The organism is Noviherbaspirillum pedocola, from assembly GCF_016632335.1.
Taxonomy (GTDB): Bacteria; Pseudomonadota; Gammaproteobacteria; order Burkholderiales; family Burkholderiaceae_D; genus Noviherbaspirillum_A; species Noviherbaspirillum_A pedocola.
Map to the genome: position 1 here is coordinate 400,309 of NZ_JAEPBG010000002.1, position 57,671 is coordinate 457,979.

47 protein-coding genes (1 of these 47 running past the window's edge) are annotated in these 57,671 nt (G+C 63.5%); 22 read left to right on the forward strand and 25 right to left on the reverse strand.

The features are described from left to right. On the reverse strand, positions 1-1,000 hold the 5' end (the start) of the coding sequence (locus JJB74_RS07005) for an ankyrin repeat domain-containing protein (protein ID WP_200591098.1). The gene continues 1,565 nt to the left of window position 1, outside the view; the window shows 1,000 of its 2,565 coding nt (coding positions 1-1,000); its start codon is at positions 998-1,000; its stop codon lies off the left edge, out of view. Positions 1,001-1,462: 462 nt separating this feature from the next. On the opposite strand from JJB74_RS07005, the gene JJB74_RS07010 reads away from it, so the two are divergent. From JJB74_RS07010 to JJB74_RS07025, 4 genes are all read left to right on the forward strand, one after another. Continuing rightward, positions 1,463-2,659 (forward strand): acyl-CoA dehydrogenase family protein, encoded by a 1,197-nt coding sequence (locus tag JJB74_RS07010; protein WP_200591099.1) that lies wholly within the window; start codon positions 1,463-1,465, stop codon positions 2,657-2,659. A gap of 10 nt (positions 2,660-2,669) precedes the next feature. After that, on the forward strand, positions 2,670-3,797 hold the full coding sequence (locus JJB74_RS07015; RefSeq protein WP_200591100.1) for an acyl-CoA dehydrogenase family protein: 1,128 nt from the start codon (positions 2,670-2,672) through the stop codon (positions 3,795-3,797). A 22-nt stretch (positions 3,798-3,819) separates the two neighbouring features. Beyond that, positions 3,820-4,281 (forward strand): MaoC family dehydratase, encoded by a 462-nt coding sequence (locus tag JJB74_RS07020; protein ID WP_200591101.1) that lies wholly within the window; start codon positions 3,820-3,822, stop codon positions 4,279-4,281. 84 nt (positions 4,282-4,365) lie between these two features. After that, the gene (locus JJB74_RS07025; RefSeq protein WP_200591102.1) at positions 4,366-4,821 is read left to right on the forward strand and encodes a MaoC family dehydratase; all 456 of its coding nucleotides are present in this window, start codon (positions 4,366-4,368) and stop codon (positions 4,819-4,821) included. A gap of 100 nt (positions 4,822-4,921) precedes the next feature. Here JJB74_RS07025 and JJB74_RS07030 read toward each other — a convergent pair whose 3' ends face one another. Together JJB74_RS07030 and JJB74_RS07035 are read right to left on the reverse strand one after the other, a co-directional pair. After that, positions 4,922-5,614, reverse strand: a complete 693-nt coding sequence (locus tag JJB74_RS07030; RefSeq protein WP_200591103.1) for a glutathione binding-like protein — start codon at positions 5,612-5,614, stop codon at positions 4,922-4,924. A gap of 112 nt (positions 5,615-5,726) precedes the next feature. Further along, positions 5,727-9,047 (reverse strand): carboxyl transferase domain-containing protein, encoded by a 3,321-nt coding sequence (locus JJB74_RS07035; RefSeq protein ID WP_200591384.1) that lies wholly within the window; start codon positions 9,045-9,047, stop codon positions 5,727-5,729. Between the two features lie 561 nt (positions 9,048-9,608). Here JJB74_RS07035 and JJB74_RS07040 point away from each other — a divergent pair. Together JJB74_RS07040 and JJB74_RS07045 are read left to right on the forward strand one after the other, a co-directional pair. Beyond that, on the forward strand, positions 9,609-11,279 hold the full coding sequence (locus JJB74_RS07040; RefSeq protein ID WP_200591104.1) for a thiamine pyrophosphate-binding protein: 1,671 nt from the start codon (positions 9,609-9,611) through the stop codon (positions 11,277-11,279). A gap of 244 nt (positions 11,280-11,523) precedes the next feature. Then, positions 11,524-11,742 (forward strand): hypothetical protein, encoded by a 219-nt coding sequence (locus JJB74_RS07045; RefSeq protein ID WP_200591105.1) that lies wholly within the window; start codon positions 11,524-11,526, stop codon positions 11,740-11,742. 29 nt (positions 11,743-11,771) lie between these two features. Here JJB74_RS07045 and JJB74_RS07050 read toward each other — a convergent pair whose 3' ends face one another. The 8 genes from JJB74_RS07050 to JJB74_RS07085 form a co-directional block, all read right to left on the reverse strand. Further along, the gene (locus tag JJB74_RS07050) at positions 11,772-13,598 is read right to left on the reverse strand and encodes a hypothetical protein (RefSeq protein WP_200591106.1); all 1,827 of its coding nucleotides are present in this window, start codon (positions 13,596-13,598) and stop codon (positions 11,772-11,774) included. 317 nt (positions 13,599-13,915) lie between these two features. Then, positions 13,916-14,632 (reverse strand): uroporphyrinogen-III C-methyltransferase, encoded by a 717-nt coding sequence (cobA, locus tag JJB74_RS07055; protein WP_200591107.1) that lies wholly within the window; start codon positions 14,630-14,632, stop codon positions 13,916-13,918. A gap of 7 nt (positions 14,633-14,639) precedes the next feature. Continuing rightward, positions 14,640-15,965 (reverse strand): sulfate adenylyltransferase subunit 1, encoded by a 1,326-nt coding sequence (locus JJB74_RS07060; RefSeq protein ID WP_200591108.1) that lies wholly within the window; start codon positions 15,963-15,965, stop codon positions 14,640-14,642. After that, on the reverse strand, positions 15,965-16,900 hold the full coding sequence (gene cysD, locus JJB74_RS07065; RefSeq protein WP_200591109.1) for a sulfate adenylyltransferase subunit CysD: 936 nt from the start codon (positions 16,898-16,900) through the stop codon (positions 15,965-15,967). Before cysD ends, JJB74_RS07060 begins: the two co-directional genes overlap by 1 nt. Before the next feature lie 46 nt (positions 16,901-16,946). Beyond that, positions 16,947-17,660: a phosphoadenylyl-sulfate reductase gene (locus JJB74_RS07070; protein ID WP_200591110.1), complete on the reverse strand. Its 714-nt coding sequence runs from the start codon at positions 17,658-17,660 to the stop codon at positions 16,947-16,949. Continuing rightward, positions 17,657-18,184 (reverse strand): DUF934 domain-containing protein, encoded by a 528-nt coding sequence (locus JJB74_RS07075; protein ID WP_200591111.1) that lies wholly within the window; start codon positions 18,182-18,184, stop codon positions 17,657-17,659. Before JJB74_RS07075 ends, JJB74_RS07070 begins: the two co-directional genes overlap by 4 nt. Next, on the reverse strand, positions 18,177-19,871 hold the full coding sequence (locus tag JJB74_RS07080; RefSeq protein ID WP_200591112.1) for a nitrite/sulfite reductase: 1,695 nt from the start codon (positions 19,869-19,871) through the stop codon (positions 18,177-18,179). The genes JJB74_RS07075 and JJB74_RS07080 overlap by 8 nt, the downstream gene beginning before the upstream one ends. 57 nt (positions 19,872-19,928) lie before the next feature. After that, entirely contained in the window at positions 19,929-20,702 is a 774-nt protein-coding gene (locus JJB74_RS07085; protein ID WP_200591113.1) for a sulfite exporter TauE/SafE family protein, read from the reverse strand. Positions 20,703-20,824: 122 nt separating this feature from the next. On the opposite strand from JJB74_RS07085, the gene JJB74_RS07090 reads away from it, so the two are divergent. Together JJB74_RS07090 and JJB74_RS07095 are read left to right on the forward strand one after the other, a co-directional pair. Next, entirely contained in the window at positions 20,825-21,766 is a 942-nt protein-coding gene (locus JJB74_RS07090) for a CysB family HTH-type transcriptional regulator (RefSeq protein WP_200591114.1), read from the forward strand. A gap of 40 nt (positions 21,767-21,806) precedes the next feature. Further along, the gene (locus tag JJB74_RS07095; protein ID WP_200591115.1) at positions 21,807-22,976 is read left to right on the forward strand and encodes an ABC transporter substrate-binding protein; all 1,170 of its coding nucleotides are present in this window, start codon (positions 21,807-21,809) and stop codon (positions 22,974-22,976) included. A 958-nt stretch (positions 22,977-23,934) separates the two neighbouring features. Here JJB74_RS07095 and JJB74_RS07100 read toward each other — a convergent pair. Then, the gene (locus JJB74_RS07100) at positions 23,935-24,783 is read right to left on the reverse strand and encodes an alpha/beta hydrolase (RefSeq protein WP_200591116.1); all 849 of its coding nucleotides are present in this window, start codon (positions 24,781-24,783) and stop codon (positions 23,935-23,937) included. 165 nt (positions 24,784-24,948) lie between these two features. On the opposite strand from JJB74_RS07100, the gene JJB74_RS07105 reads away from it, so the two are divergent. From JJB74_RS07105 to JJB74_RS33645, 5 genes are all read left to right on the forward strand, one after another. Further along, positions 24,949-25,188: a hypothetical protein gene (locus tag JJB74_RS07105; protein WP_200591117.1), complete on the forward strand. Its 240-nt coding sequence runs from the start codon at positions 24,949-24,951 to the stop codon at positions 25,186-25,188. Between the two features lie 114 nt (positions 25,189-25,302). Then, entirely contained in the window at positions 25,303-25,563 is a 261-nt protein-coding gene (locus JJB74_RS07110) for a hypothetical protein (RefSeq protein ID WP_200591118.1), read from the forward strand. Positions 25,564-25,569: 6 nt separating this feature from the next. Continuing rightward, on the forward strand, positions 25,570-26,352 hold the full coding sequence (surE, locus tag JJB74_RS07115) for a 5'/3'-nucleotidase SurE (protein WP_200591119.1): 783 nt from the start codon (positions 25,570-25,572) through the stop codon (positions 26,350-26,352). A gap of 80 nt (positions 26,353-26,432) precedes the next feature. Further along, a complete protein-coding gene (locus tag JJB74_RS07120) occupies positions 26,433-27,158 on the forward strand; it encodes a TVP38/TMEM64 family protein (protein WP_234484018.1) in 726 nt (241 codons plus the stop codon). Between the two features lie 236 nt (positions 27,159-27,394). Then, positions 27,395-31,285 carry a cadherin domain-containing protein gene (locus JJB74_RS33645; protein WP_200591121.1) on the forward strand — a complete coding sequence of 1,297 codons (3,891 nt, stop codon included), beginning with the start codon at positions 27,395-27,397 and terminating at the stop codon, positions 31,283-31,285. 52 nt (positions 31,286-31,337) lie between these two features. Here JJB74_RS33645 and JJB74_RS07130 read toward each other — a convergent pair whose 3' ends face one another. The 3 genes from JJB74_RS07130 to JJB74_RS07140 form a co-directional block, all read right to left on the reverse strand. Continuing rightward, entirely contained in the window at positions 31,338-32,813 is a 1,476-nt protein-coding gene (locus tag JJB74_RS07130) for a tyrosinase family protein (RefSeq protein ID WP_200591122.1), read from the reverse strand. Between the two features lie 120 nt (positions 32,814-32,933). Further along, positions 32,934-34,154, reverse strand: coding sequence for a polyhydroxyalkanoate depolymerase (gene phaZ / locus JJB74_RS07135; RefSeq protein ID WP_200591123.1), 1,221 nt, complete (start codon positions 34,152-34,154; stop codon positions 32,934-32,936). A 265-nt stretch (positions 34,155-34,419) separates the two neighbouring features. Beyond that, positions 34,420-35,067 carry a HugZ family pyridoxamine 5'-phosphate oxidase gene (locus tag JJB74_RS07140; protein WP_200591124.1) on the reverse strand — a complete coding sequence of 216 codons (648 nt, stop codon included), beginning with the start codon at positions 35,065-35,067 and terminating at the stop codon, positions 34,420-34,422. A gap of 150 nt (positions 35,068-35,217) precedes the next feature. On the opposite strand from JJB74_RS07140, the gene JJB74_RS07145 reads away from it, so the two are divergent. The 3 genes from JJB74_RS07145 (at position 35,218) to JJB74_RS34150 (ending at position 38,510) form a co-directional block, all read left to right on the forward strand. Continuing rightward, positions 35,218-36,726: a hypothetical protein gene (locus JJB74_RS07145; protein WP_200591125.1), complete on the forward strand. Its 1,509-nt coding sequence runs from the start codon at positions 35,218-35,220 to the stop codon at positions 36,724-36,726. Between the two features lie 99 nt (positions 36,727-36,825). Beyond that, positions 36,826-38,118 carry a hypothetical protein gene (locus JJB74_RS07150; protein WP_200591126.1) on the forward strand — a complete coding sequence of 431 codons (1,293 nt, stop codon included), beginning with the start codon at positions 36,826-36,828 and terminating at the stop codon, positions 38,116-38,118. A gap of 68 nt (positions 38,119-38,186) precedes the next feature. After that, positions 38,187-38,510 (forward strand): ankyrin repeat domain-containing protein, encoded by a 324-nt coding sequence (locus JJB74_RS34150; RefSeq protein ID WP_407672294.1) that lies wholly within the window; start codon positions 38,187-38,189, stop codon positions 38,508-38,510. 92 nt (positions 38,511-38,602) lie between these two features. Here JJB74_RS34150 and JJB74_RS07160 read toward each other — a convergent pair whose 3' ends face one another. From JJB74_RS07160 to JJB74_RS07180, 5 genes are all read right to left on the reverse strand, one after another. Next, complete coding sequence (locus JJB74_RS07160; protein WP_200591128.1) at positions 38,603-39,037, reverse strand: CBS domain-containing protein; 435 nt, start codon at positions 39,035-39,037, stop codon at positions 38,603-38,605. A gap of 35 nt (positions 39,038-39,072) precedes the next feature. Beyond that, complete coding sequence (locus JJB74_RS07165; protein WP_200591129.1) at positions 39,073-39,669, reverse strand: class I SAM-dependent methyltransferase; 597 nt, start codon at positions 39,667-39,669, stop codon at positions 39,073-39,075. 136 nt (positions 39,670-39,805) lie between these two features. Further along, the gene (locus JJB74_RS07170; RefSeq protein WP_200591130.1) at positions 39,806-40,675 is read right to left on the reverse strand and encodes a glycosyltransferase family 2 protein; all 870 of its coding nucleotides are present in this window, start codon (positions 40,673-40,675) and stop codon (positions 39,806-39,808) included. Next, on the reverse strand, positions 40,672-41,376 hold the full coding sequence (locus JJB74_RS07175; protein ID WP_200591131.1) for a PIG-L deacetylase family protein: 705 nt from the start codon (positions 41,374-41,376) through the stop codon (positions 40,672-40,674). Before JJB74_RS07175 ends, JJB74_RS07170 begins: the two co-directional genes overlap by 4 nt. Before the next feature lie 126 nt (positions 41,377-41,502). After that, entirely contained in the window at positions 41,503-43,125 is a 1,623-nt protein-coding gene (locus JJB74_RS07180; protein WP_200591132.1) for a catalase, read from the reverse strand. A gap of 193 nt (positions 43,126-43,318) precedes the next feature. Between JJB74_RS07180 and JJB74_RS07185 the strand changes: the two genes are divergently transcribed. Then, positions 43,319-43,513: a hypothetical protein gene (locus JJB74_RS07185; RefSeq protein WP_200591133.1), complete on the forward strand. Its 195-nt coding sequence runs from the start codon at positions 43,319-43,321 to the stop codon at positions 43,511-43,513. Between the two features lie 131 nt (positions 43,514-43,644). On the opposite strand, the gene JJB74_RS07190 is transcribed toward JJB74_RS07185, so the two are convergent. From JJB74_RS07190 to JJB74_RS07210, 5 genes are all read right to left on the reverse strand, one after another. Next, a complete protein-coding gene (locus JJB74_RS07190; RefSeq protein ID WP_200591134.1) occupies positions 43,645-45,894 on the reverse strand; it encodes an AAA family ATPase in 2,250 nt (749 codons plus the stop codon). Between the two features lie 173 nt (positions 45,895-46,067). Beyond that, the gene (gene ssb, locus JJB74_RS07195) at positions 46,068-46,526 is read right to left on the reverse strand and encodes a single-stranded DNA-binding protein (protein ID WP_200591135.1); all 459 of its coding nucleotides are present in this window, start codon (positions 46,524-46,526) and stop codon (positions 46,068-46,070) included. 77 nt (positions 46,527-46,603) lie between these two features. Next, positions 46,604-47,110, reverse strand: coding sequence for a siphovirus Gp157 family protein (locus JJB74_RS07200; protein ID WP_200591136.1), 507 nt, complete (start codon positions 47,108-47,110; stop codon positions 46,604-46,606). After that, on the reverse strand, positions 47,107-48,129 hold the full coding sequence (locus JJB74_RS07205) for an ATP-binding protein (RefSeq protein ID WP_234484020.1): 1,023 nt from the start codon (positions 48,127-48,129) through the stop codon (positions 47,107-47,109). Before JJB74_RS07205 ends, JJB74_RS07200 begins: the two co-directional genes overlap by 4 nt. A gap of 32 nt (positions 48,130-48,161) precedes the next feature. After that, complete coding sequence (locus JJB74_RS07210) at positions 48,162-48,806, reverse strand: hypothetical protein (protein WP_200591137.1); 645 nt, start codon at positions 48,804-48,806, stop codon at positions 48,162-48,164. Positions 48,807-49,690: 884 nt separating this feature from the next. On the opposite strand from JJB74_RS07210, the gene JJB74_RS07215 reads away from it, so the two are divergent. The 5 genes from JJB74_RS07215 (at position 49,691) to JJB74_RS07235 (ending at position 57,487) form a co-directional block, all read left to right on the forward strand. After that, positions 49,691-51,415: a carboxylesterase/lipase family protein gene (locus tag JJB74_RS07215; protein ID WP_200591138.1), complete on the forward strand. Its 1,725-nt coding sequence runs from the start codon at positions 49,691-49,693 to the stop codon at positions 51,413-51,415. Between the two features lie 184 nt (positions 51,416-51,599). After that, complete coding sequence (ybaL, locus tag JJB74_RS07220) at positions 51,600-53,291, forward strand: YbaL family putative K(+) efflux transporter (protein ID WP_200591139.1); 1,692 nt, start codon at positions 51,600-51,602, stop codon at positions 53,289-53,291. A 306-nt stretch (positions 53,292-53,597) separates the two neighbouring features. Next, complete coding sequence (locus JJB74_RS07225) at positions 53,598-54,068, forward strand: hypothetical protein (protein ID WP_200591140.1); 471 nt, start codon at positions 53,598-53,600, stop codon at positions 54,066-54,068. After that, complete coding sequence (locus tag JJB74_RS07230; RefSeq protein ID WP_200591141.1) at positions 53,978-55,981, forward strand: SEL1-like repeat protein; 2,004 nt, start codon at positions 53,978-53,980, stop codon at positions 55,979-55,981. Before JJB74_RS07225 ends, JJB74_RS07230 begins: the two co-directional genes overlap by 91 nt. 258 nt (positions 55,982-56,239) lie before the next feature. Beyond that, positions 56,240-57,487: a hypothetical protein gene (locus tag JJB74_RS07235; RefSeq protein WP_234484021.1), complete on the forward strand. Its 1,248-nt coding sequence runs from the start codon at positions 56,240-56,242 to the stop codon at positions 57,485-57,487. Positions 57,488-57,671: the final 184 nt, after the last annotated feature.

The following is a 57,671-nucleotide window of genomic DNA, read 5'->3' on the forward strand; positions in this document are numbered from 1 at the left end:
GCGGCGTCCACCCACCCTTCATGAAGGCATTCACGCTTGCATTCTGTTTGATCAGCTGTTCCACCATGAGTTGACCTCCCTCGTATGCAAACCACATCAGCACGGTGCAGCCGTTGGCTGCCGGAGTGTTGATGTCGACGTTAGACGGCCTCTGGGATGCGTCACCGCTGCTATCGTTGTCTGCGAATATGGCCTTCATCAGCGATGAAACTTCCTCCGGATCCGGCATCGAAGGAAGGACGGATCCAGACATTGAGGCAGCCATCGTTGCGCCTTCCGCAGCGATGGGCGTGGCAGGAGAGGCAATCGTCGGCGCAGGAGGGGACGCTTTCAGCGTGTTGGCTGCCGTCGTCAGTGACTTGTTGAAACCGGAGGAGGTGCTGCTCGGCGGGGTTGAAGCGCTGCTGCTGGCAGCGGCGTCAGCCGAGGGGTCCTCTTTTGTGGACAGAGTCTTTTCCAGCTCGAGGTGGCGATGGAGGCTGGCAAGGTCAGCCGCTGTCCTGCCCCGCGCATCGCGTAGAGCGCGGTCTGCGCCGGCGGTGAGCAGTGCCTGAACCGCTTCGGAATGATTGGTGATGGCAGCCATCATCAATGGCGTTAAGCCGCTGTCGCTTTGCGCATTTACCCCGGCGCCGTGCGCCAGCAGCAATTTTATCGATCCGAGCTGGCCGGCAAGGGCGGCTGCCCGCAGAGCCATATCCTTGTTTTGCTGCGAGACCTGTTTTGTGATGAGCAACGCAAGCACCCTCTCATGACCCTGTTCGGCTGCGATACCCAGCGCCGTTTTGCCGTAAGCGGGGTCTACCGCATTGGGGTCCGCCTGACCGTCTTCCAGCAGCTCCATTACCGCGGTGATGTTGCCGGCTTCCGCCGCCAGGCACAGTTGCGAGCGTGGCGATGCCAGGGATGGCCCGGAAGACAGCGTTTGCCCGGTGTTGGCGCTGGCGGAGTGATTGGAAGGGTAGGTCGTGCTGACCGATGAGCTCGCGCTGCTATGCACCTTTGGGGTAGCGGCTTGATTCTGGCCGATAGGCGCTGACACTGAAGGAGGTGTTGAAGAAGACGCGGACTGCGATGAAGCGGAAGGCGATTTGTTGGCGCTTGTAGCCATTGGCTGTGCTCCACGAGGTTGGGAATGCGATGGATGAGGGTAAGCATCCTGCTCGGCATGCTTCGAGACGCAGGGGCGGCTTGGTAACGGCATGGAAGAAGCCGCTCAAGGCTCCGACCAGAAGTTCGGATGGCGGCAAGCGGCATTACGGATGCAATGCGACATGACTGCGCAGCGCCGAAGGCTCTGCGCCGGCAGACGCCGCGCCCGTTTGGCAGCCCTTGCCGCCGGTGGAAATCGCGAATGAATTCGATCAGCGATCCACGAAAACAATGTGATGCGCACCATGCAAACCTCTGTATAATTTTGAACGGTCGTGCTTTTTAGACGCATAACATCAAAGGAGGCAGCATGGATTTGAACTACAGCGCGGAGGACACCGCCTTCCGCGACGAGGTCAGGGCCTTTCTCGAGGCGAATCTTCCGAAGGATCTGCAGCACAAGGTGCTCAATCACAAGCGTCTTTCCAAGGACGACTACGTGCGCTGGCATAAGATCGTCGCCAAGCAGGGCTGGGTCGGCACCGGCTGGCCGGTCGAATACGGCGGCACCGGCTGGAATGCGGCGCAGCGCCACATCTGGGAAGAGGAATGCGCGCGTGCCGGCACACCGCCTATCCTGCCTTTCGGCGTCAACATGGTGGCGCCGGTGATCATGGCGTTCGGCAATGAAGCGCAGAAGCGCCATTACCTGCCGCGTATCCTGAATTGCGACGACTGGTGGTGCCAGGGCTATTCCGAGCCGGGCTCGGGTTCGGACCTGGCGTCGCTGAAGACCCGCGCCGAGCGCCAGGGCGACCACTACGTCGTCAACGGCCAGAAAACCTGGACCACGCTCGGCCAGCATGCCGACATGATCTTCTGCCTGGTGCGCACCGATCCGGGCGCGCGCAAGCAGGAAGGCATCTCTTTCCTGCTGATCGACATGAAGACGCCCGGCATCACGGTGCGACCGATCATCATGCTCGATGAAGAACATGAAGTGAACGAGGTGTTCTTCGATAACGTGAAGGTCCCGGTCGAGAATCTGATCGGCGAAGAGAACAAGGGCTGGACTTACGCCAAATACCTGCTCGGCCACGAGCGCACCAACATCGCCGCGGTCGGCCGCGCCAAGCGCGAGCTGCAGTTCCTGAAGCGCATCGCGGGCGAGCACATGAAGAACGGCAAGCCCATCATCGAGGACCCGGTGTTCGCCTCCAAGGTGGCTGCGCTGGAAATCGACATCATGGCGCTGGAAGTGACCGTGCTGAAGGTGATCTCTGAAGACAGCAAGCGCCGCGGCCCGGGCCCGGAAGCCTCGATGCTGAAGGTCAAGGGCACCGAGATCCAGCAGATGCTGACCGAGCTGATGGTGGAAGCCGTCGGCCCCTACAGCCTGCCTTTCGACAAGAACTACCTCGAAGGTCATGCCGAGCACAGCATCGCCGGCGACGACGATGCGGCGCCGCTTGCGCCTTACTACTTCAACTTCCGCAAGACCTCGATCTACGGCGGTTCGAACGAAATCCAGAAAAACATCATTTCCCAGATGATCCTGGGGCTGTGAGGAGACGCGCATGGACTTTGAATTCACCCAGGAACAGCAGCAGTTCGCCGACGCGCTGCGGCGCTGGATCGACAAGGATTATTCCTTCGAGACGCGCAAGAAGATCATGCATTCCGAGACCGGCGTTTCCGCCGAAGCCTGGAACACGCTGGTCGAGCTCGGCATGACAGCGTTGCCGGTGCCGGAAGAGCAGGGCGGCTTCAACGGCAGCGCGGTGGACATGCTGCTGGTGATGAAGGAACTGGGCCGCGGCCTCCTGATCGAGCCGTATCTGGCTACCGTCACCGGTGCGCATTTCCTGAAGCTTGCCGGCGGCCAGGAAAGCCTGCTCGAACAAGTCGCTGGCGGCGAATTGAAGCTGGCCTGCGCGCTCGGTGAAAAGCAGTCGCGCTACGACCTGTTCGACATCGCCACCCGCGCATCCAGGGACGGCAGCGGCTATTCGCTCAGCGGCGCCAAGTGCGTGGTGATCCACGGCGGCCAGGCTGACAGGCTGATCGTCTCGGCCCGCACCGGCGGCGGCCAGCGCGATACCGACGGCATCTCGCTGTTCGTCGTCGATGCGAATGCTGGAGGCGTAGAGCGCCGGGATTACCGCACCATCGACGGTCAGCGCGCGGCGGACATCGTCTTCTCGAATGCGCCGGCGCAATTGCTCGGCACGGAAGGCCAGGGCTGGGATGTGCTGGACGCCGGCGCCGACTATGCCGCTACGCTCTTGTGCGCCGAAGCGGTCGGCATCATGGAAGCGCTGAACGCGGCCACGCTGGAATACCTGAAGACGCGCCAGCAGTTCGGCGTGCCGATCGGCAAATTTCAGGCGCTGCAGCACCGGATGGCGGAAATGTTCATGCAGTACCAGCAGGCCAGTTCGCTGGCGACGCTGGCTGCGGTGAAGGTTTCGTCGGATGACGTCATCGAGCGCCGGCGCACGGTGTCGGCAGCCAAGGCGCGCGTTGGCCAGTCCGGCCGCTACGTCGGCCAGCAGGCGGTGCAGCTCCACGGCGGAATGGGCGTGACCGACGAACTCGCGGCGGCGCACCTGTTCAAGCGCCTGGCCATGATCGAGCAGACGCTGGGCGATGTGGACTATCACCTTGCGCGCTTCGCGTCCCAGCCGGGCTTCGCGACTTCCTGAAACCCGACAAGACGGAGACACGATGGCGCAGATCGAATGGTATTTCGAGGACTTCGAACCGGGACGAACCATTGAAGTCGGTTCGCGCACCCTGAACGAGGAAGAGATCCTGGCCTTCGCCAGCCAGTTCGACCCGCAGCCCTTCCACGTGGACAAGGATGCGGCGGCGGGGTCGATCTACGGCGGCATCATCGCCAGCGGCTGGCATACCTGCGCGCTGATGATGCGCATGATGGTGGACGGCTTTCTTTCCACCGCTGCCAGCCTGGGCTCGCCGGGTGTGGATGAGATCCGCTGGATGCGGCCGGTGCGTCCGGGCGACACCTTGAGCGTCAGCTCCACGGTGCTCGATGCCAGGGAATCCAGCAGCAAGCCGGATCGCGGCGTGGTGCACACCATGTGGCAAGCGAAGAACCAGCACGGCGAAACCGTGGCCACCGTCAAGGGCATGGGCATGTTCCTGAAGCGGCCGGTCGAGGCCTGAGTCCGAACTTAAAGCAGACCCGGCGCGCGTCGCAGTGGCAATGTCGCTGCGACGCGCGCATACACATCAATGAACGGAGACAGCATGCGTGAAATCGCGAACCTCGCCGAGCTGAAGGCGCTGGTGGGGCAGGAAGTGGCGGTATCGGACTGGACCACGATCACCCAGGAGCAGGTCAACCAGTTCGCCGAAGCGACCGGCGACCATCAATGGATCCACGTCGATCCCGAGCGCAGCCGGCGCGAGTCGCCCTTCGGCGCTCCGGTCGCGCATGGCTTCCTGACGCTGTCGCTGCTGCCGATGATGATGGCCAGCGCGATCCGCATGAGCGACGTGAAGATGGGCGTGAACTACGGTTTGAACAAAGTGCGCTTTCCGGCGCCGGTGCCGGTAGGCAGCCGCGTGCGCGCGCGCTGCAAGCTGCTGACGGTAGAAGATATCGAAGGCGGCGCGCAGCTGACCTGGCAGGTGACGATGGAGCGCGAGGGCAGCGACAAGCCGGTGTGCGTGGCGGAGTCGATTGCGCGTCGGTACACCTGAGTCTTTGCGAACGTCGCAATTGACGTAGGGCCTGCTCCGCCCACGCCGTCTCCGGTTCATCAATGAGACGCGTGGGTGGAGCAGGCCCTACCCATTTCCTTTACCGCTTCGCGTACTGCGTCGCGCCGAACAGCATCTCGCGCGACTTGTCATCAGTGATGGGCTTGCGTCTATCCGCCAGCACCTGCACACCGCGCTGCACTGCCGGCCGCGCTTCGATCGCCTCGAACCAGCGCTTCAGTTCCGGGAATTCATTGATGTCCACGCCCTGGTTCTGCCAGCTGCGCAGCCACGGCCAGGTCGCGATGTCGGCAATGGTGTATTCGCTGCCGGCCAGATAGCCTTCCTTCGCCACCTGCCGATCGATCACGCCATACAAACGCTTCGCTTCATTCGTATAACGATCGATGCCGTACTGGACCTTCTCCGGCGCATACATGCGGAAGTGATGCGCCTGGCCCAGCATCGGGCCGACGCCGCCCATCTGGAACATCAGCCATTGCAGCGTATTGAAGCGCTCGCGGTCGGTATTACCGAGGAACTGACCAGTCTTGCCGGCCAGGTAGACAAGGATCGCGCCGGACTCGAACATCGAGATCGGCTTGCCGTCGGGACCGTCGGCGTCAACGATGGCGGGCATCTTGTTGTTCGGAGAAATGGCCAGGAACTCGGGCTTGAACTGGTCGCCGGCGCCGATGTCGATGGCATGCACCTGATAGGGCAGGCCGGTTTCCTCCAGCATGATGTGAACCTTGTGGCCGTTGGGCGTGGGCCAGGAATAGACGTCGATCATGTTTCCTCTTGTTGGGTATCTGCTTGTATTGTCGGGGTGAAGGCTTGCAAAAGCGCTGCAGATTATGCAGCGCTTCGCGAAGCTTTGCAGCGAGCAGCTTGGGCAGGCATGCTCACCAGGTATCAATGAAACCGCGCTTCTTGCCTTCGCGCGGTGCCGGCTTGGGCACTGACTTCAGCCCGCGCAGTATCCAGCCGCGGGTCTCGGCAGGATCGATCACATCGTCGATCTCGAGATACGAGGCCATGTTGATCGCCTTGCCGGTCTCGTAAGCCTTGTCCACCATGATGCGGAATTGCCGTTCACGTTCATCCGGATCAGCGATGGCCTCGAGCTCCTTGCGATAGCCAAGCCGGATCGAGCCTTCGATGCCCATTGCGCCGAACTCCGCGCTGGGCCAGGCGATGGTAAAGAAGGGCGCGCCAAAGCTGCCGGCGGCCATCGATTGCGCGCCCAGGCCATAGCCCTTGCGCAGCACGACGGTGTAGAAGGGTACGGTCACGCTTGCGGCAGTGACGAACATGCGCGACACATGCCGCACCATGCCCGTGGCTTCGGCCTGTGGCCCGACCATGAAGCCGGGCGTGTCGCATAGCGAGACGATCGGCAGATCGAAGGCGTCGCACAACTGCATGAAGCGGGCCGCCTTGTCGGCCGCATCGGCATCGATGGCGCCGCCGAGATGCGCCGGATTATTGGCAATCAGCCCGAGCGGCCGGCCTTCGATGCGCACCAGCGCGGTGAGGATGCCCACGCCGAATTCACGGCGCAATTCCAGCACCGATCCGGCATCGGCAAGCAGTTCCATCACACGGCGCATGTCATAGACGCGCGAGCGGTTTTCCGGCACCGCATGGCGCAGCAGGCGCTGGTCGGCGCACTGCCAATCCGCGATCGGGCCCTGGAAATAGGACAGGTATTGCTTCGCCACCCGCACCGCTTCGGCTTCATCGGCGACGACGATATCGATGACGCCGTTCGGGCTCTGCATGGCCACCGGCCCGACTTCCTCGGGCGCATACACGCCCAGGCCACCGCCTTCAATCATCGCCGGGCCGCCCATGCCGATGGTGGCGTTATTCGTGGCGATGATCACGTCGCTGCAGCCGAGGAAGGCGGCATTGCCAGCGAAGCAGCGGCCAGAGACGATGCCGATACGCGGCACAAGGCCGGACAGCCGCGCATAGGCGGCAAACGAGGTGCAGTCCAGCCCGGCGACCAGCAAGGCATCGGTGTCGCCCGGCCGGCCGCCGCCGCCTTCGGTGAAGAAGATCACCGGCAGCCGCCATTGTTCGGCCAGGCGCAGCATGCGGTCGGTCTTCTTGTGGTTCATCATGCCCTGCGTGCCGGCCATCACCGTGTAGTCGTAGGCCAGCACCATGCAGCGCGCGCGCTCCTCATCGAACAGGTCGCCATTGACGCTGGCGATACCGGAGACGAGGCCGTCGGCCGGGCTGATGCGGAGCAGCTCATCCATCGGTCGCCGCCGGCGCTGCGCCGCAAGCGCCAGCGCGCCGTATTCGTGCAATGAGTCGGCGTCGCACAGGTCAGCGAGGTTCTCCCGTGCGGTGCGCTGGCCGGTCTTGCGGCGTCTTGCGACCGCATCCGGCCGCGCCGCATCCAGGCCGATGGCATGACGTTCGAGTGCTTCGCGCAGGTCGGTGCGGATCGCATCGGGATCGGCTTCCTCTTCCACCAGCGCGTCCACGCTGTCCTGCTGCGCCGGTTCGACATGGCACAGCGCATCGCCAGCGCTCAGCATGTCGCCGATGCCGGCAGCGAGCAGACGCACGATGCCGCCAAATGCCGCGTGCACCAGGTGCTCCATTTTCATCGCTTCCAGCACGGCGACTTGCTGGCCGGGACGCATCACATCGCCTACGTTGACATCGATGCTGACGACACGCCCCGGCATGGTCGCAACGACCGGCGTCGTATGCGGCGGTACATGTTGAGCGCCATGCGTTTGCGCTGCGCCATGCTGCTGTGCGGCTTGCGCCGCCGCGTATGGCAGGGCTGTTTGCGGAAGCGACCTACGCGCTTCAGCCATGGCAGCCACGAGCTCCCTGCCATGACGCTCGATGAAGCGCGTATCGATGCGACCCGCTGCGGCTTCCGGATGGCGTAGCAGCGCGCGCAGAAAATCGAGGTTGCTGTCCACGCCATCGAGCCGGAATTCATCCAGCGCGGCTACGGCGCGTGCCCAGGCATCGTCAAGGCGCGGGCCGCTGGCGACGACCTTGGCCAGCAGCGAGTCGAATCCCGGGTGGATGGTATAGCCGGTGTAGCCATAGCCATCGACGCGTACTCCAGGCCCACCCGGCACTTCATAGGTCGCGATCGTGCCTGCGGCCGGCATGGCTTGGCCATCCGGCGTCATCGATTCGACGTTGACGCGGCATTGGATGGCATAAGCTTTCGGCGTGGCAATCGCTTCCTGCGTCAGACCGAGCTCGTCCAGCGTGGCGCCGCCGGCGATAGCCAGTTGCGCGCGCACCAGGTCGATGCCTGTAACTTCTTCGGTCACCGTATGTTCGACCTGCAGCCGCGGATTGGCTTCAATGAACGCATAGGCGCCGCGCTCGCCGCCGTGGAGATCGACCAGGAATTCAAGGGTGGCAAGGCTGGCGTAGCGCGTGGCGCAGGCCATTGCGATGGCGTCGGCGATGATGCGGTCGCGAAGCGCGGGTGCGAGCCAGGGACTGGGCGCAATCTCCACCAGCTTCTGATTGCGCCGCTGCAGCGTGCATTCCCGCTCCCACAGATGCGATACGCCGCCCTGGCCATCGGCGATGATCTGCACTTCGATATGGCGTGCCATGGACATCAGGCGCTCCACATACAGCGCGCCATTGCCGAAGGCAGCCAGCGCTTCCGACTCGCAGCGGCGCCAGGCCTCGTCAAGATCGCGCCCATCCAGCACCGCGCGCATGCCGCGCCCACCACCGCCAGCGACGGCCTTGATCATGATGGCGGCATCCGGTCCCTGACTTGCCATGAAGGCGCGCGCTTCTTCCAGCGTGACGCGTCCGGTGCCAGGAATCACCGGCACATCGAGCCGCTGCGCCAGCGCACGCGCCTGGGCCTTGTCGCCGAACAGTCCCAACAGTTCCGGCGACGGGCCGACGAAGAGGATGCCGGCTTCGGCGCAGCGACGCGCGAACTCGGCATTCTCAGCGAGGAAGCCATAGCCCGGATGAATCGCATCGCAGCCTGCGGCGCGCGCGGCCGCCAGCATGGCATCGATATCGAGGTAGGCGCGCACGCCGTTGCCAGGCAGCGCATGCGCTGCATCGGCGCGGCGTACATGCAGGGACTGCGCATCATCCTGCGCATAGACCGCAACGCTCTTGATGCTGAGCGAAGAGGCGGCGCGCGCGATGCGGATCGCGATTTCGCCGCGGTTGGCGATCAGCAGGCGCGAGAGGCTCATGCGCGTGGCTCCATCGCGATTGGGGATTGTGATTTCGAGGGAAACGAAGAAGGGCGCTTCGCGGCCTTGCTGCGCGAGGTCTGGGTCATGCATGTCTCCTGGGTCTTGTTCTGAGGCGCGCTGCGTGCGGTGTGGTACTGGACATGCCGCGCGCAAGCCCGATTCTAACCATCATCACGGACAGAGCTGGTGATTCAGGGCATAACAGTTTGCTTCGGCCCCGCTTGTGACCGGCCGGAGATGATGTTGAGGGAGTCCACCCGCTCGCCCAATCTGGCGCGTCGGGAGCGACTGAGATGCCCGTAGGGTGGGCGCAGTCCACGCGCGGGGTGAATGGCCGCGTGGGCGGAGCAGGCCCTACGGCCGGGGCTTGGCATGGCTACCGCTTGCTGCTCATGAACGCTCGTACCATGCGAGGCCCATACCGCTCGAAACGCATGGTATGAAGCCGTGCAATCCGGCGAGGCCGAATCCGTTCTACCATGTCGGACCTCTTCAACTTTCGCAGCCGCCACCGGCGTCGTCCGATCAGCATGGCGCTGCATAGCCCGCTACCTGTCCATGAACGAGCCAAACCAAGCATCCAAGGCTTCCCGCAGCGCCGGCCGCGCTCTGGTCGAAACGCTGCATTTGCACGGCGTAGACCGTATCTTCTGCGTGCCCGGCGAAAGCTATCTCGAAGTGCTCGATGCGCTGGTCGATTATGCCGATATCGATGTCGTGGTCGCCAAGCATGAAGGTGCGGCCGCGAACATGGCGGAAGCCGACGGCAAGTTGACCGGCCGGCCCGGCATCTGTTTCGTCACTCGTGGACCGGGCGCAACCCATGCCAGTATCGGCGTGCACATTGCCGCGCAGGACTCGACGCCGATGATTCTGTTCATCGGCCAGATCGCACGGGGCGACCGCGGCCGCGAAGCCTTTCAGGAAATCGATTACGAGCGCATGTTTGGAGGCATCGCGAAATGGGTCTTCGAGATCGATGATGCGAATCGCATTCCGGAGCTTGTGGCGCGGGCATTTCATTGCGCCACTTCCGGGCGGCCGGGGCCGGTGGTGCTGTCGCTGCCGGAGGACATGCTGACCGAGGCTTGCAGCGCGCCTGTTGGAGGTCGGTATCTTCCATCATTGCCTTCACCCTCCGCCACGGACGCGCAAGCCCTGCGGGCGATGCTGCTGGCGGCGCAGCGGCCACTCGTCATTGTTGGCGGCGCGATCTGGAGCGATGCCGCCTGTGCCGACTTCGCCGGGTTCATTGAAGCGTGGGACTTGCCTGTGGCCTGCGCTTTCCGTCGCCAGCATTTGTTTGACAACCGGCGGGAACAGTACATCGGCCACCTGAGCCTGGGTGTGAATCCAAAGTTGGCGCAACGGCTTCGTGATGCAGACCTGGTGCTCGCCATCGGTACCCGTCTCGGCGATGTGACGACGGATGGCTACACCCATCTGACGCCGCCGCGCAGCGCGCAGCGACTGATTCATATCCATGCGGATGCGAATGAGCTGGGGCGGGTGTATCAGCCTGACCTCGGCATCGTCGCCGCACCGGAAGGCGCCGCTGCCATGCTGCGCGGCCTTGCCGCGCCCGATACCCTCCACTGGCGCGACTGGACGCGCGCTGCGCGCCGCGAGCATCAAGACTTCGTCGCTGTCCCATCTCGGCATGCGCAGCATGAAGGCGTGCACATGGCGGCGGTGATGAGTCATCTAAATCATGTTCTGCCGGAGAATGCCATCGTCAGCAATGGCGCCGGCAACTATGCGGTGTGGGTGCACCAGTTCTACCAGTACCGCAAGCCGCGCACGCAGCTCGCGCCGACCTGCGGCGCGATGGGCTATGGCTTTCCGGCGGCCATCGCGGCGAAGCTGCGTGTGCCCGAGCGTACGGTGGTGTGCTTCGCCGGCGACGGCTGCTTCCTGATGTATCCGCAGGAATTGGCCACGGCAATGCAGTTCGGTGCGGCGATCGTCGTCATCGTCGTCAACAACGGCATGTACGGCACGATACGCATGCACCAGGAGCGACGCTTTCCGGGGCGCGTCAGTGCGACGGCGATCCGCAATCCGGATTTTGTGACCTTGGCGCAGGCCTTTGGCGCGCATGCGGAGCGGGTGGATGCGGATGAAGACTTTCCCGAGGCCTTCGAGCGGGCATGCGGGGCCGGGCGGCCGGCGCTGATCGAGCTCCGAGTGGATACGCAGCAGATTACGCCGCGCATGCGGATTGATTGAAGGTGCGAAAAGCCGACTCCACTCGCTGTTGTTGCAAATATATCGGGCTATGCCGACATCCCTTGATCTACCGGTTTGGGCTTATACGTTTCCTCAATTGGAGGAAGTCACAGAAAGGTCCTGAAGATTGGGCAAGACGGGATCTGTGAGCAAGGGATGGCCTCGGGTAGCCGAAGCAGCCGCACGTTATGCCGCCATGCCACAGGAGCGAGTTTGCGTCCCCCTTCTTTAAAGAAGGAGCGTCATGCTCGGAAGCGTTGGGCCAACTCGTCAGAAAGGGCGCCGCCAGGGGAAAGCTGACGCTGTCGAAGCAATTCGTTCCGGCCTTCCGGCCGCCTTGCTGAAATCGGCCAGCCGCCATTTCAGCATCACCGATGCGTGCATGCAGGGCATCGTCCGCGTGCCTACATTGACGGCCACGGGGATGTTCAAAGCGAGCACCAAGTTTCGCCAATTGTATTGATGCCTCCGCTTTGCTCGATGACGCACCTTTTACTTGATCGCACTACCAGAAACGGGATTGCTAATTTCGGGGGTACGGATTTTCCTTTTTTTGCGCAGCTTTCTGGGAGAGTTCTGTACGTCCTTTTTGTCCGAGCCTAACTCACTCAACTCTGCCGGAGGGTACGCATGATCTCCATCGGCGGCAGATATCACTCCGCTTGTTACGTCGCTTTTTCCGTCGTCTTCGCTTGGATTGGGTTGGCTGGTTTGGAAAAAACTCTGCATCGCGGTACCAAATCTGTTCGTTAAAGTTTTCGCCGCAGCCACTCCTTCGTCGGTAAAAGTTTCGACTGCTTTTTTCGCTTCTAGCAGCGCTACTTCGCCTTTTTCATTGAGCTCCTTAACTGCGGATTCCACTTTTTCCTGTACTGCTGCCCCTTGCTTAGATAAGTCATTGAGTGCGGCTTCCGCTTTTTCCTGTGCTACTGTTTTTTGCGTAGATAAGTGATCAAGCGTGGCTTCTAAATTCGTTCCGACTAATTTGGGGACGTTGAGTGCATCGTCGATGGCCAACTTCGCCTTTTTCACAGCCGCATCTTTTTCTTTGTCTAAATAGGTAACTGCGGTTCCAATGTATTCAACTGTGGCTTCGATGTTTTCGACCAGTCCACTTACTCCGTTCTTCAGATCATGGAGCGCTTCATCAAGACCCGTTCTTTTTTCATCAATGTGCTTTTCTTCTGGTTCTTTTGTATCTCTGACTTCAGTTTCCACGTTTTGATCGGGTTTACTTTTCTGTGCGGCATCGTTTGATTTCGTATTGGGTGCATTTTGTAACTTGATTCTTTCAACCAAATTGTAGAATTCCTCGGTGCTGGATAATCCATGTGCACCCGTTCGTTCATTAAATTCGGCAGAAAAATAGCGGTTTCGATCGGCGATAACAAGTGCAATGATGTTCCAGTTTTTCAAGGACGGCGTCGAATTCACAAAGGACCGAAACTCTGGATTTTCATTGCTATATCGTTTCCATTGATCGCAATAATCAAGAATCAGCGCTTTATCGATGTTTTGAGGGGGTGTGCCAGATTTAATGCTCTCTACGAATTTTTCGAATGCGCTGCTGCCTGCAGGAGGCATGAAATCCTTGTTTAGTCTCGCTTTCGCATTATCTAATGGGGCTTTCGTGCGTTGTGCTCCGCTTGACTGCTTCGCAGATGCATCCGTGAAAAAGGCGAATTGAATTGAGCCTCTAATATAGGAAAATGGCTCGAACGGGTCGGACTCGACAGCGGCCAGTGCCTCGGCAGCCGCTGCAGTTTTTCGGTAATTCGTTAGTCGAACGGCAAAGTCATTCGCGGAAATGCCACTTAGCGTGTCGGCGCCTTGTTTCACCGATGGCACGGGTGCCGCTACAGTCTGGATCGCATTTCCCGGCTGCCGAAGACGCGATTCAATTGCTAAAAGGACAATCGCCGCCAAAGCTCTGTCCTTGCTATAGAAGAAATGATCAAGCAATTCGGAAGCCCAATTGCTTGCCCTGGATTTGGTATAGAGCACGATGGTCGAGCGCTCAGACTTCCCAGTTTCGTCTTTGCTTTTTACTACTCTGGCATGAACTATCGCGTCCGGCTTGCTTTGTTTTACTTTGGCAATCCAGTTTTCGGCATTGCTTAGCTGTTTCCGGAATGTTTCCACACATTTTTTCTGATCATTTCCAACTTGCTCAAGTTTGGCCGCCATATTTGCAATGGAGTCTTTCACGTCCAATTTCGCATTTGGCTTCAAGTAAATCAGCGCTTGAGACTGCAGCACTTCCGTAGTTACTGGCTTCACCCAACATAAAGAGCGGATTTTTTGCAGTGTCAGCGGCATTTTTGCTCCAGCATGATTTTGTTAACTCAAGCTGGGAAACAATGTGACGCCGTGTGTTCCTCTGAAGAGGCACGTGCCGCGCCTGTCGGTTGAGGTGTTTCGGGGCCGCCGGGTTGGATGTTGAAGACGGCATTCCGCGCCGGCGATGCGGGCGGTTCAAGCTACAGCGCCGATATGGAAGGAAGGGCGTGTCGCGGCCCGTACGCGCTTGCAGCCGTGGACGAGGGAAGTGTCGCGCTCATTCCTTCGAACAGAAAACCCGCAAAACGGACATGAGCATCGCGTCCCACCGAAGGCAGCCAACAGCAGCGCAGACTTTACGGCGCAGACACGTGCCTGTGACGCAAAGCTTCGCCCATCATCACCAGCACCGGCCCAGTGCAAGCCGGCAGCCCCAGCGCCATTTGTCGCAGCGTCAACCGCGTCACGCGCTGATTCGCCAGACTCACATTCTCAATAGCCAGCACCGGCGTATCCGCCGGCTTGCCGCGCTGGAGCAGCCGCTTCGCGGTCTCCATTGCCTGCTGCCCGCCCATGTACTGCACCAGGGTGTCGCAGTCGGGCAGGGTGACATGTTCCGGCTCGCCGGGAGCCGTGGCGGAGGTGAAGAAGGCCACGCTGCGGGCGATGCCGCGGCGGGTGAGGGGATGTTTCGCCGCCGCGGCGCCGGCCAGGGCGGCCGTGATGCCGGGGACGATTTCATAGTCGATGCCGGCTTCCTCGAGCGCGCGCAATTCTTCATCGGCGCGGCCGAACAGCATCGGGTCGCCGCCTTTCAGGCGCACGACCTTCGCATACCGCTGCGCGGCATCCACCAGGAGCGCGTTGATGTGCGCTTGCGCGGTGGAGCGCTGCCCCGAACGCTTGCCTACAGAGATCAGCTCGGCCTGCGGGCAGAGCGTGAGCATCTCGGGTGTAACCAGCGCGTCGTACAGCACGGCATCGGCCTCGCCGAGCAGACGCGCACCCCGCAGCGTGATCAGATCGATCGCGCCGGGACCTGCGCCCACCAACCAGACCTTGCCGTGTGCCATCTCGTCCTTAGTCGAGACGAATCATGCCGGCAGCGACCGTCTGGTGCGTCACTTCATCGATCAGGATGAAGGATCCGGTCGAACGGATACGGTCATACCCATCGGCGGCCAGCGGCTGCTGCACATTGATCGCCACGCGCGCGATGCCGTTGAGCGTCACGCTGTCGCCGGCATGGCGCTCTTGCGTATTGATGTCTAGCAGGCTGTCGATCTTCGCGACCTTGGCCGCGACCTGGCGCGTGGTGTGCTTTAGCCAGTACTTGCGACGCATCTCCAGCGGCTCTTCGGATAGCCAGCAGATGTCCGCATTCACCGTCTTCAGCAGCGTCGCCGGCGCCTCTGCCGCCACCAGCATGTCGCCGCGCGAGATGTCGACATACTCGTTCAAGAGCAGCGTCACCGATTGCCCGGCTACGGCCACGTCGAGCGAACCGTCGAAGGTCAGGATCTCCTTCACCGTGGCGCTTTGTCCGCCCGGCTGCACGGTCAGCTTGTCGCCGACATGCACCTTGCCGGCTTCAACGCGACCCATGTAGCCGCGGAAGTCCTTGGCCTGGTGGCCGCCATGGCGCGCAACCAGCTGCACCGGGAAGCGGAACGGGTCGTCATGCGACTCTTCATATACGGAGAGCGACTCCAGCAGCTCGATCAGCGTCGGGCCTTCGTACCAGGGCATCTTCTCGCTCCTGGTCACCACGTTGTCGCCGGCCAGCGCGGACAGCGGAATCGGGCGGATATCCTTCAGGCCCAGCTGCTGCGCGAATTCTTCGTAGGCCGTGATGATGCGGTCGTACACGCTGCGGTCGTAATCGACCAAATCCATCTTGTTGACCGCGACGATCACATGCTCGATCTGCAGCAGATGCGCGATCGTGGAATGGCGCTTGGTCTGGATCAGCAGTTCAGCACGGCCGGCATCGTCGAACTTCACCTTGGACACGTCGACCAGGATGATCACCGCGTCGGCAGTGGAAGCGCCGGTGACCATGTTGCGGGTGTACTGCTCGTGGCCCGGGGTGTCGGCGATGATGAACTTGCGCTTCGGCGTGGCGAAGTAGCGGTAGGCCACGTCGATGGTGATGCCTTGCTCGCGCTCGGCTTCGAGGCCGTCGGTCAGCAGGGAAAGGTCGATGGTGTCGCCGACGGTGCGCTTGTGCTTGGCACGCGAGATCGCATCCATCTGGTCGGCGAAGATGCCCTTGCTGTCGAACAGCAGGCGGCCGATCAGGGTGCTCTTGCCATCGTCGACCGAGCCGGCGGTGATAAAGCGCAGCAGGCCGCGCTCATGTTCCTGCGACGGCGCCTTGGCCTTGATTGTGAGCGGGGCGTTCATCAGAAATATCCTTCCTTCTTGCGTTTTTCCATCGAGGCTTCCGAGGTCTGGTCATCCATGCGGGTGGCGCCGCGCTCGGTGATCTGCGTCACTGCGGTTTCCGCAATGATGGCGTCCACGGTCGCCGCGTCGGAGGCCACCGGGCAGGTGCAGGAGATGTCGCCCACGGTGCGGAAACGCACGACGCGGGTTTCGACCTGCTCGCCTTCGCGCGGCGGCGTCAGATCGGTCAGCGGCACCAGCAGGCCGTTGCGCGGAATGACCTCGCGCTCATGCGCAAAGTAAATCGACGGCAGTTCCAGCTTTTCGCGGGCGATGTATTGCCATACGTCGAGCTCGGTCCAGTTCGAGATCGGGAACACGCGCATGTTCTCGCCCGCATGCACGCGGGTGTTGTACAGGTCCCAGAGTTCCGGGCGCTGCGCCTTCGGATTCCACTGACCGAATTCATCGCGGAAGGAAAAGATGCGCTCCTTGGCGCGGGCCTTTTCCTCGTCGCGGCGCGCGCCGCCGATGCAGGCGTCGAACTTGTGTTCCGCGATCGTCTCCAAGAGCGTCACGGCCTGCGCCGCATTGCGCGAATCGGTCTGCGGATTGCGCAGGCGCACGGTGCCACGCTTGATCGAGTCTTCCACCGAGCCGACGATCAGGCGCTCGCCGAGTTCGGCCACGCGCTTGTCGCGGAAGGAAATCACTTCCGGGAAGTTGTGGCCGGTGTCGATGTGCACCAGCGGAAACGGGAACGCGCCCGGGCGGAACGCCTTCTCGGCGATGCGCAGCAACACCACCGAGTCCTTGCCGCCCGAGAAGAGCAGGGCCGGGTTGCTGCACTCGGCGGCGACCTCGCGCATGATGTGGATGGCTTCGGATTCGAGCCAGTCCAGGTGGCGGTTCGCCGCCGCGTCCGGAAGGAATTGTTCGACTGCTGTGTTCATGATCTGGATACCAGTTCTGTCTTGAATGCTTGGGGAATCGTGGGAATCAGGCGGTCTGCTTGATGCGCACCAGCTTGCCGTCGACGACATGCAGGCCGCATTCCTTGGATTCCGGGTTTTCCCACCACCAGCGGCCGGCGCGCACGTCCTCGCCCGGCTGGATTGCGCGGGTGCAGGGCTCGCAGCCGATCGACGGATAGCCTCGGTCATGCAGCGGGTTGTACGGCACGTTATTGGCGCGGATGTAGTTCCACACGTCTTCCTCGGACCAGTCGGCCAGCGGATTGAACTTGACCATGCCGTGCGCCGGATCGTCTTCCTGCACCGCGAGTTCAGCGCGGGTAGTGGACTGGCTGCGGCGCTGGCCGGTGATCCAGGCGCGCTTGCCGGCAAGCGCGCGGTTCAGCGGCTCGACCTTGCGGATACGGCAGCACTCCTTGCGCATCTCGACGCTGTCGTAGAAGGCGTTCAGTCCGTTCTGCGCGACATAGGCATCCACGGCGGCGGTCTCGGGACGATAAGCCTCGATCTCGTAGCCATAGATTTCGCGGACCTTGGCTATCATGCCCACGGTTTCCTTGTGCAGCCGGCCGGTCTCGAGCGTGAAGATCGCGATTGGCAGCTTCGCGCGCAGGATCAGGTCGGTCAGCACCATGTCTTCGGCGGCGAGGCTGGAGGCGAACACTGCCGGCGTAAAGTCGGCGGCAATGCGTTCCAGGATCGCCTTCGTGTCGGTGATGCGAGAGTCGAGAGTGCTCATTGTTCTGCTGCCTGTACAGGACGTTGCGCGCGGCGGAACAGCGGCATCTTCTGGTCCCACGACGCCTGGTAAGCCTCGGAGAAGTCGGTCAGGCCTTTCAGCGCATCCTCGATGCTGCGGTCCTCGCGCGTGGCGAAGGCATTGAAGCCGACGCGCTGCATGTAGAACAGCTGATCGCGCAGCACATCGCCGATAGCGCGCAGCTCGCCGGTGTAGCCGAGGCGGGCGCGCAGGTTGTAGGCGATGGAGTAGCCGCGGCCATCAGCAAATTTCGGAAAGTCCACCGCGATCACCGGCAGCGTTGCCACATCTTCCTTCAGCGCTTCCGGCCGCTCATCGCTGGCCAGCCAGACACCGACATTGCCGCGTGAGAGAAGCGTCTCGCGGCGCGCCTGCCATACGGCCAGCGGCACGATGATCCGGCCTTCGGGCAGCGCGACGCTCTCAGTGGTTTCGCCTTCAGCGAGCTTGATGATTTGCCAGTCGTCGGCAACGATCTGCCGGTCCTTGATGATGTTACGCATACGCGTCTTCTCCGGTGTTGTGACGCTCCTTGATCGGCGTGGCGTACACGTGGTCCTTGAACGGGGCGATACCAATGCGGCGCACGGTGTCGATGAAGCGCTCGTCCTCGATGCGCTCGCGCACATAGACATTCAGGATGCGCTCGATCACGGCCGGCACCTGGTGCGCCGAGAACGACGGGCCGATGATCTTGCCCACCGACGGATCGTTGCCCTGCGCGCCGCCGAGCGAAACCTGGTACCACTCGGCGCCATCCTTGTCCACGCCAAGGATGCCGATGTTACCGATGTGGTGATGGCCGCAGGCATTGATGCAGCCGGAAATGTTCAGGTCGACCTCGCCGATGTCGTGCTGGAAGTCGAGGTTGTCGAAGCGCTCGGCGATGGCTTGCGCGATCGGGATCGATTTCGCATTCGCCAGCGCGCAGAAGTCGCCGCCCGGGCAGCAGATGATGTCGTTGAGCAGACCCACCGTCGGCGACGCCAGGCCATGGGCCTTCGCTTCCTGCCACAAGGCGAAAAGCTCGCTTTGCTTCACGTCGGCCAGCACCAGGTTCTGCTCATGGGTCGAACGCAGTTCGCCGAAGCTGTAGCGGTCGGCCAGGTCGGCGACGAAATCCATCTGCTCGGCCGAGATGTCGCCCGGCGGCACGCCGGTCTTCTTCAGCGACAGCGTGACGATGGCATAGCCGGTCTGCTTGTGCGGTTCGACATTGCGCTTCAACCAGTTGCCGAAGGCGCGGTTCTCTTCGGCCAGCCCGGCCAGCAGCGCGCTGCCGTCTTGAAGCGTTTCATACGCCGGCAGCGCGAAGTAGGCGGCGACACGGTCGAACTCTTCGCGGGTCAGCGTCTCCGGGCCGTCCTTCAGGTCCTGCCATTCTTCCTCGACCTGGCGCGCGAATTCCTCGGCGCCGATTGCTTTCACCAAAATCTTGATGCGGGCCTTGTAGATGTTGTCGCGGCGGCCGTACTGGTTGTAGACCCGCATGATCGCTTCGGTATAGGTGAGCAGATGCTCCCAGGGCAGGAAGTCGCGGATCGTGGAGCCGAGGATGGGCGTGCGGCCCAGGCCGCCGCCGACCATCACCGAGAAGCCGATCTGGCCGTCTTCGCGCTTGATGATCGTGAATGCCAGATCATGCATCGCGGTCGCGGCGCGGTCTTCGGTCGCGCCATTGAAGGCGATCTTGAATTTGCGCGGCAGGTAAGCGAATTCCGGATGGAAAGTCGACCACTGGCGCATGATTTCCGCGAACGGGCGCGGATCGACGATCTCGTCGACGGCCACGCCGCAGTATTCATCGGTGGTGATGTTGCGGATGCAGTTGCCCGAGGTCTGGATCGCATGCATCTCGACCGAGGCCAGATGTTCCAGGATTTCCGGCGTCTCTTCGATGTTGATCCAGTTGTACTGGATGTTCTGACGCGTGGTGAAGTGGCCGTAGCCGCGGTCGTACTTGCGCGCGATGTGGGCAAACATGCGCATCTGGCGCGAAGCGAGCAGGCCGTAGGGCACCGCCACGCGCAGCATGTAGGCATGGCGCTGCAGGTACAGGCCGTTCTGCAGGCGCAGCGGGCGGAATTCCTCTTCGGCCAGCTCACCGGCCAGGCGACGCCGCACCTGGTCGCGGTATTGCGCGATGCGCTCCTTCACTATCTGGAAGTCGTATTGATCGTAGCGGTACATGGATAGAATCCTTAATCGTTTCCCGTTATGGGCGTCTTGCCAAACTTGTTGGTTTGCTCACAGCACCAGCTTTGCAGCAACCGTCGTCAGCGTCGCGGCCAGCAGCAGGCGCAGCAGTTTTTCCGGCATCGCGCGCGCCGCCAGCGAGCCGAGCGTAATGCCCGGCACCGAGCCGAGCAACAGCATCGCAAGCAACTCCCAATTGATGGAACCGAGCCACCAGTGCCCGAAGGCGGCAATGGCAGTGAGAGGAACGGCGTAGGCGATATCGGTGCCGGCGATTTCCGCCGGCGACAGGCGTGGATACAGCAGAACCAGCAGGGTGGCGCCTATGGCTCCCGCGCCAATGGACGATATTGTAACCAATGCGCCGAGGATCGCACCGCACAGGATCGTAGCGGCTGCCAGCGGGCGTCCATGCAGGTGCCGCTCCGGGTGCTTCGTCAGCCAGTTCTGCATGCGCTTGCGGAACAGGATCGCGACTACCGTCAGCATCACCGAACAGGCGATCGAATAACGGATAAAAAGACCGATTTCATTTTGCAGCGAGCCGAAATACTTGAGCGCGAAGGTCGCGGCGATCGCCGCCGGCAGCGCGCCGATGCACAGCAGCTTGACGATATGCCAATGCACATTGCCGTGATACCGGTGCGCGGCGGTGCCAGCCACCTTGGTGACCGAGGCAAAGGCGAGGTCGGTGCCGACCGCCACCGTCGGGTGGATGCCGAACAGCAAGGCCAGCAGCGGCGTCATCAGCGAACCGCCGCCGACGCCGGTCAGCCCGACCAGAGCGCCAACCGCAAAACCGGAAACCACATAAGTGAAAGTCATATCACCCCGCACGAAAGAGGTCGAAGTGTAATAAACTCGCGCCTCCGACCCAACGACAAAGTGCTCATTTGCTTATATGCATATGCGTAATATGCAAAAGGCGGAAAGGGCCTGAAAGTGACATGAACCTGCATCAGTTCAGATTTCTCCGCGAAGCGGTGCGCCAGAACTTCAATCTGACCGAAGCGGCAAAAGCCTTGTTCACCTCGCAGCCCGGGGTATCGAAGGCGATCATCGAACTTGAGGAAGAACTGGGCGTCGATATCTTCACCCGCCACGGCAAGCGCATCCGCGGATTGACCGAGCCGGGCAGGGCGGTCCTGAAGTCGGTCGAGGCGATCATGCGCGAGGTCGACAGCTTGAAGCGCATCGGCAAGGAATTCGCTGCCCAGGACAGCGGCAGCTTCACCATCGCCACCACCCATACCCAGGCGCGCTACTCCCTGCCGAAGGTAGTGCAGGCGTTCTCGCAGAAATATCCGAAGGTCAAGTTGTCGCTACTGCAAGGCAATCCGAAGCAGATTGCCGAAATGGTGCTCAACGATCAGGCCGACCTGGCGATTGCCACCGAAGCGATCGCCGAAATCGACGGCCTGATCTCGCTGCCCTGCTACCAGTGGGAGCACCTGGTCGTAGTTCCACCCGAACATCCGCTGCTGAAAGCCAAGCCGCTGACGCTGGAAGACATCGCCGCCTATCCGCTGATTACTTACGACACCGCCTTCGCCGGCCGCAACAAGATCGACCATGCCTTTGCGCTGCGCTCGCTCAAGCCCGAGATTTTGCTCGAGGCGATCGACGCCGACGTGATCAAAACCTATGTTGAGCTCGGCATGGGCGTGGGCATCATTGCCGGCATGGCCTTCGATGCCGAGCGCGACAGGAATCTGCGCGCGCTGCCGGCCGGGCACCTGTTCGGCAGCAATGTGTCGCGGGTGGCGATGAAGAACGGCGCCTATCTGCGCGGCTATGTCTACACCTTCATCGAGCTGTTGACGCCGACGCTGAACCGCAAGCTGATCGAAAGCGTGATGAACGGCGAAAAGCCGGTCTATGAACTGTGAGTCGATTCCACAACTACCGTCCAATCCTGCAGGGAGCAGCATGAACAGCAAGACCTTCCGCCGCGCCGGCGGCATCGCCCTGGGCCTGGTGTCAGGCCTGGTTTCCACCGCCGCCTTGGCCCAGATCCGCATCGGCATCGACCTTGCCACCACCGGCCCGGCCGCCGCGATCGGCGCGCCGAGCAAGAATGCCATCCTGCTGTGGCCGAAGGAGATCGCGGGTCAGAAGGTCGAAACCATCATCCTTGATGACGCTTCCGACACCAGCAACGCGGTGCGCAATCTGCACAAGCTGGTAGATGAGGAAAAGGTGGATATCGTCGTCGGCCCGAACACCACGCCGAATGCGCTGGCGATGCTGCAGCCGCTGGCCGAATCCGGCACGCCGATGGTGGCGCTGGCCGCATCGGCTGCGATTGTCGAGCCGCAGGATGCCAAGCGCGCATGGGCCTTCAAGATGCCGCAGAACGATAGCCACATGGCCACCATCCTGACGCAGCACATGGCGGACAACGGCGTGAAGACCGTAGCCTTCATCGGTTTCGCCGATGCCTATGGTGAAGGCTGGTGGCGCGAGTTTTCCAAGCTTGCCGAAGTGCGCAAGCTGAAGATCGTCGCTGCCGAGCGCTACAACCGCAACGACGCCAGCGTGACCGGACAGGTGCTGAAGATCATGGCTGCGCATCCGGACGCGGTGCTGATCGCCGGCTCGGCCACACCGGCAGTGCTGCCGCAGAAGACCCTGGTCGAACGCGGCTACAAGGGCCGCATCTATCAGACCCACGGCATCGCGACCCTCGAATTTCTGAAGGTCGGCGGCAAGGACGTGGAAGGCACCTATTTCCCGACCGGGCCGGCGGTGGTGGCGAAGCAGTTGCCGGACTCAAACCCGGTCAAGCGCGTTGCGCTCGATTTCACGCGGCGCTATGAAGCCGCCTACGGCGAAGGCACGGTGACGCAGTTCGCGGCCGATGCTTGGGGCGCGTGGATGCTGATCGCCAATGCGGTGCCGGTCGCGCTGAAGAGCGCCAAGCCCGGCACGCCGGAATTCCGCAAGGCGCTGCGCGATGCGATCGAGGGTACGAAGGATCTGACCGTGCCGCAGGGCGTGATCAACATGAGCCCGAAGGACCATGTCGGCCTGGATCAGCGCTCTCGGGTGATGGGGAAGATACAAGGCGGGAAGTTCAATTATGCGTATGGCGGGTAGCGATGAGACGTTGGGCTGGCCAGCCAGCCATTTAAGGTGACGTCGAATTGTCTTTCAGGCCGTTGGTAGTTCGCATAAGGTTGGCAGGGTGAGATAAGGGTATGGTGCCGTTGCCGTTGCCGTTGCCGTTGCCGTTGCCGTTGCCGTTGCCGTTGCCGTTGCCGTTGCCGTTGCATTGTCTTTGCAGTTGCCGTTGCCGTTGCCTTTAACCCCCGTTGATTGCGCCGTGACGGCGATGCCCGGAGCGGGAAAAGGTGCGGCGTCTGTTTGAGCGCAGCGCAGCGTAGCGAGTTTAGCCGCGCCCCGCTCCGGGCATCGCCGTCACGGGAACCCCGCGCAGCGGGGCGCAATCTCCGGGGCGCCTTTTCTTGCCTACTTCTTTTGGCGCGCAAAAGAAGTAGGCCGGCTGCCGGGCCGGGACCCGGCTAGATCGAGGGGGCGCTAAACGTTTTGCATCACCGGAGTGATGTCGTTGACGGGGCAGGCTCTTGCCCTGGTCGTCGCGTGATCGAAGCTTGGATCGAAAGGCCCTTTCGGTCGAAGTTTGAGGCCCGATGACCCAATAAGGACATCGCACTTGGCGAGCTAGCCGGGTCCCGGCCCGGCAGCCGGGTCACTTCTTTTGCTCGCCAAAAGAAGTAACCAAGAAAAGGCGACCCGGAGATCGCGCCCCGCTGCGCGGGGTTCCCGTGTCGCCGAACCCTGAAGCGGGGCGCGGCTAAACTCGCTACGCTGCGCTTCGCTCAAACAGACGCCGCACCTTATCCGCTTTAGGGCCCGGCGACACGGCGCGATCAACGGGATTAAAAGCAACGGCAACGACAAAAGCTAAAACCAACGGCAACGGCAACGGCAACGGCTAATACGTTTCGCCCCTGCAGCGTAGTGCTATCACAGGCTATGCAGCAGCTACCGCGCACGGACCTTGACAGGGCTGACTCGCCAGCCCCATCCGCGCTCACAAGCCATCAATCATTCCTTTCACAGCCTCGAACAGCGCATCTCCCTTCGTCGCCAGCGCATCGCAAATCGTCATGTGATTGCGCTCCGGCAGCGCCACATCGGCAAGCAAGTCCGCTTTCCAGTTCGCCGCGATCAGCGCGTTCTGCCGATGAAACTCTTCCGATTCCAGCCCGCCGACCGCGGTCACGACAGGCGCTGCGCTGGCCTTGGGCATGAAGGCCGGCGACAGCGGGCCGATATGCTCGGTCTTCAATTGCAGATCGACGTTCACATGATCGGCATGGGTCAGCGGCTCCAGGTCGTAGACGCCGGACAGCAGCACGCCGCCCTTGACCAAGTCCACCGGCAGATCTTCCGCATACTCGGGCCAGCGCGCGGCCAGCATCATCGCCGTCAGATGCGCGCCGGCGGAATGTCCGGCCACGACGATGCGGTTCCGATCGATGTCGTAGCTTTCGGCATTGCGCCACAGCCAGGCCAGCGCCTTCAACTGCTGGCGCACGATGGCTTCCAGGCTCGCGGCCGGCGCCAGCGTGTAATTGGTCAGCGCGACATTGAAACCGACATCGAGAAACGCCGGCGCGACAAAGGAAAAGTCCGACTTGTCCAGCGAGCGCCACCAGCCGCCATGGATGAATACCAGCAGCGGCGCATCACGGCGGCGCGAGGGAAACAGATCGAGTCGTTCACCGGCTTCCACGCCGTAGCCGATGTCGGCCAGGCAGGCATGGGTGCGGCGCACATGGGCCGAGTCCCTTTTCCAGCGGGTGAAGATATGTGCATGGTCGGGCACCGCGGCGCGGGCGTTGAATTGCTGGTTGTAATACGTCTTGGGATCTTGCATGTCTTATCGGAAAGGAAGCGCGAAGCGGCCTGCGATGATAGCCGATGCCCGGTTTGCGCGCCTTCACGACATTTGACGCCGCGCCATGCCATGCGCCGCCGGCGCCATGCATGGCCATTTCCCTGTGCTAGATTCAAAACCCAGTTGGCGCAGCGGGAGGAAATCATGGCCACGGAGCAACTGGGCCAGTATGAAATCGAGTATGCCGGCGTGCGGCTGACCGATGTCGACGGCTGGGCCGCGTGGCTGGAAATCTTTGGTCCGACCCCCAATCCCATGCATCGCAATGCGATCTTTCCGGCGCAGCGGGTCGCGGTGCAAACCCTGTTTTCCACCGAGCGCGAAGCCGAGCAGGAAGCCCGCCGGATCGGCCACGAGATGGTCGAGCGCGGCGGACGTCACTGACCAGCTGTCGCAAGCTCTGCGCGCCCGGAAGGTCCGGGCGCCGACGAACAGGACAATCGCCGGTTGAAGTCCTGCCGCTGTGCTGCCGCTGCAACCGAGTTTCGCAGGAGAACCATGATGGCGATGTGCGCAGCTTGCATGGCAATGCTGGAAGGGCAGTACGGCCTCGACGGTCATGCCGGCCTGATGAGCCGTGGCCGGCGCGGCTACCGGGTGTTCGGCAAGTCGCGCAGTGAAGGCGGCGAACATTATGTCTGTCGCCTCTGCGGCAGCGAATGGCGTCGTGACCACGGCATGCAGCCGGTGAAGCGGCCCGGCTTCGGCCTGACGAAACGCCTTTCCCGCGCCGCGCCGCGTATCGAACCGAAAAGGTGAATCCGCTTGAACACATCGAACCCCCTCGTATCCCGCGTGCTGCTCACCAATGACGACGGCATCGATGCGCCCGGCCTGGCCGTGCTGGAACAGGTCGCGGCCCGCATCGCCGCCGAAGTCTGGGTCGTGGCTCCCGAACATGACCAGAGCGGCACTTCGCATTCGATCAGCCTGCATGCGCCGCTGCGCTATTCGCGACAGGGCGAGCGCCGCTTCGGCGTCTCGGGCACGCCGGGCGATTGCGTGGTCATGGCGGTGCGGCACCTGATGGTGGATCATCCGCCGGACCTGGTGCTGTCCGGCGTGAACCGCGGCGCCAATCTCGGCGTGGAAACCGTGTTCTCCGGCACCGTGGGCGCCGCGATGACCGCCATGCTGTTCGGCCTGCCCGCGATCGCCTTGAGCCAGACCTTCCGCGATGCGGCCGCGGTGCGCTGGGATACGGCGCGCATGCTGGCGCCGGAAGTCATCGCGCGGCTGTATCGCGCGGGTAGCCTGCATGCCTGCCTGAACGTGAATTTCCCGGATGTGCCTCCCGAAGAAGCCGGGCCGCTGACACCGACACGCCAGGGCGCGGGCGTTGTCAAGAGCATCAATGTGGTGCCGCGCGTGGATCCGCGTGGCTTTACTTACCACTGGCTGCAGTTTCATCGCGAGAGTCATGAGGATGCGCCGGACAGCGAAACCGCCGTGGTGCGTGCCGGCGGCATTTCGGTCACGCCGCTGCAGTTCGAGCGCACCGGTGAGGCGGCGCTGGAGCTGCTGCGCACGCGTCTGGCAGCGGGGTAAGCAGCATGAGCGACGGCCGATGCCTCGCGCCGTTTTGCGCGAGAATGCGCGTTTGCCGCGTTGCGCGCGGTGCGGAGTGCATGATGACTGGGCGGAAATTCTGGCAATACGCGGCCATGGCCTTCGGGACGGTAATGATGGCCGGACTGTTGTGGTGGCTGCTTTGTCCGCTCGGCAAGCGTATCGAGATGCTGCGCGATGAAGTGTTGATGGTGCAGGGTTGGATACAGGCATCCGGAGAATGGGGCGAACTGCTGTTCCTGCTCGGCTATGTGATTGCGGTCGTGCTGCTGGTGCCCGGCTCGGCACTGGCCATTGCCGCCGGTCTGGCCTATGGCAGCCGCGGGGTGCCGCTGGCCATTGTCGCCGCCACCATCGGCGCATCGCTGACCTTCCTGATTTCGCGCCGCTTCCTGCGCGACAGCATCCGCAAGCGCACCGGCCACAGCGCGTTGCTGCATGCGATAGAACGCGCCGTCAGCGAAGGTGGTTTTCGCGCTGTGAGCCTGATCCGCTTTTCACCCATCGTGCCATTCAATCTGCAGAACTACCTGTTCGGCATCACCGATGTGCCGTTCCGGCAGTATCTGGCCGCGACCGTAGTCGGAATCCTGCCCGGCACCGCGACCAATGTGCTGCTCGCCGCCGGCAGCGTGGCTGGGCCGGGCTCACAGCGCCTGCAGCTCACGCTCGGCCTGTTCGGCCTGGCGGTGTCCCTCCTGGTCGGATGGCTGCTCGGCCGCGCGGTGAAGCGGCGCCTGCGCATCGATGCCGAAGCCCGTCGCGAAGCCGCGCCGGCCGCATGACGCGCGTCACGTTCCGCGTTTTTCAGGGCCTGAATGTTCGACATTCGCATCTGACAATTGATGAACGGTGATGGTCGTGATGGCGTGGCAGACGAGGCGAAATGGCTCAGTCATGACGCACCCGATTGTTGAGGCAGATCGAAAGCCGGAGATTCTTCGCGACCTACTGTCGCTGGCGATGCGCGCCGGGCGGCGCCGCAGCCAGAAAAAGCGGGTACGAAGAGGAGACGGCAAACATGGCGAATATCTTGGGAACGAATGGCGCTGACAGCCTGGTCGGCAGCTTTGATGACGACAGGATCACCGGAGGGGGCGGAGCCGATCGGCTCACGGGCGGCGGCGGAGCGAATACTTTTGTCTATGCCGCGGTATCGGACTCGCCACAGGCCGGCGGCTGGGATGTGATCACCGACTTCAGCGGCGGGCGCGACAAGATCGATCTCTCCGCGCTGCTGAACGGCGGCAGTTTTCAGTGGGGCGGCACGGTGCCTACCGCCTGGGGCGTGTGGTATCAGAAGGTCGGCGCCAGCACCTTCGTCTTTGTCGACACCGATGGCACGCCGCCTCCCGAGATGCGCATCGAACTGGCCAACACTGGCAATACCATCCCGACCATGTCCGACTTGATTGGCGTGCATGACGGTCCCAACCTCACCGCGCCGCGCTTCACCTCATCGCCGGATTTCACCGTGCCCGAAAACTCCACGACGGTGGGCGCCGTCACCGCCAGCGATAGCGACAGTCCCAGCCTGAGTTTCCGGGTGCTGCCGGGCGATGATGGCGCGCGCTTCACCATCGATTTCCGTACCGGCGTGCTGTCCTTCATTACGCCGCCAAGCGCCGAAGCCCCGGCCGACATCGGCCAGGACAACATCTACCATCTGCTGGTGGGCGTGAGCGATGGCCTCTTCAGCAGCGCGCAATGGGTGTCGGTGAACGTGGCGGGTCCGAGCAATGTCGCGCCGGTGATTACCTCGCCGATCCACTATGTCACGCCCGAGCATCAGACCGGCGTAGCGATGCTGACCGCGAGCGACCCTGACAGCACCGACCTGGCCTGGAGCCTGGTTGATGGCGGCGATGCGGCGCTGTTCGACCTCAATGCCAAGACCGGGGCGCTGTCCTTCCGTGCCGCGCCCGATTACGCCACGCCCGCCGACCGCAATGCCGACAATGTCTACGATCTGCGGGTGCAGGTCTCGGACGGCGTCAACACCACGATAGGCGCGGTCTCCATCGATGTGGCCAGGGTCAATGAGGCGCCGGCGAATGTCGCGCCGGTGATCCAGTCGCCATCGTCGTTCTGGATCGTTGAGAACACCCGCGACGTCGGCCGCATCGTGGCCACCGATGCCGACAGCCCGACGCTGTTCTACAGCATCGATCCTGGCGACGACGCCGGGCAGTTCACCATCGATACGCGCAGCGGCGCGCTGCGCTTTGTCAATGCGCCGAACCATGACGCGCCCGTTGATGCCAATCACGACAATGTCTACGACCTGACCGTGCGCGTCTCGGATGGCAAGCTCGCCGCACTGCAGCCTATTCATATCCAGGTGGCCGATGCGTTCAACCAGGTGCTGCAGGGCGATGCGTCGGCCAACACGCTGGTCGGCGGCCCCGGCGACGACATCCTCATCGGCGGCGGTGGCGGCGACCGCATGACCGGCGGGCCGGGCAGGGACCTGTTCGTCTACACCGCCATTGCCGATTCGCCGCAGTCCGGCGGCTGGGACCGGATCAGCGATTTCACCCAGGGCACGGACCACATCGACCTGTCAGGCATTGCGCCACCGGGAGGCTTCAAGTTCACCGACACCGTGCCGAAAGAGCGCAGCGTGTGGTACGAGAAAAGCGGAACGACCACGCTGATCATGGTCGATACCGATGGCGTGCCGCCGCCGGAAATGATCATCGAGCTCGACAACACGCCGGACCTGATTCCCAAGGCCAGCGACTTCGTCGGAATGTCCGGCGCCGGCAACACGCCGGCGCCGCGCTTCACGTCGCCGGGCGCGCTGACGCTGCCGGAAAATACCAGTGCCGTCATGACTATCGCGGCTACCAGCGCCAACGGCAATGCGCTCAGCTACAGCCTGGCCGGCGGTGAGGACGTAGGACTGTTCGCGCTCGATCCGCGCACCGGCGCGCTGCGATTCGTGAGTGCGCCGGATTACGAGGTGCCGCGCGATGCCGGCCACGACAATGTCTATCACCTGCAAGTGGGTGCAAACGATGGCATATCCATGGCGGTTCAGGACATCACGCTGACCGTGGCCAATGTCAACGACAATGCTCCGGTGATTACATCGCCGTCCGCATTCTCGGTGCCCGAGAACATCACGCTTGCCGCGCATCTCGCAGCCCTTGACGCCGACGGCGATGCCATCAGTTACCGGATCACTGGCGGACCCGACGCCGCGCTGTTCAACCTGGGGCTGGGCAGTGCTTCCAGCACGCTGTGGTTCAATCGCGCCCCCGACTTTGAAGCTCCGGCCGATGCCAATCGCGACAACGTCTACAACCTAACGATTGTCGCCAGCGATGGCCTGCACAGCGTGACGCAGAACCTGTCGATTTCGGTCGGCAATGTCGATGATGTGCTGCCGAGTTTCACATCGCCGGCGAAGTTCAGCATCGTGGAAAACACCACGGCGGTCGGCATCGTGCATGCGGTCGACGCCGACGGACCCACGCCGCTGTACTCGATTGCGCCCAACGAAGACGCCAAACTGTTTTCGATCAATCCCAACACTGGCGCGCTTGCCTTCACGGCCGCGCCGGACTATGAGCATCCAAACAGCGTATCCGGAACCAACGACTACCATTTGTGGGTGCAGGTCGGGAACGTGCCGATGTCCTCGTATCAGTACATCACCGTGAGCGTCACCGATGTGCCGAACGAGCCGATTGCAGGCACGCGTGGCAACGACACGCTCAATGGCACGCCTGCCAACGATGTCATCGATATCAGATCCGGCGGAAATGACATCGTGGGTGCCGGCACCGGCGACGACACCATACTCGCCGGCAGCGGCTTCAATGCTGCCGACCGCATCGATGGCGGGCCCGGCAACGACACCCTGGACCTGGACGGCGACTATGCGCAGGGCGTGGTATTCCAGCCGAATACGCTCGTCAATGTCGAAAAGCTGGTGCTGCATGCCGGACACAGCTACAACCTGACGCTGGCGGATGCAACGGTGACCGCGGGCACGCTGACCATCGATGGTTCCGCGCTCGGCGTCAATGATGCAATGCGTATCAACGACTCGGCGGAAACCGAATCGAACACCACCATCACCGGCGGCGCCGGCAACGATGTGCTCATCGGCGGCGCCGGCCGCGATTACTTCGATATCAGCCGCGGCGGCCAGGACAGCGTTGCCGCCGGCGCCGGCAACGACACCATCTACGCCGGCGCGGCATTGCAGGCCGGCGACCATATCGATGGCGGCGCCGGTTTCGACACGCTCTACCTGAACGGCGCTTACGGCGGTGGCCTCGTCATCGGGGCCGACATGCTGTCGAACGTCGAAAGCATCGTGCCCCAGGCCGGCAACGATTACACGCTCATCCTGCAGGACAGCCTGCTCGGCCGTGGGGATGTGCTGCGCATCGACGGCCGCGCGGTCGGCATCGGCAACACCTTGCGCGTGGACGCGTCGGCCGAGAAGGATGGCGGCATCTATGCCATGCAGGGCGGACGCGGCGACAGCGTGCTGATCGGCGGCTCGGGCGATGACGCGATTTCTGGCGGCCCGGGCAACGACGTCATCCGCGGCGGCGGCGGCGACGATACGCTCAGCGGCGGCGTCGGCAACGACACCTTCGTCTACACCTCGCTTGCCGACTGCGGCACCGGTCAGGAACTGATCGGCGACTTCGGCATGGGGGCCTCGCGCGGCACCGATGTGCTCGACCTGAGCCAGCTGCTGCGCAGTTTTCCCGGCTACAACGGCACCATCGCCTTTTCCGGCGGCTCTCTGCGTTTCGATCATCCGGCCGGCTCCAACAGCACGGTGGTGCAGGTCGATCCGGATGGCGGCGGCAATCACTGGACGACCGTGGTGACATTGGGCGGAGTCACGCTCAATCCGTCCGATGTCACCCAGTATGTCGTCTGAATCACGACGGGGAGCGCTGTCCAGGTCGCTGCCCGAATCGCCAATCGTAGCGTCAGACGTCGACAACGGTCGACAGCTCCAGCCGCACTTCGCCAATGGCGATCACGCCGCCGGACGGCGTCGGGCCAGCGGCATTGATGCGGCAGAAGCTGAGCGAGACGCCGGCGCAAGCCCGCGTCATCACCCGTTGCAGCACGGTGCCGGCGGCGAAGTCAACGCGCGCCGAAGCCGCGAGTCCACGCGCCATGCGCTGCCGGGCCGCGGCGATTTCGAAGGCGCCAGTGGTGCCCAGCAAATGTCGTTGCTGCGCGCTTGCCACATCGATGGCCGATGGCAGGTTCAAGTACAGCGCATAGCAATAGCCACCGTCGGCGCCCTGGCCGAGGGTTTGCAGATCGTCGCAAACGATGCGCGCTCCACGGTAGGCGGAAGTGGCGCCCGCGGGCCATAGCATTTCGCGCAGGAGCGCGCTCGCTGCAGTCATCAAGGGCAACTCCAGCGTGGACGACGCGTCGGCCAGCACGATGCGGCGCGCGCTGACTAGTGCGAGATGGTTGGCATCGATAAAGCGCATGCCGGCATTCGGCAGGCGCAGGATGTTCATGTTGCCCGGACGGCCATCCTCGAACAAAAACGTGTTGGCGGGCAAGCGTCTTGCGATCGGGTCCTTCGGCAGCGTCAAGCCTGGCGTTGGCGCCGGCAGCGCGTTGGGCAGGCTCGCTTGCGCGTATTGCAGGCCGTCCCTTTGCGCAGGAATGGGCACGGCATCGTCCTTCATCGGCGCAGCGTCCCAATACGGATTGCCGCTTGGCGGGATTCTCTTTCCGGCCGCGCCCATCCATGCGGTCCAGAGTCGGTCGAGATTGGCCTGGAACAGCCAGAAGATCGGATCATCCGGCGCGCTCATGCCGGCCATCGCGTGGCCGAGCAGATTGTGTGCGGTGTTGTGCGGCAGGCTTTCCACGATGACTTCGAAGGCGTCAGGCAGGCCGCGCTGCATGTTGATGATCTGCGGCGCGAATGCGGCCAGGCTCAGTGCCGCGCACACGTTGTCGCCGGCGCGCGGCGCATACAGCGCATTCCAGTTTGCGGGCAACGTGAATTCCGGCGGCAGTTCCGGATCGCGGAAGCAATCCCAGTAGGGCAACGCCAGCTGCGCGTTGCCCGTCACCGCCTGCAGCTGGCGTTCAAAGCGTGACAGAAGGACGCGGTTCCAGGCCAGGAAGTAGGGGCGGCCAAGCGGGGCGCCCTGCGCATAGAGACGGCTCCAGTAGCGCCAGCTGCGCGGATCGGCACTGTCCGTCACTGCGCGCATGCGGGCAATGCCTTCGATGTAGGAGGCGTAGTGTTCACACCTCGAAAAGCTGTTCCAGTCTTGCCTCGGCACAGCCGATTGCAAGAGCGCCGACTGCGGCAGTGCCGATTGCGGCAGCGCCGCCAGCAGCATGGGCGACAGCACGAGGCTGCCGCCGTGTTTCAGGAATCGCCTGCGCTGCATATTGCCGTGATGCGTATCGCCGAGATGCATGTCGATCTCCCTGGGTAATGGATGGAGGACAAGCCTGCGCAATCGCGGCGGCTTCTGGCTGCCGCAACGCAACTTCGACGGAGATGTTAAAGAGGGGAAAGAAGGGATTTTTGCGCTGCGTCAAGCATTTCCTGCGCGCAGCCTCGGCTTTTCAGCTTGCCGGATGTGCTCGCGCAGCAGCGGCGTCAGGGCATTTACCCATGGCGTTCCACTGAACAGTTCCTTGTGTGTTGCCCCGGATTGCAGGTGGTGGCGCTTCAGGGAGGCGGGCAGATTGCGGCACAGATGCAGCGCGCTGGCGGTCTGGCCCCGGCCGCAGATGTCATCGAGCTCGGCTTCAACGGTCAACAGCGCCGTGTCAGCGATCGCCGCCGGCTGTACCAGGCGGCCATGGTTGCGCATCGTCCCGCGTGCGAGGGCATGTTCGCGGAACACCAGTTCCAGGTTGTCGAGATAAAACTCGGCGGCGAGATCCTGCGCCGCGACCTGCCGGTCGCCGAGCACGCGCCAGAATTCATTCGCCGCCGCGCCCATGGCGAAGGGAGCGCTCCACAGGTCGCAACAGGCCTGCGCCCAACGTTGGCCATGCATGCTGAGCGTGCTGAGCAATTGCATTTCCGCGGCATAGACGCGCCGGCCGGCGCCCGGCGGGCCTGGCGGCGCGGTGCTGATCACATTGCGCTCGAACCATGCCAGCGGCGCGCTGTTGGCGTAGCGGCTGACCACGGTCGGCTGCACGCGCGCATCGATAGGCCCGCCCATCAGCGTCAGGCTGAGCGGACGCGCGGGATCCTCATCTTCGGCCATCAATGCGGTGGCGCACAGCGCCGGCACACAGGACTGGCAGATCGCCAGCACATGCGCGGGGCCGAGGCGTTCGAGAAAACGCATCAGATAGCCGGTGTAGTCCTCCAGACGAAACGCGCCGCAGGCCAGCGGCACGGCGCGCGCATCATGCCAGTCGGTCAGATACACATCGTGGTCGGGCAGCATCGTCAGCACGGTTTCACGCAACTGGCTGGCATAGTGGCCCGACATCGGCGCGACGATCAGCAGCGGCGGCTGCGGCGGGCCGGCCGGCTTGCGAAAATGCAGCAGCGTGCAGAAGGGCTGCGTGTCGACGCCGCATTCCTCCACGCCGAGGTCGCGGCCATCAGCAAGACGCACTCGGTCGATGCGGAAGTCGGGCCGGCGGCGCAGCGCATGGGGAAACAGCAGGCCGAGCGCTCCGGCCAGCCGCGCAAGCGCGGCGGCATCCGGCAGTCCGTGCGCCGCGACGACTCCCGGTGGCGACGGACGCTGTGGTCCATGTCCGGCATCGGCATCCATGATGAGTTGCATCGAATGATGTTCAAGCGAAAAACGAACACTCTTTCATGGTGAGATGCGCGGCACAAGCTTGCGCGCGATCGTTTCGCAGCGGTTTGGCCGATGCTTGATCTGCATCAGACAGCACGGCGATAGTGCGCTGCGGGAGCAGGGATGGACGCTCGCCACACCACGACACGTCATCGGCATGGCGGGACGGCAATGCTACGCTCGCCGTGGGTGACAGGAAGGGACGCCCAAGCGTCCACGGCTCCAGGCAGTGCAGCGATTCTCGCGCCTACAGTGCCGGCACCAGGCGGCGCACGCTTTCGGCGATCTCGTCCAGCGTGGCCAGCGTGCGGACAAAGCGTTGGCGCTCGCGCCGGCCGCGACGTTCCAGGTCCATGCCGAAAGGGTCCAGCCCGAGCAGGCGTATGCCTGGCTGTTGCAGCCCGGCCAGTTCCTGCAGCAGAGCGGCTTCCTCGGCCAGCGACAGCGCCGGTGCCGTCGGCCATTCGGTGCCGTCCAGCCATCCCATCTGGCCAAAGCCCGCGATGTAGCGCGCGCGTTTGGGCGTGAACAGGTAGAAATCGAAATCGGCGAGCGCGAGATAGGTCTCCGCGTCGGGCTGGTAACGCAGATAGCGCTGCACCAGCGCTGGCTCGGCGGCAATGCGCTGCACGTCGCCAGTCAGCGTCAGGCGGGTTGCTTGTGCCACCGGCTGCACGTCATTGGTGATCAACAGGCTGGCGCGCGCATCGGCGGCGAGATTCTTCGCATGCTCGGCCAGGCGGCTGGCGAGAAACACTGGCCGATGGCCCGCGTCCGGCATGAAAGGCAGTGCAGTGGCGAAGGGATAGCCGGGCGCATCCAGCGCGTGCGTGGCCAAGGCCGCGGACGGTGCGGAATGCAGCAAATGAATGACTTGGTCGGGGGCGATCTTCATGAGTGACGAAAGAGGTTCGGTGAACAATTGATGAGTCTGAAAGCCATCATTGTGACGGCATTTGCTGATGTGCCGCAGCGCATTGTGCAAGCGCGTTGAGTACCGATATCGTTACCGATTGGTCGATAAAAAGGCATCAAAGTTCGATTGATGTCACTGATTGACACCTTGCGCACATGGCCAGCAATCCACTCTCTGCCCGTGTCATCACCGCTGTGCCACCGCTTATTGTCGCGGGTTACCGTCGGCCCGTGGGCATTCGAGCCCGGCTGTCTTTTCATCGAACGAGGCACCATGTCTTTTCCCAGCTCCACCAGTAATCTGCCCCCCACATCCACCAACACTCCGCCCTCCACGCCGCATGCGCGCGGCGTCCATCCTTATCCGCACGTCCCGGCAGCCAATCAAGCCCTGCCCAGTGTGACTGTTTTCTCTGACGACAGCCGCGGCTTCGGCCTGTTGAACGATGCAAGCCAGGACAAAGATCTCTCGCCAGAGGCATGTTCCCGTGCCATCGAGGCGCTGAGCGACTGCGTGGAATTGCTGAACCGCTCCAGCCAGCCCGACCTTGCGCAAGACATTGCGCTTTTCACGCGCATCAAGGTGACGCAAGCCGAAATCGAGGCCGCCTTGTTGATGGATGCGGACGCGCTGGCGCTGTGGAGGTTGCGCGAGGCGCTGCAGCGCTTCCTGCCGCGGCTGGCAAGGGACTTTGCCGAACCGGATGCCCGCGATGCCCACGGCGTGGACTTGATGAAGTTTCTCGAGCAGGAAGATGTACGCACGCTGTGCCATGGCCTGTCCGTGTGCGCCAGCCCCTCGGCCGGCATGCTGTTCGACCCGGATGCGCGGAAGTTCTTGCGCCCCGCGCTGCAGCAGATCACCGACAGGCTGCTCGAGCGCGCCGTGGAGATCGGCTTTCCGGAAGAGGTCAGCGCGAATGGCACAACGCTGGACATCCTGAACTGGGTCAGTCGCGCGCTCAAGCACAACATGATCAAGGCAAGCGATGCCATCCGCACGGCGTTTGCGCTGGCACTGCCGCTGCTGAAAGCCTGGATAGGCGAGAGCAGAACCGATTCTGCTTCGTCATCGAAGGCGCCGTATCTGAGATCCCATCAGCTGGCCAAGTGTGCGGTGCAGATTGACACAATGCTCAATTTCAGTCTGATCGAACTCGACGACGAGCATCGCCGGACGCTTGCGGAGTGCGTGATTGCGCTGTGCGAGGCGAGGATCCGAACGTATCTGACGAAGCGGCCGAGCGACAGCGTGACCATCACCAGCATCGGCAACCTTGGCCAAGGACTTGCTCGAAGCCGGCATTCTGAATCCTGCCGAGCCGAAGCACCTGGAAGCGCTGGCCGGCGCCACGGAGATGATGAGCTGCATACCGCGCATAGACCTGCTGTCAGGCGACTGCCGCACGCTGTCGAACGCGTGCAATTTTCTGCGCGTGGTGGAGGAACATGGCGTGCCGGGCATGCCTGGCTTTGCGCGGTACCTGAGGCAATGGAATGCGAGCTGCAACGGCTTCATCGATACGCTGGCGTCGCAGGCATTCGCGAGAGCATGGCCAAGCGCACAGGCGGCGTCGAACCTGATCAGCTTTGTCAAATGCCGGTGCAAGGTCTTGCAGAAGCAAGGCGCGGACAATGAACAGTTCGACCTGGTGCGTAGCGCGGCGCAACGCCTGGGGCAGCGTATCGTCGAACTCGGCGGCAAATCTTTCGATACCAGGGAGGCGATAGGGGGCTGTTGTCGGGGCTGGCGTATCTGCTGGAAGCGCGGGTAATGGCGGACACGCAGAAGCTGCGCGCTGTGATTGCGCAAGTGATGAAGCAGCTGGGCAGCGCGGGGAAGAAGTTCAAGGATGAAGAGTCGCGGCGCACGCTGCTGCCGGCGCTGCTGCGCCTGGAAGCGATCACGCTGGACGAAGCGCAGCCGGTGCTGGCGCGGCTGCTGGGGACAGCGGCATCGAGCTCGGGAAGGTACACGCTGCAGGACCTGCAGCGGGCAAGCCGGGCGCTGGGGGTGGAGGACGAGCCGGTTGCGGCATTGGCGCAGGGGTCATCGGCGCCGACCTCGACCGCATCGAGTGCATCGCTTTCATCGACCTCGTCGACCTCACTGCTAGTGCCCTCGGAAGCGACTGTCACGCCGGCGCCGCGCCCGGGCTATACGCGCATCGTCGAAGCGCCCGTATCGTCGGGCATGACAGGCAGGCCTGTACCGAGTACCTCGCGCAAGATGAACAGCGACTGGCAGCAAGCGCAGAAAACCATCAAGCCCGGCCGGCCCGCGCCGGTCCTGAGCAGTGCGCCGGTTGTGGTCACTGCAGCGCAAGAAGAAACGTCAGCGGCAAGCCAGGGAAAATCGGCTGCCACGACGAGCTCAAACGCCACGTGGAATACGAAGAACACGGCGACACAGGGTGCCACGCCATTTGCTACCGCATCGGGCGCAAGCGCGTCACCGCAGGATATGGGCAAGGGCAAGCCCGGGCAGGCGCAAGCCTCGCCGGCCGGCAACGATGGCGGGCAGAAGAACCGCAAGGATGACACAGGCGCGTCCAAAAAAACGAAGGGCAAGGCAAACGTCAAAGCGGCGACGCCGAAGCAGCAGTGGTTTGCGCTGATCAAGGATGCAGGCGCGTTGCAGGACTTGAAGCGGCTGGCAACCGACCCCGCGGTGCTCAATGCGCGGGACGGAGCAGGCAAGCAGCAGCGCGGCGGGCTGTTTCATGCGCTGGTTGCCGGAAGGAGTGACGTGGTGGCATGGCTGATGGCGCCGGAGACGGGATATCGACTGGAGCAAAAGGTCGGCCCGCTGCTGAACGCGGTATGCGAAGTCATAGACCTGGTGGGCGACGCGCAGCTGCAGGCGATTGCCTGCTTCATTGATAGTCTGAATACGACGGCGAGCGCCGAGCTCAGCACGTTCTTCAAGGAGCGCCCCGCCTTGATTGCCGGTGTGCAGAATCTGCTGAAAAAAAGGGGCTGGTCGCCGCCGGACCGGCGCAAGCGGATGCGGCATCAAACGGTGGCATAAAGGGCAAGGCCAGGAAGGCGCCTCCCAGCGAAAAGCTGCATCAAGCAGACAGGCGCGGCGACACCGCGCTGGTTTCCGCTTGCAAAAATGGACGCCTCGATGTGGTACAGCGGCTGTTGAAGGAAGGGGCGCGGGTAAATCAGGTCGATGCAGACCACGGCACTGCACTGATAGTCGCTTGCCAAAACGGTCATCTCGCCATCGTGCAGGCGCTGCTGCGCTCGGGGGCGCAGGTGGATAAGGTGAATGCGCATGGCACCAACGCGTTGATAATCGCTGCCCGAGAGGGCCATGCCGACATCGTGCGAGCGCTACACCAGGCGCTAAAGCAAGCGCGGGCAACGCCGAGCCAGGCGAATGTAGAGGCGCCGCAATCTCCTTCCGGGGAATGACAAGATCGTAGCGGATGAGCTTATTGCCGTGCTCGAGCGTCCTCGACTTTTCGACTCACGCTACGTGGTTTCCTAAGACTCCTGCCTTGAGCTCAGGACCGGTCCGGCTCGGACGGCGTGGAAATCTCGGACAGCGTGCGGTCGACCTCGGCCGAGTGCTTGGTCGCAAGGTCCCCGAGCGCGACGATGCCGATCAGCTTGCCGGTGCTGCGGTCCATCACCGGCATGCGCCTGATCTGCGCATCGCGCATGATGTCCATCACCTCATTGACTTCCTGGTCGGCAAAGCAATAGTGCATGCTTGCGCTCATCACCTCCTCGACCCGGGTCGAGCCAGGCGCCTTGCCCACGGATGTGGCGCGCACCGTGATGTCGCGGTCCGTGACCAGGCCGACCAGGCGGTCGCCCTCGCATACCGGGATCGAACCGACGTTGCGTTCATTCATGATGCGCGCGGCTTCCTGGATGCTGGCGCCGGGCGCGATCGTGGTCACGTCCGGGGTCATGATGTCCGAGATGTGTTGCATGCTGTTTTCCTTTCAGGGGGTGAGCGGTGCTCGGATCAGGCGAAACGCAGTCGTAGCGCGCGTATCTTCCAGCGCACGCCGCGCTGCGGGTTTTCGACGATGTCTTCATCGACGACGCTAGAGCGCGCAAGCAGCGCTTGCCAAATGTCTTCGTGATGCTCGCCATACATCGAGACGATCAGCAGCGCGTTTGCAGTCATGTTCCCGGCCGCGCATTTGTCGACGATGGCCAGCGGATCAGCAAAGCAGTACAGGGTTTCATTGAACACGACCGCATCGTAGCGGCCGGGCAGGCCTTGCGCGGCATAGTCGCACTGCGCGAAATGCGCGTCGGGATGGCGCGCCGCGGCTTGTTCCACGGCGCTCTGCGCCAGGTCGATACCCTTGTAGCGTGATGGCACGATGCCGACTTCGCGCCGCAGGTAGTCGAGCAGGATTCCCGTGCCGCAGCCGATGTCGAGCAGCGCACCGTGCGGAACATGGCGCTGGCAGAAGCGTGCGATCGCCAGGTAATGGCCGGCTTCATCGGCGCCAGCAAGGTAATCCCAGGCGCCGCTGGCGTATTGGTTTTCCCAGACATCGCGCTCGGCCGGCGCGCCTTTCGGGCGGGTGGTGTTCGGTTCATTGCGCATCGCATTTCCGGACAGTGGCTATGGGCAGTGGACAAGCGCCATGGCTATCGGGTTCGCGCAAAGGCCAGGGCAGGCGATACGCCGCAAAGTCGTGGTGCGGCATGACATCGGAAGCATGTGGCGGAAAGATCCGGAATCAGTGATGCAGCCGCCGGAACCAGTACGCCGCCTCGCCCGGAATTACCCGACGCCGCTTCAGCACCCAAGGCAATTCGCGCAGCGCGCCGCCGAGCGCCGGCAGCAGCACCGGCCGCGTGCTCGGCAGGCGCAGAATGCGCCGCGTCTCGGCCAGCGCGGTGCGCCATGGCAGGCGCATCCACGCCACCCACAGCGCGTTGCGGGCGAGATAGTGATTGCGCTTGACGCGGTCGCGCACCGGCGAAGGATGATGATGCACCCGCAACTGCGGCGCATACACGACGCACCATCCGGCCGCGATCAGGTCCAGCGTCAGCAGCGCTTCTTCGCAGCCGATGAAAAACTTCGGCTCATAGCCGCCGGCATCGATGAAGGCGGCGCGACGCATCACCGAAGCGCCGGCCATGAAGCCGAGCAGGGCGCGTCCCGGCAAGCCGTCCGAAGGCAGCGGACTTCGCGCCATCACCATGCAGGCCGGGTCCTCGCGCTCTTCCGGGCCAACCAGGATGCATGCCGACAGCACCGCGATGCGCGCATGCGCCTCCAGCAAGGCCACTGCCCGCGGCAGCGAGCCCGGCGACCACCAGGTGTCGTCGTCACAGAAAGCGATATAGGGTGTGCGCGCCTGACGCACGCCGGCATTGCGCGCCGCAGCGCCGATGTTTTGCGCCAGCCGGATCAGCGCGACTTCGGGGAAGGCATCACGCACCATCGCATCGGTGCCGTCGATGGAGGCATTGTCGACAACGATCAGCGCCGGCCGCTCGGGCAGCGCCAGCATGCGCTCCAGGGTGCGGCGCAGCTCGACCGCGCGGTTGAAGGTCAGGATGATGACCGTGAGCCGGCTCGACAATGACGTCGGCATCATGTCCCCTGCGCGGGCAGGTCTTCCAGGCGCCAGAAGCATTCCGGCGCGAAGGCGTCGGCATGACCATCGCGCAGCCTGGCCGCTAGTGCGCGCAACTGGCTGGCATAACAAGCGATCGCTGCTTCCTTGACGGGTGCGGCATCCGCATCGGGCCGGCTCGGCAGCGGCGTGGCTTGCACACCGATATCGATGAGGCGCGCCAGACGCCGCTGCAGGAAACCGGCGATGCGTCGGTAATGCGCCTCTTCATACATGCGCCAATCAAGCTCGGGCAAGCGCTTCCTGACGAGCAGCGCGGCTTCATGCGCGATCACATGGTCCGAGTGAAACAGGCCCGCTGGCAGAAGAACGGTGTTCGGCGCGAACTCGCGCACCGCGTCTTCCAGCGCGGCTGCCACCGCATCGGCCGTCGGCGTGTCGCCGTATTGGCTGTCGAGGAAGTCGAGCTGCATCGGCTTGGCCGCAAGAATCTTCAATGCCGCGACATCCTCGGCGCGCCGCGCAAGCATTGCTGCTCCAGCGCTGGCAAAGCCTGAACGCGCGTCCCAATCGGTTTGCATCGCGGTATCGCGCGGCGTGCCGGCGAAGATGGTTACCACCGCCGCGCGCGGCGCACGCCATATCGCTCCGGCGCAGGAGAGCGCCGCATCGTCGAGATGGGGCGAAATCACAAGCAGGTCTTGCTCGGGATGTTCAGGCATGGACTCTCATGGAATTCGCTGACGGGGAGGGAAGCGCCACCCGCACGCGGCGGGCGAAGCGCAGGCATCACATGGCATCTCGCCTGCGGCCGCATGCGCAGAGACGCCTGCGGCCGCACCGTCGGCTTACTTGGCGCCGGCGGTTTCGCCGATCTCGGCGTCTTGCGCCGTTGCTGTCGAGGTTTCGGCACGGCCATCGGTATAGGTCGCGGCATTGCGCAGTTGTCCCGGCGCCGGCTTGCCCTGCAGCGGCGGCAAAGCCTTGGCCCGTTCGAGATCGATGCCGGCGATCTCGGCCACACGGCGGCCATAGTCGGGATCGCAATGCCACAGGTGCCAGACCATGCGCAGCTGGATAGGCTCCGGACATTGCTTCAGGTCGCCGCCGACGTTGGCCACCAGTTCGTCGCGCTCCCACTCCTCGAAAGTGCGATAGCGTTCGCCAGCCTGGCGGTAGTCATCCTGGGTGCGCGAAGTCTGGTAACGGCCGAGATGGCCTTCCACATACTGGTGATATTCCTTCGCGGGCTTCTCGGCTTCGCGCAGGCCGCCCAGGCTGCTGGGCTCGTAATTGATGTGCCTGTTGCCGGCATCGGCGTCGACGTAATACGCCATCTGGCCATCGCGCTGATTGGTCATGGCGCGCGCCTTGTCCTGCGGCGCATTGATCGGCAGTTGCAGATAGTTGGGGCCGACGCGGTAGCGCTGCGTATCCGAATACGACAGGGTGCGGCCCTGCAGCATCTTGTCGTCCGAGAAGTCAACGCCTTCCACCAGCACGCCGGTACCGAAGGCGGACTGCTCGGTCTCGGCGAAGACATTCTCCGGATTGCGGTCCAGCACCATGCGGCCCACTGGCAGCAGTGGAAATTTGTCCTCAGGCCAGCGCTTGGTGTCGTCCAGCGGATCGAAGTCGAGTTCCGGATGGTCATCGTCGCTCATGATCTGCACGCAGAACTCCCATTCCGGAAAGTCGCCGCGCTCGATCGCTTCATACAGGTCCTTGGTCGCGTGGCCGACATCGCCGGCCTGGATCTCGGCAGCCTGCGCCGCGGTCAGATTGCGCACCCCCTGTTTCGGCTGCCAGTGGAACTTCACCAGGTGCGCCACGCCCTGGTCATTGACCAGCTTGTAGGTGTTCACGCCGGCGCCTTCCATCTCGCGGTAATTCGCCGGTATGCCCCAGGGGCTCTTGACCCAGGTCACCATGTGCAGGGCTTCCGGCGTCTGCGACACGAAGTCATAGAAGCGCCACGGTTCCTGGCGGTTCGTCACCGGGTCCGGCTTGAAGGCATGGATCATGTCGGGAAACTTGATCGCATCGCGGATGAAGAAGATCTTCAGGTTATTGCCGACCAGGTCCCAGTTGCCATCCACGGTCTTGAGCTTGACCGCGAAGCCGCGCGGATCGCGCGCGGTCTCGGGCGAATCCTTGCCGCCGATCACGGTGGAAAAGCGCACGAACACGGGCGTGCGCACGCCGGTCTCGTTCAGCACCCGCGCGCAGGTATATTTCGATGCCGGCTCATTGCCGATCCGGCCGTAGGCTTCGAAATAGCCATGCGCGCCCGTGCCACGCGCATGCACCACGCGCTCGGGAATGCGCTCGCGGTCGAAGTGGGTGATCTTTTCGATGAACTGGTAATTCTCCAGCGTGGCCGGGCCGCGCTCGCCGACGCTGCGCATGGCCTGGTTGTCTCGCACCGGATGGCCCTGGCGCGTGGTCAGGGTGGATTTTTCATTGCTCATGGAAACCTCGCTTGCATGGGGTATTGAGGAAGCTCAGATTTCGATGGGACTGTTCCGGATTGGTTCATATGTGGCAATGCTGCTGATGCGCGCCAGGGGTACGATCCGCTCAAATCGGCGTTTTCGAAGGCCCGTTACTGCAGAGTGCGCGTGCTAGCATCGCCGCTGCTTAACGTTTCAAGGGAGGATAAGCATGGCAACAATACGTGTGGCGCCTAACGAAGTGCAGGTCGACGACATCATCTATACCTTCGAAAGTTCGGGCGTGGCCGATGAATTCGAAGCCTGTGTGGCCACCGTCGATGTCGGGCATTGCGAGACGCAGTGCGTTCCGGTTGGCAAGCGCGATGCGGGAATGCCGCCGGTTGCCGAGTTTCCGGTGGATTGAGTCGGCGCAGGAAATATTCCGTTTCGCCGCGTCGCGTAGGGCCTGCTCCGCCCACGCGTCTTTTCGATGGCCGCGTGGGCGGAGCAGGCCCTACGAAGAGCGATCCTTCCCCGACACTTTCCCCTGTCCAGCTATCGATACCCCCGAGCCGTCATCTTGCGCATATTGCCCAGCGTGCGCTCGATCAGCAGCGCATTGCGCTGCGGCGCGGGCCTTGCGCACAGCGCATGAATAAGCGGCGCTTCACCCAACACGGTGAGCCGCTCCCGTGCACGTGAAAACGCGGTGTACAGCATGCCGCGATGCACGAAGGCCGGCGAGCCGCCGGTCAGCACCACGATCACTTCCCGGTATTCCGAACCCTGGGCCGCATGCACGGTGAGCGCATAGGCCAGCGCCAGCGCTTCCAGCGCGCCGCCGGGGAAATGGATGCGGCGGCCATCATCGAGCAGCAGCTCGAGGTAGAGCACATTGCGGCCGGCGGTGTCGCAGGCATAGTCTTCGATACGGCCGGTATCGCCATTCACCACGCTGCCCCCAGTTTCGCTTTCTGCCGCCGCGCCGTCATCGCTGCCCAGCGCCAGGTTCCTGCGGATCAGTACCCGGTCACCCACGCGTAGCGCGGTGCCCGGAATACGCCTGCCATGCGGATTGATGCGCTGACGCAGCACCTCGTTCAGATAGGTCGTGTTCCAGCCCGGCATATGGATGTCGCCCTTGCGGCGCGGCATCAGGAGCGCAATGCGCTCCAGGCCGCAGCGCTCGGCCGCATCCAGATAGGCATCAATCACCGGCGCAAGCCCCACCTCACCGGGTGGCGGCAGGCCGCGCACGAAATGCACACCGGGCAGATCGCGGCAGGCGATGTCGCCGTCGCGTGTCTGGCGCACCAGTTCCAGGATGCCGCCATCGTTGCGATGCGCACGATGCAATTGATGATGGTCGCCCGGCAGCTTCAACAGACTCTGCAGCACGTCGCCCGGCCCGACCGAGGGTAGCTGGCCGGTATCGCCGAGCAGGATCAGGTGGCAGTCGGCCGGCAGCGCATCGAACAGCGCGCGCGCCAGCGACAGGTCCAGCATCGAGCTTTCATCGACCACTACGATGTCGGCAACCAGCGAGCGCTGCCGCTCCGCCGCGCCCGCTTCCATCACGCCCAGCAGGCTGTGCAGCGTGCAGGCATTGCGGCCGTGGCGCGCCACCCGCGTGGCCAGCACTTTCGCAGCCTTGCCGGTCGGCGCGCAGAACAGGATGGTGCGATCGCGCGCGACATGGGCCAGCACTTCCATCAGCGCGGTCTTGCCGCAGCCGGGGCCAGCGGTGATGGTGTGCAGCGTATGGGTGGACGTGAGCACGCCGAGGATGGCAGCGCGCTGTTCGGAGTCGAGCGTGAAGCCCGCGCCCATGCCGGCTTCGGCGGCATCGATCTCGGCGCCGAGCTCGATGCCGGTGACGGATGAGATTGGCGCGGCAATGCCCAGCGCGCGGCGCGCGAGATGGCGCGCCAGCAACACTTCGGCATGGTAGAGATGGCGCGGATAGTAACGCTCATCTTCCAGCACTAGCGGCTCGCCGGCTTCCAGCGCCGCGGCAATGGCCGCCTCCGGCGCCACCGCGCCATCCCAGGCGGCAATGCGTTGCGCGAGCATGGCGCCATCAAGAAAGCTGTGGCCGCTGCGCTCGCAACCGTCGGCAAGCACAAACGCGGCCAGCGCCGCCAGGCGATTGCGTGCGTCGCGTGCCAGCCCCAGGCATTCGAGCGCGACACGGTCAGCCGCCGGGAAGTTGTAGCCTTCGACCTGGCGTATCGGCGCATAGGGATCGGCAGCGAAAAACGTCCATGCCTGACGCACCGGCTCCGTCTCGCCGGCCAACGGCAGCAGCCACTCGGCCAGGCGGCGCAACACCGCGGCGCCGATGCCGGCGTTGCCGATGCGGCCGGAGAGTTCGCGGCATATCAGGGACGCGGTGTCCTGCGTATCAAGCGCCTTGATCTTGCGCCGGGTGACGACGGAAAAGTCGAGCGAGGCCGGCCGTTCGACCAGGATCTTGCGCAATGCGTCGAGCCGCTCGCCGTAATGCTCGACCAGTTTCTTCGCGGTGGCTTCGCCGCAGCCGCGGTAGTTGGCCATCAGGTGCGCGACCAGCGCGTCGGTGGAAGAGGGCAGATCGATGGCCGCCGACGCCACCGCGATCTGACGGCCGTAGCGAGGATGCTCGAGGATCTGTCCTTCGAAGCGATAGCGGTTGCCCGCCGCCAGCGTGGCCAGCGCTTCGCCGACGCAGGTCAGCCGGCGCCCATCGTCCAGGCGCATGCTGCCGCGGCCCCATTTCTGGTTGTAGACGGAGAGGGAGGAGAGGACGCCGGAGATCTGGGTCATGAGGGAGCGAGGTGCGGGAGATTACGGCGGAAAGGATTATCCGCAGGCGGCTTTTCTGTAGGGTGGGCGCAGCCCACGCGGTGATCGAACGGGATCGAACAAGCGCGTGGGCGGAGCAGGCCCTACGGCTGTGCTGCGGCCATCACGACGGCCGCAGCACGAGCGATGCCGCATCAGAACGGAATCGCGTCATCCTCGAACTCGAACTCCGCCGGCTGCGGGCGAGCGCTCTTGCGCGTGATGGCGCTGCTCTGTTCCGCTTCGGGCTTGTGCTCCGGCGCGTCCTCGGCATGGCTGTTGCGTCCGCCAAGCATGCGCAGGTCGTCGGCGATGATCTCGACCACGTAGCGTTCGACATCATCCTTGCCGGTCCACTTGCGCGTCTGCAGACGGCCTTCGACATACACCAGCGAACCTTTCTTCAGGTACTGGCCCGCGATCTCCGCCAGCTTGCGGTACAGCACCACGCGATGCCACTCGGTGGCTTCGCGCTTTTCGCCGGTGGCCTTGTCTTTCCAGGTCTCGGTGGTTGCCAGCGTGAAGTGGGCGACCGCGTCGCCGTTGGCGGTGGAGCGGGTCTCCGGATCACGTCCCAGGTAGCCGATCAGGGTGACTTTGTTCAGGGTGCTCATGGCTTACTCCCAAGGGTGGTTAAAAACGTTGAAGCAGGGTTGTCGTGCCGTGCAGTGCGTCTCAGTGCCTCGGCGCCTCAGTGAATCTCCAGCCGCGTGCGCTGTTCAGCATGCGCGCCCGGCACCGCATTGCCGGCGCGGATCGCGGCCGCGATCGCGCGCTTGTCCGGCGTCGGTTTCGGCGCTTCGTGCCGGACCAGGAACTCATCCGGCAGCGCATCCTCGGCATCGATCACCACCTGCGGCGGATTGCGCCGCAGGGCCAGCGAAAACAGCGCGGTGGTGACGCGCTCGCGCTGCGCGGTCTGCATCAGGTCGGCGATCAGTTCGCGGCCGCGCTCGGCCGCTCGCGTCAGCGCTTCATGACGCTGCTGCAGACTGGCGATGGTTTCCTCCACGCCGCGCGCGGCGCTTTCGACATTGCGCACCATCTTCGCCAGATTCTCGAGGCGCTCGTCCAGCGGGCCGGCGATGGACTCGAGCGTGTCGGCGATCAATTGCGGATCGTCATGGCGCTCGGCCAGCACCTCGGCCAGCTGGCGGTATTGCGCCGCCAGCTCGAAGGCTTCGAAGACCGGGTTCATGCTGCAATGCCCACCGGTTCATGCTGGGCTTCGAGCCAGGCCTTGCGCTCGTTCTTCAGCGCGGTCAGCTCAGCCAGGGCCTCGTTGTCCGACAGCGCGGTCGCGGCGCGATAGCCCAGCGAGAAGGCCTTGAACAGCTCATCCAGCGTGTTGGCGTTCGAGATGGCATTGCATGCCTCGACGCGCTGCTCTTCGCTCATGGCGCGCTTGACCGGCGCATCCACGCCCGAGTCGAGCCAGGCCAGCAGCTGGTGGCCAGTCTCCATGTCCGGCTTGAAGATGGTGCCGTCGAACAGCCGGGTGCGGTCCTTGCCGGCGAAGGCCATGTGATGCACATCGAGCTCAAAGAAGGTGGTGAACTCGTATTCGATGCCATCGCGCATCACCGGCGCCAGGCCGACTTTCCTCACCACGCTCTTGCCGGTGCGGTCATCCTTTTCCTGCACGTACTCGGTCTTGGCACGCATCGTCGCGATGATGTGGCAGCGGCTTTGCAGCAGCGCTTCCACCAGTGCATTGTGCTCGGGTGTGACCTGGCGCCATGCCTGCCAGCTGTTGCCCGACTTATCGGCAATCTTGCCCTGACGGTCCAGCGAGCCGCCTTCGCCGGTCCACGCATGCGACAGGCTGTCGATGATGATGGTCTGCACGCCGGCATCCTCGAGCGCATGGATCGCCTCGATGTAGCGCGCCGGCGAATACGGCGGCGTCAATTGCAGCACGTCGTAGCCTTCCGGCAGCAGGTCGGCGTACAGATCGCCGCTGCCGTGCTCGGTATCGATCATGCCGATGCGTCCGCCCAGGCCGCCGGCGATCAGGAGCGCGGAGTAGGTCTTGCCGCTGCCAGCGGGGCCCGACATGCCAAGGCGGAGCTTGGCGCGGCGTTTCGTGGCGCGATGAATTTCAAATCCAGCCATGACTTTTTTCCTTTCCTTGTTTTCGTATTCGAACTCGTGTTGCCGGCCTGCCTCTTCGAACCACTGCATGCCGCCGTCGTCCCAACCTGCCTGCTCACTCATCGTCGATTCCTTTTGCACCCTGTTCGGTTGCATCAATGCAGATTGCGTGGCGCTGGCTGTGCCGGCGCGCCCACCACCCGCGACAGGTCGCCCGGCGGCAGCAGGCTTTCCACCTGCGCGGCGCTCAGGCGCCCCTTCTTCACCGCGTCAGTGAGCGCGCGCTCGCGGTCTTTCATGTCGCGGCCCAGCGACGGCATCCAGCGCACCGGATCGCGCCGCACGCGCGCCGCCTGCACCGCGCGCGCATAGTGCTCGGCGAACACGCGGCGGGCGCCGGCGTTATCGCCGGACTCCAGCAGCGGCAGCGCCATGCCCCAGGCCTGCGCCATGTCTTCGGTCCACACCGTCGAAGCCGCCTCGTCCAACGGCAACAGGCTCCAGGCTTCATCGACATCCGGACGGCCGTCGGCGATGCGCACGATGATGTCGCCCACCTTGAGCCGGCCCTGCACCTCCATGCGGCAGCGCGACAGCGCCGTCATGATCGCGTTCTCATCGAACTCGGCGAGGTCGCCGGCGAGGATGCGCGCGGCCGCGATCGACAGCGACTGGCCGCAGATTTCCGAAGTCACCCGGATCGCATCCACCAGCGCCGGCGGCACGGTGTCGCTGTTGGCAGCCAGCTCGAAGTCGCTCGCATCGACCGGTTGCGGAAAATGAACTCTCAGCTTTTTCATAAGACTCCAGCTTTGGCTGTCAATAGAGGAAACAGAATGCGGACCCACTGGCCCATGGCGCTTGTCGAAGAGGAAGACGCCGGAAATGTTTGTCAATGCGCTCCGGTGAAAACACCGCCGCTGCGCCATGCCTATGCCCGGGATCCGAGCTTGTTCATAAGATCAAAGTGACGAAATCGTCGCGAGAAGTGAGAAAGGCGCGTCAGGAACCTAGCGCTTGCATCTTCGGTTCAGGGAATACTTCAGTCGGGCGCGGTGCCCGACTTAACCAATGTATTGGAATTAATTCCAGCAGGCATTTGCCATCCGTCTTGGGCCAGAAACAGCGCCATGTTGCGCCGAACACTGTATGTAAACACAGTACATAGTAGCTGGAAAAGCGAGCATTTGCAACACAAATCCGCTGGTTTAATTTGAAAATAAAGTTGCTTAAACGAAGCTGCTTCACGTTGGCTTAATGGCATCCAAGTCACTGTTTGAAAACAATAATTCTGTTGTGAAAAGAAGGTTCCGGCACTCGTCTCAGATGGTGGGTAAGCCCGATTTTTCAAGGGTTTTTGCATGCTTTTCAGTTAATCGGGCTTCTGATTAAGCGAAGCTCCACTGTTTCGTGAAAATGCCCCTGTCGGCAGCATGATCCGCTGCGGCAGCGTAAGGGAAGAAGCGGGGCAGGCACCTTCCCGATGCAGGTGCAAACCGGCACCGGCCGGCCTTGTCGGAACTGGCGCCCGAGCTACCTTATCGACGCGTGCCACGCCCGGCGACCAGCGCCGCGCCGCGTTTGCTTTGCGTGCTGCGCCGTCGGCGTTGGCCGCGCATTTGACCGGGCGCAGCGCTAGCCCCTACCATGCGCGCTCCCATAATCAATTCAAAAAGGAAATTCCATGGAGGAACGCGGGGAAGGTGGCGCCATGGGCGCTGGCGCAAGGGAGATCCTGCATCGTATGGCGGCCTGGTGCGCCGTTGCTGCGGCGGCAGCGCTGACTGCGTGCGCTGGGCCGGGCACTAGCGCCTGTGGCAATGGCGATGTGGTTTGCACCGGCTCAGGCGCGGTGCGCGGCATGGCCGATGGCGACACGATCGCCTTCAAGGGCATCCCGTATGCGCAGCCGCCGGTGGGCAGCCTGCGCTGGCGCGCGCCGCAGCCGGTGCAGCCCTGGCAGGGCGTGCGTGACGGCAGCCGCTTCGGGCCGGTCTGCCCGCAATGGGATGGCCGGGCCGTCATCGGTAGCGAAGACTGCCTCACGCTCAACATCTGGCGGCCGAAGGAGATGCCGCGCCAGCCGCTGCCGGTAATGGTCTTCCTGACCGGTGGCGGCAACCATGCGTTTTCCGGCCAGGGCTCGCCCGGCTTTGGCGGCGTGAACTACAACGGCAAGCTGGCGGCACCGCAGGGCGTCATTCACGTGAGCTTCAACAACCGGCTCGGCGCGCTCGGCTTTCTGGCGCATCCGGCGCTGGACGCCGAAAACCCGGAACATGTCTCCGGTAATTACGGCAGCCTCGACCAGATCGCGATGCTGCGCTGGCTGCAGCAGAACATCGCTGCATTCGGCGGCGATCCGAAGCGCATCATGTTGTTCGGCACCTCGGCCGGCGGCGGCAATATCTGCGCGCTGATGACCGCGCCCGCAGCGCGTGGCCTGTTCCAGGCGGCGGCCATGGAAAGCAGCGTGCCCACCGGCTGCGAACTGCAGACACTGGCCGACGCCGAAAACGGCACCGGGGCGCTGCTTTCGCAAAAGCTCGGCTGCGGCCCGAATGCGGATGCGGCCTGCCTGCGAGGCAAGAGTCCGCAGGACATCGTCGCCGCGCTGCCGGGCAGCTTCGGCGTGCAGCCGCGCCAGCACGGCCCGAACATGGATGGCCAGGTATTCCCGCAGCAGCCGATCGCGGCGATACGCAAGGGCGAGCATGCCCACATGCCGGTCATCATCGGCAACGCCACCGAGGAAACCATGCAATGGGCCGCGGGGCTCGGACCGGCGAAGGACGCAGCCAGCTATGAAGCCGCGCTGACCAGGGCTTTCGGCGCGAACGAAGCGGCGCGGGTGCGCGAGCAGTATCCGATGGCTGCCTATGCCTCGCCGCACATGGCGCTGGTGCGCGCGACCACCGACGCCTATTTCACCTGCCAGAGCCGGCGCGTGGCGGCTGCGCTTGCGACTTCGCAGTCGCAAGCGGTATACCGCTACCTGTTCGACCATGCGCTGGAAAATGATGCCGAGCTCAAGGCCCAGGGCGCGATCCATACCGTTGAGCATGCGTTTCTCTTTCCATGGGAAGGCAGCTACCGGCCCACCGCGACCGACCTCGCCATACAGCAGCGCATGGTGGCGGACTGGACCGGCCTGGCGAAGACGGGCGCACCGGGCGCTGCCTGGAGCGCGACTTCGCCGCGCGATCCGGCGTATCTCTACATAGGCTCGCGCATCGAGATGCGGCATGAGGATTCGGCGCATTGCGCGTTCTGGGACACCGTGCGGCTGCCGTGGCCGCATAGTGAGCCAAGGGATGGACGGGCCGCGGTCGGCCCGTTGCCGCCTTGCTGGAATCATAGGGGCAGTTCGATTTGCAGTCGTGTAGGGTGGGCACAGCCCACGCGGTGATTGGCGTGCCGCGTGGGCGGAGCAGGCCCTACGAACTACGAACGGAAGATGCGGCGATTCCTCGCACGCGAAAACGATCCGGCCGTTTTTTCCTTGCGCATCGCTCTCGCTGCGGCCTAACCGGAACTGCCGCGTTGCACTATCGTCCTACCCCTGTCTTCCACCTTTTTCGCCAGGACCGAGCATGACCCACGACATCAATCTGATCACCACGATCGCCGCGGCGCTTGGCTTTGGTCTGGCCTTTGGCCTCATCGCCGTGCGCCTGCGCCTGCCAGCGCTGGTCGGCTATCTCGCCGCCGGCATCCTTATTGGGCCAGCCACGCCGGGCTTCGTCGCCGATGTGCAGTTGTCGAGCCAGCTCGCGGAAATCGGCGTGATGCTGCTGATGTTCGGCGTGGGCTTGCATTTCTCGCTGGACGATCTGATGCAAGTGCGGCGCATCGCCTTGCCCGGCGCGCTGATGCAGATCGCCGCGGCCACCGCGATGGGCATCGGCCTGGCGCAGTGGTGGGGCTGGAGCTTCGGCGCCGGGCTGGTGTTTGGTTTGGCGCTATCAGTAGCCAGCACCGTGGTGCTGCTGCGGGCATTGGAAGACCTGCATGTGCTCGACAGCATCAACGGCCGCATCGCGGTCGGCTGGCTGGTCGTGGAGGACCTGGTCATGGTGCTGGTGCTGGTGATGCTGCCGGCCTTGTCCGGCGCGCTCGGCGGCACGCAGTCGGGCGACGACACGCCACTGTGGCAGACGCTGGCGGCAACGCTGGGTCGCGTCGCCGCGTTCGTCGCCTTCATGCTGATCGTGGGCAGAAAGCTGTTTCCGTGGCTGCTGTGGCGGGTAGCGAAGACCGAATCGCGCGAGCTGTTCACGCTGTGCGTGATTGCCGCGGCGGTCGGCATCGCCTATGCCGCCTCGCATGTGTTCGGCGTGTCGTTCGCGCTGGGCGCCTTCTTCGCCGGCATGGTGCTGCGCGAGTCGGCGCTGTCACACCGCGCAGCCGAGGAATCGCTGCCGCTGCGCGACGCGTTCTCGGTGCTGTTCTTCGTGTCGGTGGGCATGCTGTTCGATCCGCGTGTGCTGATCGAGCATCCATGGCAGGTGCTGGCCGTGGTCGTGGTGATCGTGTTCGGCAAATCGCTGGCTGCCTTTGCGCTGGTGCGCCTGTTGCGCTATCCGCTGCATACCGCGTTGATGGTATCGGCGAGCCTGGCGCAGATTGGCGAGTTCTCATTCATCCTGGCCGGGCTGGGCATGTCGCTGGGCTTGTTGCCGGCCACGGGACAAAGCCTGATCCTGGCCGGCGCGATCCTGTCGATTGCGCTCAATCCGGCGATGTTCAAGCTGGCCGCGCTGGCCGAGCGCCGCGATGCCACGTCGTCGTCGCCGCCGCCGCGCTACCCTGACCCACTGGCCGAGCTGCCGATGACGGTGCCGCAGGAGCGGCTGAACCGGCACGTGGTGCTGGTTGGTTATGGCCGCGTCGGCAAGCGCATCGCGGCCGAGCTGGAAGAGCGCGGCATTGCCTATGTCGTGGTTGAGCAGAACCGCGAGCGGGTCGAGCGCCAGCGCGCGCGCGGCCTGGCTGCGGTGGCCGGCGACGCGGCCGAGCCCGGTGTGCTGATCCAGGCCCACATTGCCCGCGCGGCGATGCTGGTGGTGGCCGCGCCTGACGCTTTCGATGTGCGCAGGATGATTGCGACAGCGCGCGCACTCAATCCGCAGATACGCAGCGCGGTGCGCAGCCACAGCGATGCCGAAGCCGAGCTGCTGCGCGAGGAAAGCGCAGACCGGGTCTTCGTCGCGGAACGGGAATTGGCCGACAGCATGGCGCGGCATGTGCTGGAGCAGATGGCGGGTGGTGTGCAGGCAGCCTGAGACGAAAGTCCGAATGCGCGTGCAGCAGTGGGTGACAGCTTGCTTGCATGGCTGCCGGAATTCGCGGCGAAAACCTCATCGTTTCGTTTTGTACATCGAACGGCACTGCAGGCAAATGAACTTTGTCTGCGGCCGTCCTATTCATGGCGTTTTTGACCCGAACCAAGGGATGCCATGACGCCAATCTCTCCTGCCAAGCACAATGGGACCGGACCAAGAGCGCCAACGCTGCCATTGGGAGGATCCGATCCTCATACACAAAAGTCTGGCATCGCGCCCCAGGACACAGCGGGTGGCGAGCCGCCAATGCAAACCGCACGTTCGCCGCAGATGAAGAGCGGACGTGAAGAGACCGAGGAATCTGCGCGAGACCAGCCACCGGCAAAACGCCCGCGCCTGGACGAGGCGCCAGCATTTACAACCGGCCAATCGCAAGCGGGCGCCCCGATGCCCACGAGCCAGGAAGTCGACCACGGCGAAGCTACGAATCGGGACACGGACGAACCATCAAGCGACATGGATACATCGGATGCGGAGCCATTGCCGCCCGACTGCGTCGTGGAATCGTATGTGGTCGAGACGGTGGACCTGACGCAACGGGAATTTCTCGCGTGCATGCAGGCGGCAAGCTGGGGCGATGCGCAGGCGCAATGTCGCCTGGCTCGGATGTATTACGAAGGCGAGGTGTGCAGGAAGACCCATGTCAAGCGCTGGACTGGTACCGGCAGGCCGCAAACGCGGGCAACATCCAGGCGCAACAGACGCTGGGCTGCATGAGCCTGGAAGGTTTGGATAGGGAGGCGGATCCTTCCAAGGCGATCGAATGGTTCCGCTCGGCTGTGGATAGCGAATGGGCGCGAGCGCAGTTTGGTTTTGGCGTCACCACATCATTGTTGAAGCGTAGCACGCAGCGACTTCAGGGGAGGTGGGAACAGCTCATCAAAGGGCAAAGAGCAGCCGGCGGCCCCAACGATGCTTTCTTCCTGTATATGACTGCCTGCAACTATCACAACGGTTTCGTAACCGAGCAGCAAATTGATAAGGCCATCGAGTTCTATCGCAGGGCAGCGCAAGGCGGCCACGTTGAAGCGTGTCACGCTCTGGCGCAGTTGTATGCTAACGGTTGGTGCGTGAAGAAAGACACGCGCGAATCGCTGCATTGGTATTGCATGGCCGCTCGCTGTATCGAGCAGCAGGGGCAACCCCTATCAGACGCACAACCGACGTCCGTGTTGGATGCCATCGATGAGCCCGACCTTCAGCAAGACCTTGCCTGGTGCCGCGAAGCGGCGCAACGCGGAAACGCCGATGCGCAGGTTTGCCTGGCCCTTGCGTACAAGAATGGTACGGGTGTCGAAAAGAGTATGGAGCAGGCATATCACTTCGCTTCACAGGCCGTGCAGCAGGGGCATGCGTTCGGCCAGTACCTGCTGGGCATGTTTTATCGGTCCGGCTTTGGCGTGGAGAAGGACGAGAAGCTGGGTGAGGAATGGATGCTCAAGGCGGCGCAACAGCGCTGCTCTCAGGCCGAGGTCGAGCTTGCAAGGATATGGATGCAGACTGCTTGGGAGGGAAAACGTGGTTCCCAAGGCCAGCAGGAAATTACTGAAACGGCGCGCGAGGCTTTTGATATGGTTCGCCGCGCTGCTTTGACATGCCACGCCGGTGCAAAAAAAATGGTTGCGGCTTGCTACGAGCACGGTATCGGCATTTCGGAAGACAAAGCTGCTGGCCGCTTCTGGCTTGCCGAGGCCGCCAAGTACGGAGACGCGCATGCACAGTATCGGGTCGGCGCCCTATGCGAGAAGGGAGATGGTACCGAGGTCAATATGCGCCAGGCACTTGACTGGTACAGGAAGGCCGCAGCCAATGGTAACTCGCAGGCGCAATGTGCCTTGGGACGGCTGTACCTGAACGGCAACGGCGTTGTCAGGGACATCCCGGCCGCTTTTGAGTTCTTCAAATCCGCCGAACAGCGCGGCAGCAGGCACGCGGCGGAGCAGCTCGGGCGACTGTACCGAAGCGGCGATCTCGGCACGCCGGACCATAAGCAATCCATGCACTGGCTGCTGGAAAGCCGCAAGGAGCCGGCGCACACTCTGGATCAGACTCCAGTAGACGCGAAGAAGGCGCCGAAGGTGTTGAACCTGAGTTCCCTGGAGCTGCAGGCGGCGCAGATTCGTTATCTTCCCGAGGAAATCGGCACTGAACACTCCTGGAGCGTGCTGGATCTGTCCAACAACGCTTTCGATGACGAAGCTGCAGGTGATATCGCCCGGCTCATCCGGCGCGATCAGCATCTAAGCGAAATACGGCTGTCACGCACTCGGCTCGGCGCCGCCGGGCTGGAAGAAATCGCGCAAGCAATGCACAACAACATCAGCCTGCTGGAAGTGACGCTCGACCATCACGTGGAGGAAGCACAAGCGTCGCAAGCCAAGCGCATCAACGAAGAACGCGCGCGCAATGCGCGTATCGGCGAACTGCGTTCGCGATGGAACAAGCCCGAGCTGGAAGGCGCATCAGCTACCGTGCCGACCGACGTGGTACATCCCCTTGGCGACGCGCTGATCTTGCAGGACCAGAAGTTTGGCTCGACGGCGGTCACAGCCGAGGCAACTCGTCTGCGCCTGGCCATGCTGCTGCTGAGCCTGAAGGAGCGGAAGGTGGCGCAGCCGTGGGAACAGTAAGCGGCCATACGTGCAGAAAAACGGCGATGCGCGATCGTCTGTCTTCCGAGGCGAAGCCGAGTCTGACGGCGACTATGGCATGCAACCGCGCTGGCGTCGCATCAGCGCTTCTTGCGCAGCCGTAAGCCGCATTGTCGCCGCCGGAACCACACCTGCGCCTGCCCGTCTGACAGATTTTGATCAGCGGACGGCGCTTCAGAGACCATCGAGTCGAAGCCCTCCGCATGCGCTGCGCCCGCACGGGCAAGGAGATTGCAGATGGCTGAAACACCGCAAGACCGTTCTCTCGCCGCAGGCCTGGAACAGCATCGCTCGCCGGGCACCGCCATGGTCACCGGCCTGTTCCGCGACCGCGCCAGCGCCGAGCGCGCCTGGGAAGCCGCTTCCCGCCGCGGCTATGACCGCGAGCATGTGAATGTCGTGATGTCGGACGCAACGCGCAAGCGCCATTTTTCCGGCGACGATGCGGTGCAGACCGAGCTCGGCAGCAAGGCGGCCGAAGGCGCCGGCATCGGCGCGGGCATAGGCGGCACCCTGGGCGCGATCGCCGGCGTGGTGGCGGCAGTGGGCACCAGCATCGCGCTACCCGGACTTGGCCTCGTGATCGCCGGGCCGCTGGCTGCGGGCCTGGCCGGCGCTGGCGCTGGCGGCGTCACCGGCGGTCTGCTGGGCGCGTTGATCGGCGCCGGCATTCCGGAAGAACGGGTCAAGCATTATGAGCAGGGCATCCACGAGGGCGGCATCCTGATGGGCGTTGCGCCGCGATCGGAAGAGGATGCGCGCGAGCTGGAGCGCAGCTGGCGCGACAGCAATGGCGAGCATGTGCTTGGCACGGGCTTGGGGGCGGGCGGCGGTGCTGTCGGTGGCGCTGTCATCGGCGCGCCCGCAGGGCCGCTCGGCATGGCGGCGGGCGCGGCGATCGGCGCGGTCGCCGGCGGCATGGCCGGGAAGGCGACGGCGGAAACCGCGTCGCAGTCACAGGCCGCTCCTGCTGCGGCCACGCCAGCTGCGGCCGAGGCCGACGAGACCCGCACCCGCCATACCGAGCAAACCATCGCTACCGGCGTTGCCACCACGATGGGCGCGCTGGTCGGCGCGGCCCTGGGCGGGCCTCCGGGCATGGCCGCGGGCGCGGCCATCGGTGGCCTGGCTGGCGCCGGCGCGGCGATGGGCAAGGGTCAGGACGCTGTGGCGCATCCTGTTGCCGATGCACCTTCGGCGTCGTCTCCCGGCATGCCCATGCATTACGGCGAAGAAGAGGCCTATTGGCGCCGTGCCTTCGATGGCGAGCCGTATCGCCTCGGCGAATACCGCTATGAGGACTATGCGCCGGCCTACCACCTCGGCTACACCACCTTCGGACGCTATGGCACCCGCTTCGAGGAAGCCGAATCGCGGCTGGCCGGCGAGTGGGATGTTGCGCGCGGCGCCTCTCGCCTGAGCTGGCAGCAGGCACTGCCTGCGGTGCGCGCGGCCTGGGACAAGCTCGGCGGCAGACGGGCCTGAATGGCGGTGTGGGCGTCAAGGCCGTGGGCGGCCTTGACGCCCGCATCGCCTTCACCCGCTGCAGCGCTTGCGTACCACCACGGGCGAAAGAATCATTCCTTGCTTGCGCATAACTGAGCGCATGCAGACAAGCGCGACAATGCCAGCGGCGCTGCGCTGCGCGATGCACGCGGCCCGGGACGTC

What these genes read in the sequence shown, in the direction of transcription:
- JJB74_RS07010 (WP_200591099.1), top strand. Translation starts at nt 1,463, where the DNA reads ATGGATTTGAACTACAGCGCGGAGGACACCGCCTTCCGCGACGAGGTC.
- JJB74_RS07015 (WP_200591100.1), top strand. Translation starts at nt 2,670, where the DNA reads ATGGACTTTGAATTCACCCAGGAACAGCAGCAGTTCGCCGACGCGCTG.
- JJB74_RS07020 (WP_200591101.1), top strand. Translation starts at nt 3,820, where the DNA reads ATGGCGCAGATCGAATGGTATTTCGAGGACTTCGAACCGGGACGAACC.
- JJB74_RS07025 (WP_200591102.1), top strand. Translation starts at nt 4,366, where the DNA reads ATGCGTGAAATCGCGAACCTCGCCGAGCTGAAGGCGCTGGTGGGGCAG.
- JJB74_RS07030 (WP_200591103.1), bottom strand. Translation starts at nt 5,614, where the DNA reads ATGATCGACGTCTATTCCTGGCCCACGCCCAACGGCCACAAGGTTCAC.
- JJB74_RS07035 (WP_200591384.1), bottom strand. Translation starts at nt 9,047, where the DNA reads ATGAGCCTCTCGCGCCTGCTGATCGCCAACCGCGGCGAAATCGCGATC.
- JJB74_RS07040 (WP_200591104.1), top strand. Translation starts at nt 9,609, where the DNA reads ATGAACGAGCCAAACCAAGCATCCAAGGCTTCCCGCAGCGCCGGCCGC.
- JJB74_RS07045 (WP_200591105.1), top strand. Translation starts at nt 11,524, where the DNA reads ATGCTCGGAAGCGTTGGGCCAACTCGTCAGAAAGGGCGCCGCCAGGGG.
- JJB74_RS07050 (WP_200591106.1), bottom strand. Translation starts at nt 13,598, where the DNA reads ATGCCGCTGACACTGCAAAAAATCCGCTCTTTATGTTGGGTGAAGCCA.
- cobA (WP_200591107.1), bottom strand. Translation starts at nt 14,632, where the DNA reads ATGGCACACGGCAAGGTCTGGTTGGTGGGCGCAGGTCCCGGCGCGATC.
- JJB74_RS07060 (WP_200591108.1), bottom strand. Translation starts at nt 15,965, where the DNA reads ATGAACGCCCCGCTCACAATCAAGGCCAAGGCGCCGTCGCAGGAACAT.
- cysD (WP_200591109.1), bottom strand. Translation starts at nt 16,900, where the DNA reads ATGAACACAGCAGTCGAACAATTCCTTCCGGACGCGGCGGCGAACCGC.
- JJB74_RS07070 (WP_200591110.1), bottom strand. Translation starts at nt 17,660, where the DNA reads ATGAGCACTCTCGACTCTCGCATCACCGACACGAAGGCGATCCTGGAA.
- JJB74_RS07075 (WP_200591111.1), bottom strand. Translation starts at nt 18,184, where the DNA reads ATGCGTAACATCATCAAGGACCGGCAGATCGTTGCCGACGACTGGCAA.
- JJB74_RS07080 (WP_200591112.1), bottom strand. Translation starts at nt 19,871, where the DNA reads ATGTACCGCTACGATCAATACGACTTCCAGATAGTGAAGGAGCGCATC.
- JJB74_RS07085 (WP_200591113.1), bottom strand. Translation starts at nt 20,702, where the DNA reads ATGACTTTCACTTATGTGGTTTCCGGTTTTGCGGTTGGCGCTCTGGTC.
- JJB74_RS07090 (WP_200591114.1), top strand. Translation starts at nt 20,825, where the DNA reads ATGAACCTGCATCAGTTCAGATTTCTCCGCGAAGCGGTGCGCCAGAAC.
- JJB74_RS07095 (WP_200591115.1), top strand. Translation starts at nt 21,807, where the DNA reads ATGAACAGCAAGACCTTCCGCCGCGCCGGCGGCATCGCCCTGGGCCTG.
- JJB74_RS07100 (WP_200591116.1), bottom strand. Translation starts at nt 24,783, where the DNA reads ATGCAAGATCCCAAGACGTATTACAACCAGCAATTCAACGCCCGCGCC.
- JJB74_RS07105 (WP_200591117.1), top strand. Translation starts at nt 24,949, where the DNA reads ATGGCCACGGAGCAACTGGGCCAGTATGAAATCGAGTATGCCGGCGTG.
- JJB74_RS07110 (WP_200591118.1), top strand. Translation starts at nt 25,303, where the DNA reads ATGATGGCGATGTGCGCAGCTTGCATGGCAATGCTGGAAGGGCAGTAC.
- JJB74_RS07120 (WP_234484018.1), top strand. Translation starts at nt 26,433, where the DNA reads ATGATGACTGGGCGGAAATTCTGGCAATACGCGGCCATGGCCTTCGGG.
- JJB74_RS33645 (WP_200591121.1), top strand. Translation starts at nt 27,395, where the DNA reads ATGGCGAATATCTTGGGAACGAATGGCGCTGACAGCCTGGTCGGCAGC.
- JJB74_RS07130 (WP_200591122.1), bottom strand. Translation starts at nt 32,813, where the DNA reads ATGCATCTCGGCGATACGCATCACGGCAATATGCAGCGCAGGCGATTC.
- phaZ (WP_200591123.1), bottom strand. Translation starts at nt 34,154, where the DNA reads ATGCAACTCATCATGGATGCCGATGCCGGACATGGACCACAGCGTCCG.
- JJB74_RS07140 (WP_200591124.1), bottom strand. Translation starts at nt 35,067, where the DNA reads ATGAAGATCGCCCCCGACCAAGTCATTCATTTGCTGCATTCCGCACCG.
- JJB74_RS07145 (WP_200591125.1), top strand. Translation starts at nt 35,218, where the DNA reads ATGTCACTGATTGACACCTTGCGCACATGGCCAGCAATCCACTCTCTG.
- JJB74_RS07160 (WP_200591128.1), bottom strand. Translation starts at nt 39,037, where the DNA reads ATGCAACACATCTCGGACATCATGACCCCGGACGTGACCACGATCGCG.
- JJB74_RS07165 (WP_200591129.1), bottom strand. Translation starts at nt 39,669, where the DNA reads ATGCGCAATGAACCGAACACCACCCGCCCGAAAGGCGCGCCGGCCGAG.
- JJB74_RS07170 (WP_200591130.1), bottom strand. Translation starts at nt 40,675, where the DNA reads ATGATGCCGACGTCATTGTCGAGCCGGCTCACGGTCATCATCCTGACC.
- JJB74_RS07175 (WP_200591131.1), bottom strand. Translation starts at nt 41,376, where the DNA reads ATGCCTGAACATCCCGAGCAAGACCTGCTTGTGATTTCGCCCCATCTC.
- JJB74_RS07180 (WP_200591132.1), bottom strand. Translation starts at nt 43,125, where the DNA reads ATGAGCAATGAAAAATCCACCCTGACCACGCGCCAGGGCCATCCGGTG.
- JJB74_RS07185 (WP_200591133.1), top strand. Translation starts at nt 43,319, where the DNA reads ATGGCAACAATACGTGTGGCGCCTAACGAAGTGCAGGTCGACGACATC.
- JJB74_RS07190 (WP_200591134.1), bottom strand. Translation starts at nt 45,894, where the DNA reads ATGACCCAGATCTCCGGCGTCCTCTCCTCCCTCTCCGTCTACAACCAG.
- ssb (WP_200591135.1), bottom strand. Translation starts at nt 46,526, where the DNA reads ATGAGCACCCTGAACAAAGTCACCCTGATCGGCTACCTGGGACGTGAT.
- JJB74_RS07200 (WP_200591136.1), bottom strand. Translation starts at nt 47,110, where the DNA reads ATGAACCCGGTCTTCGAAGCCTTCGAGCTGGCGGCGCAATACCGCCAG.
- JJB74_RS07205 (WP_234484020.1), bottom strand. Translation starts at nt 48,129, where the DNA reads ATGAGTGAGCAGGCAGGTTGGGACGACGGCGGCATGCAGTGGTTCGAA.
- JJB74_RS07210 (WP_200591137.1), bottom strand. Translation starts at nt 48,806, where the DNA reads ATGAAAAAGCTGAGAGTTCATTTTCCGCAACCGGTCGATGCGAGCGAC.
- JJB74_RS07215 (WP_200591138.1), top strand. Translation starts at nt 49,691, where the DNA reads ATGGAGGAACGCGGGGAAGGTGGCGCCATGGGCGCTGGCGCAAGGGAG.
- ybaL (WP_200591139.1), top strand. Translation starts at nt 51,600, where the DNA reads ATGACCCACGACATCAATCTGATCACCACGATCGCCGCGGCGCTTGGC.
- JJB74_RS07225 (WP_200591140.1), top strand. Translation starts at nt 53,598, where the DNA reads ATGCAAACCGCACGTTCGCCGCAGATGAAGAGCGGACGTGAAGAGACC.
- JJB74_RS07235 (WP_234484021.1), top strand. Translation starts at nt 56,240, where the DNA reads ATGGCTGAAACACCGCAAGACCGTTCTCTCGCCGCAGGCCTGGAACAG.